The following is a 57671-nucleotide window of genomic DNA, read 5'->3' as shown; positions in this document are numbered from 1 at the left end:
CTTGCACAAAATCGCTAACAGGAGCAAAGCCGACCATATGCCAAGGAGCCGTCTTCAGCGGGGTATACACCACCATCTGCTCGTCGGCGGTGTAATAAATCCCCCCTTCCTCGGCATCTGGAGGAACCGTAATGGCGGACGGCTGCATCAGCTGGGCCGGGTCCACGTCGTGCACGATCCGGTTATCTTCGGACACGATCCGCATCTGTCCGTTATTCCCTATTTTTAGATTTGCCAGCACCTCGCCGACCGCGCCATCCTTGACATCCATCAGCAGGACGTACTGCGCATTCGGATTCTTCAGGTTTTTCAGCAATCTCCCCATCGTCATGGTGGCGGTATTCTCGTTCCCCATAAAACCCTTGATCTCAGTCGGGAACCATACCGGTTCGCCATCGGCCTGAATAATCCGGTCGATCTTCGCCTTCACCCAGTCCGAAGAAGACATTCCCGTTAAGCCCGTTGAGTTATAGGAGCTTTGAGCTTGAAGATTGGGTGCAACCAGGCGCATGCCCTGCAGACGTTTATCCGAAGAAGCCATCCCGTTCAATTTCTCCCGGATTCGGTTCTCGGCCTGCGTTTTGTCCCGAATGCCGATACCCGCCGTACTTACCGTAACGAGGTCCTCGCGAAGAACCGTATCCAGCGCCCATTGACGGGAAGCGGCTTCATATTGGGCCAGCAAGAAATCCAGCTTGTCCGCCGCCTGCATCATCTGCCCCGAAGTCGCTTCCGACACCTGATCCATCACCGTGTCTTTGGAGATGGAATACGATAATAACCCGAGCGCCGAAGATAACAGCACGATCGTGGTAAAAAAGATAACAAACAGCTTCATCCCAACCGCTTTGAATTGAAAACGTCTCATCATGTTCATATGTATATGTCCCCCTGCATCGCATGTTTGAAATGCAAAAAGACACAGCTAGCGGTTACCGGCTGTGTCTCTTCGCTGTTCTCTCTATCTATCTGTCTTATGATGAATTCATACGATTAGCTATCCGTACCTTACCCTTTGCTTGCCCCAGCCGTCATGCCATCGACCAGCAAACGCTGCAGGAAGACAAACAGCAAGGTGATCGGCAGTGCGATCAGCACGGATGCCGCCGCGAACAACGTAAAGTTACTATCCTGGGTGGAGTTGACGAGATCCCATAGGCCGACGGCGAGCGTCCAGTTTTCTTTTGTCCGGAGCACGAGTCTCGCAAAGATAAAGTCTACCCATGGACCAACGAACAGCGTCAAGCCCATATACGTGATCATTGGCTTCGACAACGGCAGAATGATTTTGCGGAATATCTGGAAGTTGGTAGCTCCGTCGATCTTCGCCGCTTCATCCAGACTTCGCGGTATCGTATCCAGGAAGCCTTTCATGATCAGGGTTCCGCCTAGCGGCGCCCCTGCCGCATACACGATAATCATCGCCGCATGCGTGTTCAGCAGATCCAGGGAGTTCAGCAGGATATACAGCGCGATCATACTCATGAAGCCCGGGAACATCCCCAGCACGAGAATGACCGATAGCGCATTCTGCCGGCCTTTAAACCGGAATCGGGAGACCGCATAACTTGTTAGCAGGACAAGAATGGTCCCGATAATCATGGAGAATATTGCAATTTTCAACGTGTTCATGTACCATGTGCCAAACAGAAAGCTCTGGGACGTAAACAATTCTTTATAATGACTGAGCGTAAAAGATTCTGGAATCAAGGACTTGCTGTACAACGACTTTCCGGGACGGAAAGAGGCCAGAACAATCCAGAGCGCCGGGTAAATACAACCGATCGCAATGATGACAAGCGTGATGTAACTTGCCGTCAGGCGAATCGCATTTCTCATTTTAATTCCCATTATTGGATCATATCCTCCTCTTTAAAGGATCTGGTTCTGCGATAATTGTAAATCGAGAAGGTCGCAATAATCATGAAGATGATAATACCGATGGCCGATGCCATGCTGTACCGCTGCTGATCCAGCGTCAGTTTATAGAGCCAGGTTACCAGCAGGTCCGTCGCACCCGCGTATTGATAATCACCTACAACCGGGTTACCGTTTGTCAGGAGGAAAATCAAGTTAAAGTTGTTAATGTTACCGGCAAATTGCGTAATCAGCACCGGTGCCGTCGAGAACAAAATCATCGGTAGGGTGATGATCTTGAATTTCTGGAATCCAGTCGCCCCGTCCACATCGGCCGCTTCATAAAGATCCTTCGGAATCGTAGTCAGGACACTCATAACGAGAAGCATGGATACCGGGATACCTACCCACATATTAACGATAATAACGGTCACTTTGGCCCAGACCGGATCGGTCAGCCATGGCAGGCCTTCCAAACCGAAATATCTTAAATACTGGTTGATCGGTCCGAATTGCCCGTTAAACATATTACGCATAACGAGCAAGGAAATCAGCTGTGGAATCGCATATGGAATGATCAGAATGACACGCCATACGCCTTTGAAACGAATTCCTTTTTGTTGAATAAGGAGTGCAACGAGCACACCGCCAAAATACGTCGTTACCGTTGCCAGCACTGCCCAGATGATCGTCCAGGTCAGGACGCCGAAGAACGTATGGCTCCATGATTTCAATGCAACGAGATTGGTGAAGGTTTTGAAACCGACCCAGTCAACCAAATTTGCCGGCGGCAGATTGTTTGGAGCGGAATAGTTCGTAAACGCCAGCATGACCATGAAGATAATCGGCATGACCGTAAAAAACAAAATACCGATGGCCGGCAGCGTCAGGAAAGATTGCGCGAATTTCCATTCAAAAATATAGTAAAGGGTCTGTCTGAAGTTGTTGGGTTTTCCACCCTGTTCCCTTAGTTTTCCAGCGTTATATGCGTTTTTGATATTGGCGTAATACCCAATAAGAAAAAGCGCAAACATAATCATGGTGATAAGTCCTTCAATCAGCAGATTGATGGAATGGTCACCTGCTACCATTTGGGTTAATCCGTTGACTTTCTCTAAATGGCTTCCCTGTTCCCCCAAAGTTGTCATTCCCCAGATGGCATCACCCAGGTTGTTGATGAAGTAATACAGACTGAATATACCTACGATAAGTAAAATAACACCTTTGATCCATTGCCGATTGTAAAGCTGACCCAGACCCATACAGATGGCTGATAATACGGCTGCTGTCGTACGATGTTGACGCATGCTCCCTCCATTCTCCTCTCCATATAATCGAGGAATCACCCGCCGGTTGTTCGGCGGGTGAACTTCTTCATCTATCTCGCATTATATAAGAACGTAATTACTCGCCAGCTCCACCACTGTTGAGATCTTTCACTTGATTTACAGCTTTATCAAGCGTTTCTTTCACGTCTTTGTTGTTATCCCAGATCTCAGCCAGTGCAGCGCCTACAGGAGACCATACGTTAGCCATTTCAGGAACGGATGGCATCGGTTGGGAAGATTTGAACTGCTCTGTGAATGCCGATACATACTCGTCATTCTTGATTTGATCGTCTTCCTGAGCTTCGTTGTTAGTTGGAACCGATCCAACCAGTGCGCTCAGTTTCAATTGAGCTTCCTTGCTTGTTGCAAAGTCAGCAAACAAACGAGCGGCTTGCGGATATTTCGTGAACGAGCTTACGTACCAAGCTTTGATACCGGAGAACGATACAGCAGGCTGGCCGCCGATGGTTGGGATTGGAGCAACGCCAAGCTTGTCGCCAAGCGCTTCTTTGTATCCGCCGAGCTCCCATGGTCCGTTAATGTCCATAGCCAGGTCGCCGCCCGTGAACAATCCGCGTTTGATATCAGGCGTAATGTCGCCGGATTTAACCGGGAGAATTTCTTTCAGGCTTGCATACACTTCCATACTCTTGACTGCGCCTTCGTTGTTGAGGCCGATATCGTTGACATCTGCGCCGCCGTTACCGAAGATGTAGCCGCCATTGGAAGCAAGGAATGGATATGCGAAGTACAGGTTGCCTGTTTCGAACATGATTCCATATTTGTTTTTGGATTTGTCTGTGAAGGTTTTGCTGAACTCAATAACTTCTTCCATCGTTGTTGGAACTTCTTTTACCAGGTCCTTGTTGTAATACATCAGGTATGTTTCAGCAGCGCGCGGGTATCCGTACAGAACACCGTCATAGCTTACGCCTTGGATAGCGGCTTCCGAGTTGCTGCTCTTCGTTTTTTCTTCGAAGTAATCATTTGGCAGAACCAGGTTGGTAGCTACGGCCTTACCCAGGTTATCATGAGGGAACAATACTACGTCAGCGCCCAATCCGGATGGTCCGTCTTGTTGAAGCTTGGTAACTTGGTCGGTTGGGGACAATTCTTCGATGGTTACTTCAACGCCGTATTTCTCGGTAAATTCTTTAGCAACCGCATCGGTGTAGGCTCTTTCGTCTCTACTTTCCCATACGATCAATTTAGCACCTTCCTCTGGCTTAAGTTCCGGTGCTTCTGTATTTTCGGCCGGCGTCTCCTGGGCTGGTGGATTCTCAGCAGGTGCCTCAGCAGCAGGAGCAGGTGAATTTCCTCCGCACGCTGTAATGGAGAACGCCAACGTGAAGGTTGCAGCTAGCGTAAGTAGTTTCTTCATCTTCATTCCATGATTACCCCTCTCAATAAATGATCAGAAAATGTTGGAAATCTGCGCAAACGATTTCAGAAATTTTCAGCGTCTCTTTTTCTATGTAGCATCTGGCGAGATACTCAGGAAAAATCCCGTTGAGAAAGCGCTTCATTCACTGAAAACATCATACAACATTTATTATCGAATGTAAAAACGTTTGCACAGATCATTTTTACCCGTTTTAAGCATATAATCTCTTGTTACCTTCACTATTCACTGTATTTCGTAAGTTATCATAAAAATAGTTGTGCATATGCTGTGCAATCCTGTCATTTTACTCGTTATTTGAGACAAGAGTCTAACATAAATGGTTGCTTGTTGAACAAACGTTTGCACACTGGTGTTTATGAGAAACCATTGGCTCAACATGCCACGAGGTGACTATAAATTTTCAGCTTGGCTTCCCCCTGTGTTTCCGATAACAGCAAAAAAGGACTACCGCTCTTGTTCTTTGAACACAGATCAGCGGCAGTCCTTCTATCGTATATGGCTGATACCTATTGAAGCTCCGTTATTGCAGCGCCTTCAGCGCAATATCCGTCCGGTTCTGCTTGCCTTCAAACAAAATCGCTTCTGCACGCTCATACGCTTTCGCCCGTGCGGATGCGATATCTGCCCCTAGTCCGACAACGCCCAGGACACGGCCGCCATTCGTTCTCCACGTTCCATCAGCATCGCGGGAGGTTCCCGCATGAAATACAATCGTTCCGTCCTGCTCGTTATCCAGCCCACTGATCGCTATCCCTTTCGGATACGATGCAGGATACCCGCCGGAAGCCAGGATGACACATACCGCTGCTTCGTCACTCCACTCCAGTTCTAAATCGGCCAGGTTTCCGTTAACGGCAGCAAGGAATATCTCAAGCAGATCCGTCTTCAAGCGCGGCAATACGACCTGCGTTTCCGGATCGCCAAATCTGGCGTTGAACTCAATGGTCTTCGGTTTGCCATCCGGCGTAATCATCAATCCGGCGAATAGAACACCCCGGAACGGACGCCCTTCGGCTACCATCGCTTTTGCCGTAGGCTTGATGATCGTCTCAATGGCCTCCTCAATAATGGATGGCTGAATATGAGGCAATGGCGAATACGTTCCCATTCCTCCGGTGTTCGGCCCCTCATCTCCATCATAAGCCGGTTTATGATCCTGCGCTGCGGACATCGGCTTCACGGTTTCGCCGTCCACAAAGGCGAGGATCGACATTTCCTGGCCTTCCAGGAACTCCTCGATAACCACGCGGCTTCCGGCATCGCCAAACACCTTCGACTGCATGATGTCGCTGAGCGCCTGCTCGGCTTCCTCGATCGTCCGCGCAACGGTAACACCCTTGCCGGCTGCGAGCCCGTCCGCTTTCACGACAATCGGCGCGCCCTGCTGGCGCAAGTAAGCTAGCGCCTTCTCGTAATCGTCGAACTTCGCGTAAGCTGCCGTTGGAATGTCGTATTTATGGAGCAGATCCTTCATAAAGGTTTTGCTGCCCTCAATTTCGGCTGCATTTTTGCGCGGACCGAATACCGGGATGCCTGTAGCGTCGAATGCATCTACGATGCCGTCAGCCAGCGGATCATCCGGACCGACAACAATGAGTCCCACCTGCTTCTCTACGGCGAATGCCGCCAGCTTCTCAAACTCCGATACCGCGATCGGCACACACTCGGCCAGTTGTCCGATACCGGCGTTGCCGGGTGCGCAGTAAATCTTATCCGCTTTCGGGCTCTTTGCCAGTGCCCATACGATGGCATGCTCTCTTCCGCCGCCTCCGATAACCAAAATATCCATGGTTTACCCCTCCCGATTCATTTCAACTTTACCGTCAACATTTCATAACATGAATGATTTACAGGGCGAAGCGTGAGATCATCTTCACCTTCTGGTCCCCTTAAACTTAAAGGCGGCGCGCTCGAAAGAGCGGCGTCGCCTCTATATGTTGCTGATTGAAAGGTGATCTTCAGCTGCAGCCTCATGGTTGCAGCGAAGCCCCTTTTTATGCTCATGAATTAGTGTTTAAAATGCCGCACGCCGGTAAAGACCATGGCGATCCCGTATTCGTTGGCTGCCTTGATGGATTCCTCATCCTTAATGGAGCCGCCCGGCTGAATGATGGCGGTAATGCCGGCTTTCGCTGCAAGCTCCACGGTATCTCCCATCGGGAAGAACGCATCGGAAGCGAGAACGGCCCCCTTGGCTTTCTCTCCTGCCTGTTCCACCGCAATACGCGCCGAGCCGACACGGTTCATTTGGCCTGCGCCAACGCCAACGGTCATGTTGTCTGCAGCCAATACTATCGCATTAGATTTCACGTGCTTGACCACTTTCCAGCTAAAGAGCAGCTGTTTCAGCTCTTCTTCCGTTGGTTTACGGTCCGTTGCAACTTTCAGGTCAGCGGCGTCAAGGGAATGCACATCGCTTTCCTGTACGATCATGCCGCCTTCGATGGTTGTCAACGCAAGTGTGCTTTGGCGCTCCTTGGCCGAACCGAACTCGCCCATCTTCAGAAGACGGATGTTCTTCTTCTTCGTCAGAATCTCCAGCGCCTCTGGCGTGAAGTCCGGTGCCAGGATGATTTCAAGGAAAATATCCTTCAGCAGATCCGCCGTCGGAGCGTCAATTGTCCGGTTCGCCGCCACGATGCCGCCAAAAATGGATGTCGGATCAGCGTTGTAAGCTTTTTGGTAAGCTTCCAGCACATTTGTCCCGATGCCGACGCCGCAAGGGTTCATATGCTTCACGGCCACCACGGTCGGCTCGTCGAATTCCTTCACGATCTGCAGGGCCGCGTTCGCGTCATTGATATTGTTATAGGAGAGCTCTTTGCCGTGCAGCTGCTCCGCGGTCGTCAAAGTACCCGCTGGTGCCAGCGGTTTACGGTAAAATGCCGCTTTTTGATGTGGATTCTCGCCGTAACGAAGGTCCTGAATTTTCTCGTAGGTGACGCTAAAGCGCTCAGGAAGCGGATCGCCCGTTACATTCGACAAATAGTCAGAAATCAACGTATCGTAGGCCGCCGTATGACGGAATACCTTGGCTGCAAGACGTTTACGGGTTTCCAGCGTCGTGTCGCCGCCGTCACGGATTTCCTCGATCACGCTGCCATAATCCGCCGCATCGACAACCACGCTCACAAAAGCATGGTTTTTCGCAGCCGAACGCAGCATCGTTGGACCGCCAATGTCGATATTTTCGATTGCATCCTCATACTCGACATCCGGCTTCGCGATCGTTTCCTGGAATGGGTACAGGTTCACCACAACCAGATCGATGTAATCGAGGCCCAGCTCCTGCATCTGACGTTGATGCTCCTCGCTGTCGCGAATGGCAAGCAGGCCGCTGTGCACGGCTGGATGAAGGGTTTTGACGCGTCCGTCCAGAATCTCTGGGAATCCGGTCACATCGGAGATGCCGATGACAGGAACTCCTTCCTTGGCGAGGAGGTTCTTCGTTCCCCCTGTCGAAATGATCTCTACACCCAATGAAGACAACTCGCGGCAAAACGCCACGATGCCGGTTTTATCCGAAACGCTGACCAATGCTCTTTTGATACCCACGTTCATACCCCCTATTATGAATGAAATTAACTAAGTAAGCCTGTCTTGATTCCGTAGATGCTGTCGAAGATCCATAATTGCAAATTATTTCCCGAGAAATATCGAACATGTCGATTCACCGAAAGACCTTGTCCCCTTTTATTACAAAAGCCTATTCGGTAATCGTCACATTCCGCCCGTTCAGCGAAATTCGCCCCTGGGCGAACCAGGAAACGACTTCAGAGTATAACTTCTGCTCCACGGCATGAATGCGTTCTGCCAGCACTTCTGCCGTTTCGCCTTCCTTGATCTCTACGGCTTTTTGAGCAATAACAGGTCCGGTATCCATGCCGCCATCCACGAAATGAACCGTGACACCAGTCATCTTCACACCATAGTCCAGCGCTTGGCCAATCGCGTCTTTTCCTGGAAAAGCAGGCAGCAGCGATGGATGAATGTTGATGATCCGGCCGCTATAGAACTCGACAAAGGACGGACTCAATAACCGCATATATCCTGCAAGAACAATCAATTCGACACCGCGCTGCTGAAGCTCTACCGCAATTTCACGTTCGTAATCTTCCTTCGAGGCATAATCCTTCGGCTGAAAGGCGAATACATCCACATTCGCCGCTTGAGCCAGCTCCACCACGGGAGCCTGTGGCTTATCGCATACCAGGATGCTGATCACGCCGCCCAGGGCCCCCCTGTGCTGCGTATCTACCAAAGCCTGAAAGTTACTGCCCCTGCCGGAAGCGAAAACCGCAATCCGAAACGGCCTCATTACACCTCAGCTCCCGTAAAGGTTACGATGCGCTCGCCTTCGGTGACCCGGCCGATCACATAAGCCTCTTCGCCTGCGGAGCGGAGGTATTGAAGCACTCCGTCTGCATCCTGTTCTTTGACGACAAGCACCATGCCAATTCCCATATTAAATGTCGTAAACATATCCTTGTTCGATATGCTGCCTTTTTCCTGCATCAGCTTAAAGATCGGCAGAATCGGCCAAGAGCCGTATTCGATGTCGACATTGACGCCATCCGGCAGCATACGCGGAATATTCTCGATGAATCCGCCGCCCGTGATATGCGCCATGCCCTTTACTTCGATCTCTTTCAACAGTCCGAGCAGCGGCTTCACATAAATCTTGGTCGGTGCAAGCAGCACGTCGCCAAGACATCCGCCCAATTCCGGAAGCTCTTGCTGCAGGGAGTAGCCTGCGTCCTCCAGAAGCAGCTTGCGGACGAGCGAGAAGCCGTTGCTGTGCACGCCGCTGGACGCTAGACCAATCACCGCGTCGCCTGCCGCGATATTCGACCCGTTGATCATTTTGCTTTTGTCGACAATGCCTACGGTGAAGCCCGCGATGTCATACTCGCCTTCACTGTACATGCCCGGCATTTCCGCCGTTTCCCCGCCGATCAGGGAACATCCCGCTTGGTTGCATCCGTCGGCGATCCCTTTGACAATGGATTCGATTTTGGACGGAATGACCTTATCACACGCTAAATAGTCGAGAAAAAAGAGCGGTTCTGCGCCTTGCACCACAATATCGTTCACGCACATCGCTACCGCATCAATGCCGATGGTATCATGTTGGTCCATCGCGAATGCGAGCTTCAGCTTTGTGCCGACGCCATCCGTGCCTGAGACGAGTACCGGCTCTTCATATTGGTCTTTATTCAGCTTGAACAGTGCGCCAAAACCACCGAGGTCCGTCATGACTTCCGGCCTGAAAGTCGTTTTGACATGCTTTTTCATCCGCTCTACCGCTTCGTTGCCTGCAGCGATATTGACGCCTGCTTGTTTGTAAGTATCCGACACGCGCTCAACACTCCTTTTTCGTTATGACGAAAGTATCTGTTCACACATCATTTATGGGCTTAATCAATAACCAGCTTAAAGAGGTTGTTCAAACCAACCTTCTCGGTGCTGAAAACCGACCTTTTTGAACCTTCACTTAAAAGATAAAACCGAGAAAAAATGGCTGTCCACTGCAGAATCAGCAGCTGCAGCCCATCTTCTCTTCCCCGTTAAAATCAATCTGCGTCGGGTAATCATTGTCAAAGCAAGCCATGCACAAGCCGCCTTTATGGCTCTGCTCATCATAACCGCCTATGGCGGATATAAGTCCCTCCGGACTCAGGAACGATAGGGAATCGGCGTTGATCTCCCGGCAGATTTCCTCGACGCTTTTCTCGGAAGCGATCAGCTCCCTGCGGTCGGGCGTATCGATGCCGTAGAAGCAAGGGTTCTTGAACGGCGGCGACGTAATCCGCACATGCACTTCGGTCGCGCCCGCTTCGCGAAGCAGATTGACGATCCGGCGGGACGTAGTTCCCCGTACGATGGAGTCATCGATCATAACCACCCGTTTGCCTTCGACCACGCGCCGTACCGCGCTCAGCTTCATCTTCACGCCCTGCTCGCGCAGCTCCTGGCTCGGCTGAATAAACGTCCGGCCCGTATATTTATTCTTGATCAATCCCAGCTCGTAAGGAATGCCCGTTTGCTCGGCATAACCGATAGCAGCCGAGATGCTGGAATCCGGTACGCCTGTAACCACATCGGCATCCACGAACGATTCCAGGGCCATCTTGCTGCCCATCCGTTTGCGGGCCGAATGCAGATTGGAGCCGTTCAGATCGCTGTCAGGACGGGAGAAATAAATATACTCCATCGCGCACAACGCTTTGCGTCCCGCTTCCGTATACCGTTCTTCCCGAAGCCCGTTCCGATCAAGGATCAGCAGTTCCCCAGGAGCGACATCACGGATTGCTTCCGCCCCGATGACTTCAAGTGCACAGGTCTCGGAGGTGAAGATATATGCATCGCCCAGGCGACCCATCGTGAGCGGACGGAGTCCGTTCGGGTCCGAAGCGACGAGCAGCTTGTCATTGGTCATGAGCAGAAAAGCAAACCCGCCCACCAGACGCTGCAAGGCGTCTTTGGCAGCCTCAACAAAATCCTTCGGCGAACGCGCGATCAGATGCGCAATGACCTCCGTATCGCTGGTCGTCTGGAATATGGAGCCCTCCATCTCCAGCTCGCGCCGAAGCTTCGGCTCATTGACGATGTTGCCGTTCGTAGCAATCGCCAGATTGCCCTCACGATATTTAAAGACGAGCGGCTGCGCATTCGTCAGTCTGCTGTCCCCGCTGGTCGAGTAACGGACATGCCCGATCGACATGCTGCCCTGCAGCGATTCCAGCTTGTCTTTATCAAACACTTCTTTTACAAGTCCCATCCCGCGGTGATAATTGAAATTCTCGCCGTCGGCTACGCAGATTCCTGCGCTTTCTTCGCCGCGGTGCTGGAGGGCGTGAAGCCCGTAATAGGAAAGGGAGGCGGCATCGGGATGCCCAAACACCCCGAATACGCCGCACTCTTCTTTTAATGTATCGAAAATATCGCTCTGACCTGTTCCCTCATTGTAGTAATCCCCTGTCCACAGTCCTTCGGGTATCAGTTCATGAGACATGGAATGGCATCCTCCCAGACGGATTTCAAAGCCTCCACGGATTCTTCCAGCGCAGAAGCACCGTTAATGTTAATGCTAAGCTTGTTTCCGCCGACTACGCCAAGCGCGGTAAATGGAACGTCCGCTTCTTGCAGGAGCTTCTCCAGCGCATTCTTATGATCAGGAGACACCGACAGCACGATCCGGGATTGGCTCTCGCTAAAGAGCGCTACGTCGTTACGCAGATCGGTTGACCATTGCACGCTCGCCCCAACGCTGCCGCTGATGCAGCTCTCCGCCAGCGCGGCTGCAAGTCCCCCCTCCGACACGTCATGCGCGGATTGTACCAGACCGGATTGGATGGCCTTCAGTACGCCGCCCAGCAGTTTCTTCTCGGTATCCAGGTTCAGTTCCGGCGGTCTGCCTTCCGATACTCCATGCATGATCGCTTGGAACTCGCTGCCGCCCAGTTCCGCACGGGTATCGCCCAGAACGTAGATGGCATCGCCTTCCGCCTTGAAGCCTTGTGTCGTAATATGATCCGTATCATGGATCAGGCCGACCATGCCGACAACCGGCGTCGGATAAATCGCGCCTTTGGCATTCTCATTGTAGAGACTCACATTCCCGCCGATAACCGGCGTTTCAAGCACACGACAAGCTTCTGCCATGCCGTCCACGGCTTTTTCCATCTGCCAGAAAATTTCCGGCTTCTCCGGGCTTCCGAAGTTCAGGTTATCCGTAATCGCCAGCGGCTCGGCGCCGGAGCACACGATATTACGCGCTGCTTCGCTGACCGCGATTCTGCCGCCAAGCTCAGGGTCGAGGTAGACGTAACGTCCGTTACAGTCCGTTGTCATCGCTAGGGCTTTACGCGTTCCCTGCACCGTTACGACGGCAGCATCCGAACCCGGACGAACGGCCGTGCTGGTGCGAACCATATAATCATATTGGTTGTATACCCATGCTTTGCTTGCAAGGCTTGGCGAACCGAGCACCTTCTTGAGGGCACCGCCCAAATCCTTCACTTCTTCATAACGAAGCGTATCCACCGCAGCCTGTTCTTGATAATAAGCCGGTTCTTCGGATGGTTTGTTATAAATCGGACATTCGTCTACGAGCGCTTTAACCGGCATGTCGCCTACCACCTCACCGTGGTGGATCAGCTTCAGGCGGCCATCGTCCGTCACTTTGCCGACTTTGGCGCAAATAACGCCCCAGCGTTCGAAGATTTCTCGTGCCTGCTCCTCATGCTTCGGCTCAACCACGAACAGCATCCGTTCCTGGGACTCCGACAGCATCATTTCATAAGGCGTCATGCCCTCTTCGCGCTGAGGCACTTGGTCCAGGTACAGCTCAAGACCGTTGCCTGCTTTACTTGCCATTTCCGCACTGGAGCAAGTCAGTCCAGCCGCGCCCATATCCTGAATGCCCAGCACGATGCCGGAATCAATCAGCTCGAGGCAGGACTCCATCACAAGTTTCTCCATGAACGGATCGCCGACCTGAACGGCCGTACGGTTCGCTTCGGATTCCTCCGTCAGCTCAACGGAAGCGAAGGTTGCGCCGTGGATGCCATCGCGGCCAGTTGGAGGCCCGACATAGAAGACCGGATTGCCTACCCCTTTTGCAACGCCGCGCTGAATCTTATCATGGTCGATAACGCCGACGCACATCGCATTGACCAGCGGATTGCCTTCATAGCTTTCGTCGAATACAACCTCGCCGCCTACCGTCGGGATCCCGATGCAGTTGCCGTAACCGGCAATGCCGGATACCACGTGCTCAAACAAATATTTAACGCGATCGCTCTCGAGCTTGCCGAAACGAAGCGAGTTCAGAATCGCTACCGGTCTTGCCCCCATGGAGAAAATATCGCGGATAATACCGCCAACGCCCGTGGCTGCGCCTTGATAAGGCTCTACAGCGGACGGATGGTTATGACTTTCGATTTTGAATACAACCGCTTGGTTGTCGCCGATATCAACGATCCCTGCACCCTCGCCCGGTCCCATCAGGACGCGCGGGCCGCTTGTCGGGAAACGACGAAGCAGCGGCTTGGAATTTTTGTAGGCGCAATGCTCGGACCACATGACACTGAATACGCCGATTTCCGTGTAATTCGGCTTGCGTCCCATGAAGGAACAGATCAGCTCATACTCGCTGTCCGAAACTCCCATTTGCTTGTAAATCTGATGCTCTGCGATCTGTTCTGCTGTCGGTTCCTTAACGGACGTTTGCTGCGCCATGAGTATCCCTCCATGCCTGTAATATGGATGTAAACATTGCTTTACCGTCATCCGAGCCGAGCAGGCTGCTGACCGCGCGCTCCGGATGCGGCATCATGCCGATTACGTTGCCACGCTCGTTGCAGATACCTGCAATATCCTCGATCGAGCCGTTCGGATTGTTTTGATACGTAAATACGATTTGCCGGTTGTCCCGGAGCTTTTGAAGTGTTTCTTCATCACAGTAATAGTTGCCCTCGCCATGCGCGATCGGAATGACAATCTCTTGTCCCTCCGCGTAATCGCGGGTAAACGGCGTTGTATTATTGTTCACTTTAAGCACCGTGTCATGGCAGCGGAATTTCATCGAATCGTTGCGCCGCAGGGCTCCCGGAAGGAGTCCGGCTTCCGTCAAGATCTGAAATCCGTTGCAAATGCCCAGAATATACTTGCCCTCTTCCGCCGCTTTCGCCACTTCGTTCATGACCGGGGCGAACCGGGAAATCGCACCACACCGCAGATAATCTCCATAGGAGAATCCGCCGGGCACCAAAATACAATCGTATGGGGAAAGGTCCGTTGCCGTATGCCATACATAATCCACCGGCTGACCGATCGTCTCTTCTACCGCCTTATAGCAGTCAATGTCACAGTTGGAGCCAGGAAAGACCAGCACTGCAAATCTCATTGGTTTAGCCCTCCAATTCATAACGGTAGTTCTCTACCACCGTATTGGCCAGAAGCTTCTCGCACATTTCTTTCACTCGTTGCTCGGCTTCCTCACGGTTGTCCGTACCCAGCTCAAGCTCCATATATTTACCGATCCGCAGACTTTCCACTTCCTTGTACCCAATCGAATGAAGCGCCCCCTGCACCGCTACCCCTTGAGGGTCCAATACGCTCTGCTTAATCGTGACGTAGACCTTTGCTTTCAACATTGTATCCTGTTCCTCCTCGGTATATATGAATGAAATGGTTTATCAAAGCTTACAGGCTAACACCCGTGATTCGGCTGTAAATATCGCTGTAGCGGCGCGTTGTCTCCTCCACCACGGCTTGCGGCAGCGGATCCGGCTCACTGTTCTTATCCCAATCGGACGAAGCAAGATACGTGCGTACCGGCTCCTTATCCATACTGTCGATCTCAATGTCGAGCGCATAATTGCTCTCATCCCAGAAACGGGAGGAATCCGGCGTGAAGATCTCGTCGATCAGAACGATCTCTCCATCGATTAAACCGAACTCAAATTTGCAGTCGGCCAAAATAATGCCGTGCTTGCGGCAGTAATCGCGGGCAAACTTGTACAGCATCAGGCTTTTGTCCTGCAGCTGCAGCGCCAGCTCCTCGCCGACAAGCTCCTTCATGCGGGAAAGCGGAATGTCCTCGTCATGACCGACATCGTTCTTGGCCGCCGGCGTGAAGATCGGCTCCGGAAAAGCCTCGTTCTTGCGCAGGCCCTCCGGCAGCTGAATGCCGTTGACTTCACCAGACGATTGATACTGCCTCCAGCCTCCGCCGGTGATGTACCCGCGCACCACGCATTCGATATCGATGCGCTCGGCCCTCCGGCACACCATGATGCGTCCGTCCAGCAGGTCCTTGTCCTTGACGCCATCGCCCAGCAGGTTCACGTCGGTATGCACGACATGATTGCGGATAAGCTGCTCCGTTTGTTCGAACCAGAAGGCGCTCAGCTTGTTCAGCACGGTTCCTTTAGCCGGCACGGGCGGCTCCAGCACATAGTCAAAAGCGGAAATGCGGTCGGTTACTACAATGAGTACGTGCTCGCCCAGGTCGTACAGTTCACGAACCTTGCCCTTGTACAGCAGCGGTACGTTGACCAGATGAGTGGCGGTCGATAATGCCGGTAATGTCATGTGTTCCTCCCCTTAGACTAGAGATTGTCTGCCTGTCATCACTACGAATGCGGATTATTTTTCCGATCTCTGTTGCCCCCAGATTTCTATTACATAAGATTTAATGGTTGAAATCCGAGGGCAGCATATGCTTTCGATGCTAGCTTTCCGATGGAAAGCTTTCAGGAGACCGCTATCGCTTCTCCAAAACAATTCCGCCTTCTCCGTTGTAGAAATTGAATTTCTCTAGATCTTTTATGAATGCGGATTAATTTGGTATCTTAATTACTCCAACCCCAGCTTGGCAAAAATCGTATCCACATGCTTCAGGTGCCAGCTTGGATTGAAGGCATCTTCGATCTCTTCGGCGCTGAGCACCTCGGTGATCTCAGGCGTGGATTCCACGATCTCGCGGAATTGACGCTGCTCTTCCCACGCCTGCATAGCGCGTGGCTGAACGGTGTCGTACGCTTGCTCGCGGCTGAAGCCCTTGTCGATCAGCTTCGTCAGGATCCGGCCGGAGAAAGGAACGCCATATGTGCGGGCCATGTTGCGCTTCATGTTCTCCGGGAAGACCGTCAGGTTCTTCACGATGTTGCCGAAGCGGTTCAGCATGTAGTTCAGCAGCATCGTAGCGTCCGGCAGGATGATACGTTCTACCGAGGAGTGGGAAATATCCCGCTCATGCCAGAGCGACACGTTCTCGTAAGCGGAAACCATGTGGCCGCGAATGACGCGGGCAAGGCCCGAGATGTTCTCCGAACCGATCGGATTCCGTTTATGCGGCATCGCGGAGGAACCTTTTTGTCCTTTGGCGAATGCCTCTTCTACTTCGCGAACCTCACTCTTCTGGAGCGCGCGTACTTCGGTAGCGAATTTCTCGAGCGAAGTAGCGATAAGAGCAAGCGTCGCCATGTATTCCGCGTGACGGTCACGCTGCAGCGTCTGGGTCGAGATCGGCGCCGCCTTCGTGCCGAGCTTGCGGCAAACGAATTCTTCGACCGAAGGATCGATATTGGCATACGTGCCGACAGCACCCGAAATTTTGCCGTACTGCACGCCGTCTGCCGCATGGCGGAAACGCTCCAGGTTGCGGATCATTTCCTCATGCCACAGCGCCATTTTCAAGCCGAAGGTCGTCGGCTCTGCATGCACGCCATGCGTTCTGCCCATCATCGGGGTATGCTTGTAAGCCAGTGCTTTCTCTTTCAAAATACCGATAAAGCGCAGGATGTCCTGCTCCAGAATATCGTTGGCTTGCTTGAGCAGATATCCCATCGCGGTATCCACCACATCCGTCGAAGTCAAGCCGTAGTGGACCCATTTGCGCTCCTCGCCAAGGCTTTCCGACACCGCACGGGTAAAAGCGATGACATCATGGCGGGTTTCCTGCTCGATTTCATAAATCCGATCTATATTGAAGGTCGCATTCTGGCGAAGCTTAACGGTGTCCTCCTTCGGAATGACGCCAAGGTCGGCCCATGCCTCGCATGCGCACAATTCCACTTCCAGCCATGCTCTGAACTTGTTCTCCTCGGTCCAAATCGCCCGCATTTCCGGTCTGCTGTAACGTTCAATCATCGTTTAATCCTGCCTCCAAATATTAGTTTTCTCTACCCATTCGAGCGCGTCATCGACGTCCCCGCACAAGAGGTTGATATGTCCCATCTTGCGGTTAGCCTTCGCCTCGCTTTTGCCGTAAAGATGAAGCTTGGGCACAACGCCGAGAGACTCTGCAAGCGCGTCGTGCTCTCCAAAACGCCGTACCGCTTCCTCCAGATGCTGCCCCAGGAGGTTCACCATGACGACCGGGCTCAGCAGCGTCGTATCCCCGAGCGGCAGATCGCAAATCGCTCTCACATGCTGCTCGAATTGAGAGGTTGAGCATGCCTCCATCGTGTAGTGCCCCGAGTTATGCGGACGAGGCGCAAGCTCATTCACGAACAGCTCCCCCTCCTCGGTCACAAACATCTCGACGGCCAGCAGGCCAACAGCTCCCAAACCTTCAGCCACGCGTTCCGCGAGCTGGCATGCTTTGCGCTTTACTTCGCTCGGCACGCGCGCAGGCACAATCGACAAGTGCAAAATATTGTTGACGTGCACGTTCTCTGCCGGCGGGAAGCTCTTCACGATGCCGCTGGGCGTACGCGCCGCAATGACGGAGATCTCGCATGCGAACTTGACGAACTTCTCCAATACCAGCTCAGTCCCGCTGGCAGCCAGCTCCTTGTAAGCCGATTCGAGTTCATCTTCGCTGCGGAGAACCGCTTGCCCTTTACCATCATAACCTCCCGTGGCGGTCTTTAGCACGCATGGAAGTCCAAGTTCGGAGGCGGCGGACAACAAATCTTCCAAGCTTGTTATTTCACGATACGGTGCAACCGGCACGCCGGCCGCTTCGATCGCGGCCTTCTCGCGCAAGCGGTGCTGCGTAGTGTACAGCAGCTTGCTTCCCTGAGGAACATAAGACTGCTCCTCCAGAAGCCGGGCCACGCCCGCATCGACATTTTCGAATTCGTAGGTAATGACATCGGCCTTCGCCGCGAGCTGCCGGGCAGCCTCGACGTCGTCGTAACGGGCCGTAACCTGCTCGGCCATCTGGCCGAGCGGAGAGTTCGGCGTCGGATCAAGGGTGACAAACGAATATCCCATCCGGATTCCGTCCAGCGCGATCATTCGTCCGAGCTGCCCGCCGCCGAGTACGCCAATGACGGAACCCGGCAAAAGCTTTCTGCCGGATGCCCGCATCTGCTGTGCTCCGTTCTCCATCATAGGTTATCGCTGCTTTCCAGCACTTCGTCCCGGATCCGGTCCCGGCGCGCTTGTACTCTTTCGCGAATCCCTGCATCCGAGGTGCCCAGAATTTGGGCTGCGAGCAACCCGGCGTTCGTGGCTCCGGCTTTGCCGATCGCTACGGTTGCCACCGGAATGCCCCCTGGCATCTGTACGATCGACAGCAATGAATCCAGACCCTTCAACGCTTTCGATTTAACCGGAACGCCGATGACCGGCAGCACCGTTTTCGAAGCGACCATCCCGGGCAGGTGGGCAGCTCCGCCGGCTCCGGCGATAATGACGCGAAGCCCCCGGCCCTCCGCTTCCTCGGCATAACGGAACATCAGGTCCGGCGTCCGGTGAGCGGATACGACTTTTTTCTCATAAGGAATTTCAAGCTCGTCTAGCACCTGGCATGCATGGGACATCGTATCCCAATCTGATTGGCTTCCCATAATGACTCCTACTTGTGCTGTCATGAGTTACCCCCGCTTTCTGCGAAATTCGACATTCATATGACTGCTGAAAAAAAAGTCCGATCCCGTAAACACAAAGTTCTGTGCAGGTCTCGGACATACAAGGATTACGAACGCTGCCGCCTGCGTCAAGCAGAAGAGTCTTGCGCATCCGCCGCCTAAGAAGCAAACATGAAGCCAAGCCCCGTCGTTGCCGCACCGTTTGTATTCCCTCGTAGTCCGAAAATTTACGGTTTTCGGGTAGAGACTTCCGGGCCATATCCCCGGCTTTATACGAGACATATTCAATTTCATCAATCATGCTTCATAAGTTATTTTGAACCTCAACATCCTCAGTTTATCAATTTCTGACACCTAATGTCAACCTAAACACGAACAATCGGATTTACAGAAAAAATAATGTTCGTATCTAGGGAGTAAGCAATGCTGCAGCAAAAACTTCTTGGAGATTGCGGGCTTTATTGAAGGCACGGGCAACGGCCGTACATAAAAATGGTATGGGCAGTGATGGCAGCGCTGCGCTGACGCATCGTGATTCCGATCGCTGTTAAACACGGGAAACTGGATTGAACTATAATGGAGGTTTCCCGTGTTTAAAGGCGAACGCTGGCGCTTCTCCATCCACGATTCGTCCGCTCCGCTGGAGCGAGAACCTTTTTTGCTGCTGCATTGAGGGTAAGGGAAAAGTGTTATCGCAGAATAAAATAAGACCGTATTCTGCTCTTTCATTCATTACTTGCAAGGAAGATGGGGGCGAGTGTCGAAATCTTATCATCCGACGTGACTATGAAATACGACAAAATATCTAATCAGACATTTATATTTGGATGTCACTAAGCAGAATCTATTTCTAAGGAGGAACCAATGGCTATCTATTTCGTAAGGCATGGTCAGGACGAAGAAGGATATCGCGGAGGATGGAGCCAGCGCGGGCTCATCGATGAAGGGATCAGGCAAGCGGAGAAGCTGGGGCAGTACTTGAATGAACACAAGCATGAATTTAATATCCGGCGGATCATTTGCAGCGATCTGCAAAGGGCTTGTCAGACAGCCGCAATCATTGCTGATAAACTTAGCCTGCCGCTGATCGGCTCCGAGGAATGGCGGGAGACCAACAACGGTCTGCTCGCTGGAATGCCCCACGCATTAGCGGAAGAGAAATTCCCCGGGCTGTATTTTTCCAGCTTACGGATGGACGAGAAATACCCTGGAGGTGAGAGCCCGCTAGAAAATTTCCAGCGGATCAAGGATACCTTCACCAAACTATGCCAGGATCAGGAATCGGCGGATCATCATGAGAACGTACTGGTTGTCACACACGGGGGAGTGATCAACATCATTTATCATCTAATTAAAGATACGGCTTGGACCAATAAGAATCCATTCTTCCCGGCGGCGAACACCGGGCTGCACCGAATCGAGTATCGCGACGGGCGTTGGGAGCTTACCATCGAGAATGCCACCCCTCACTTATAATCGAGCATCGTACATTCACGTCATGCCTGTTCTACCGCTCCCCATGCTTGATGGCATCTACATATTGTTTGGCTTCAACCAGAGACAATCCCAATTCTTCCCTTACGGTTTTAATCGCTTTAATATCCTGCCCTTCCTGCAGCAGCCGTTTGACTTCCGCAGGCACCGGCGGCTCGGGTATTCCTAAATGGCTTGCGATTTGGTTCAACGCGGCCTGCTGCCGTTTCATTCGCTTCTCTATGGCCGTCATTCGGCTTGAAGCCATAAGTCCGACCAGAACGACCAAGATGATAAGAAGTATAATTTCCATAGGACCTCCTTTGACCAAATAATCACGAACACCCAACATGAACTGCGCTATAAGAAAAAAATCGATCGACGTATCTCATAAGAAGATAGACCGCATTTGACGAATTTTTCTTGCGAGATCAGGAGGGTGAGTCGACTGAAGTGTATACGTTCCTAACAAAAAGGGACGCCTTCGCGTCCCTTCCACATTATTTTACGACAAGTACCGGAATCGTTGCATGCTGCACCACGTTATGGCTGACACTGCCCAGCACGAACTCGCGGATGCCGCCAAGACCGCGGCTGCCGATGACAATCAGGTCACTGCCGTTCTGATCCGCATACTCCAGGATGACCTCGGCCGGAGGACCCTGGATCATCTCCACTTGACCGTTAACGCCCGAATTCTCGATCCGCTCGCGGATTTCCTCCGTCGTCTGCACGGCCAGATCGTAAACATCTTTATTGAGTGAAGCTGGAATCGGGGCAAGCCCTTCCCCAACGAAGAAGCGAGGAAAATCGTAAGCATGAATGACATCCAGCGTCGCTCCCGGCGTTACCTTGGCAAGTTCCACCGCACGTCCGAGCGCTTTATTCGCTGCTTTGGAGCCGTCGTAAGCTAGAAGAATTTTAGTAAAAAGCATACAGGCCACCTCTTTCTGTTGTTAAAAGACCTACTACTTATTATTAAACAGCTTCATACCGGTATGAAACGAGCTTGCCGACTAACTGTCGGCGACACCCCTATGTAAATCATGGCAACAAACAAGCTAACCCCAGAAATACGTATACAATGCAACGTTTACGACTAGCAGCAGCGGTACTCCGACTTTAAATGATAAATGCCTCGTCTTATGACGCTTGCGGTACATCGCGATCCATACGCCCAAAGCCCCGCCTATGGCGGCCAACAGAAAAAGCGTCCTCTCCGGAACGCGATCCCGCCCCAGCCGGGCACGCCGTTTATCCTCGGACATGACCAGATAGGCTACCGCATTGATAAAAATAAACCAAACGATCAGTGCAGGTCTCACGTTGGTTCACGCACCCCCATTTCAACTGATCGATCTTGCCAATCAGCCATTAGCTATACGTTCTACCGCTATTATAAAACCGCAGGCTGATGAAGACAATGCCCGGCCATGCCCTAGGGGCATGACGCCAAGCGCTGTCCCTGATGCCATTACGAGGACACCGGCCGGCGGTCGTAAGATCCGACCGGCCCGTGCCCGGCATAATGACAACCCAAACATTTCTTAACCGCCACGATCCATCAAGATTCGTTCTTGGATATTTCGTTCAGGCTCGGAACATAGTCTGCAGCCTTTTTCGGCTTGAGGGTTTTGCTCTCCTCCAGAATGCTTGATTTGTTCTGCTGGTTTTCGGTCTTTCTCGCTTTATGGTTCGGCATGCAAATCACCCCCTGTCCGTAGAATGGGCCATTGCACCCGAGGTTATGCTAACAACGGCAAGAAAAACGCAATTCATCTTAGCCCTATGAGATTAACGCTCGCGAGACTATTCCTTCCCTTTCTGCTCGAGCGCTGCCTTCAACAGATCGCCCAGGTTGGAACCGATCGACTCCTGCTTGCTGTACTGCTGCACGAGCTTCCGCTCCTCGCGTTTGTTCACGTGCTTGGCGTCCTTCTTCAGCGTTTCCGTAATGCCGCAGCCAAGGCACTGCACGAACAGCCCCGCCTTGCCTTCCTTCATCTCCATCTTCTTATGGCACTGCGGACAACGGCGGTTGGACAGGCGTTTCTCGCCTGAGCGCTTGTACCCGCAATCGTCACTCGGGCAGACAAGCAGCTTGCCGCGCTTGGTCTTCTTCTCGAGCAGCCGTGTGCCGCAATCCGGACAGTGGCTGTTCGAAACATTATGCGGCTTGTATTCCGCTTCGCTTCCCTTCACGTCCGTGACCAGCTTCTTGGTCATATCCCGTATGCCGCGCAGGAACGGTTCCGGCTTGCCCTGCCCCTTCGCGATCCGCTCGAGCTCGGCTTCCCACCGCGCCGTAAGCTCCGGCGTCCGGAGCTCCGGAGCAACCAGCTCGATCAGCTGCTTGCCTTTGCCTGTCGGATGGAGGGTTTGCCCCTGCCGTTCGATCGTGTCGGAGCTGACCAGCTTCTCGATGATGTCGGCCCGGGTTGCCGGGGTTCCAAGGCCGTGCTTCTCCATCTGGGAGAGCAGCGCCGCCTCGTTATACCGCTTCGGCGGCTGGGTCCGTCCCGGCTTCAGCACGCAGCGGACCACCTTCACCGATTCTCCTTCTTTCAGCTCCGGCAGGAGCTTGCCCGAAGAAGATGGGCCTTGACCATCGTCACTCTCGTCGTCCGTGTCATCCTCATAGTCGCCACCATACACCTCGCGCCATCCGCTGTCCTTGATCGTTGTCCCTTTCGCATAGAGCTGTTCGCCTTCAATCTGCACGGTCACCGATACGTTATCGTAACGGGCAGGAGGATAGAACAAGCTGATGAACCGGCGCACGATGAGATCGTACAGCTTGCGTTCATCGACCGACAGCTGATTCAGCAGCACGGTCTGTTCGGTAGGAATGATGGCATGGTGATCCGTAACCTTACTGTCGTCCACGACCCGTTTGCCTGGCGACAAATTCTTGCGAAGCAGCGGGCGCGCAATGGACGCATACGGTCCGATCGCAATGCTCGACAGCCTTTCCTTCAACGTCCCGACCATATCGGATGTCAGGTAACGGCTGTCCGTGCGCGGATAGGTGACCAGCTTATGCTGCTCGTACAGGCGCTGCAGCACATTCGAGGTCTGCTTGGCCGAGAACCCGAATCGGCGGTTGGCATCCCGCTGAAGCTCGGTCAAATCGTATGCCAGCGGATGCGGTTCGGTTTTCTCGCTCTTTTTCACGCTCACGATTTTTCCCGTGCTGCCTTCCAGCTTCTGCTTCAGCTTGGCGGCCTTGTCCTTCTCGAATAAACGGCCGTCTCCGCCGGCCGGACGCCACGAAACCTCAAAGCTTCCGAGATCCGCCTGCAGCGTCTCATATTCCTGCGAGCGGAAATTCACGATCTCCTTCTCGCGGTCCATGATCATCCCGAGCGTCGGCGTCTGAACCCGGCCTGCGGACAGCTGCGCATTGAATTTGGTCGTCAGCGCGCGCGTCACGTTCAATCCAACCATCCAATCTGCTTCCGCCCGGCAGCGTGCGGACTCGTAGAGCCGGTCGAACTGCTGCCCCGGCTTGAGGGATGCGAAACCTTCCTTGATTGCCTTATCCGTCTGGGAAGAAATCCATAACCGTCTGAACGGCTTGTTCCACTTCGCCATTTTCAGGATCCAGCGCGCAAGCAGTTCCCCTTCGCGGGCGGCATCGGTGGCAATAATCATCTCCCCAACGTCCGAACGCTTCATCAGATGCTGCACCGTCTTGAACTGGTGGCTTGTTTCCTTCAGCACCTTAAGCCTCGTGTTGTCCGGCAGGATCGGCAGATCCTCCAGCGCCCAGGTCTGGTACTTCTTATCATAGTCCTCGGGTTCGGCAAGACCCACCAAATGTCCAAGCGCCCAGGTCACAATATATTTCGGTCCTTCAAAATAGTTCTTCTGCTTCTCGCGGCTGCCCATCACTCTCGCAATTTCCTTCGCAACGGACGGCTTCTCAGCCAATACTAATACTTTCATAGCCCTCCCCTTCCTCTGTTCCCCTATTATAACCTCCCCTCGATTGTTTCCACAAAGATAAGTCAGATCGTTTTCTTAGCCAGCCATGTGAACGTAAGATTGGCACATACGGGACAGCCCTGCTTCTTCAAATCCTCGATCGTGGAATAATCGCCCTGCACGCCCACCTGCAGCTCGCTCTGACATTGGGTGCATCGGTAGGTTCGGACCGTTCGCCGAACCTCGCCTGTATAAAGCTCATCCTCAAAAGAACCCTTAATCGGCGGCTCCGTAAATTCCGTGGTTGTCAGCACGATCATTTGGCTGCTATTGCCGATCATCTGCGCTCCGATATATTGATTGAAATGAAGTTCCACCTGTCTCACCGACAACCCCATGCGGACGAATTCGCGCTGCATGGACCAAGTGAAGTCGGGAGATTTATGCGCAAAGGATAGAAAGATGGGGCACCCCTTCTCGGGCTTCAGCGCGCTGAGGCCACGGGACAAGAACAAGGTCAAGCCTTGAAGCGTATACGGCGGATCCGTAAAAAAGCAATCGTATTGCCCTGTCCATTCCTGGGGCAAAGGCCGTCTGAGGTCGACATGCCTGCATGTAACCGATATATCTTCAATTGCAGCCATGTCACCGATAAACCGCAGGAATCGCTCATCGATATCCATTACGGTAATGGCGGCTCTCTGGTCCTTTGCGTTCGGGAACAGCCGTTTAAGCAGCAGACCCAGCGAAATGCTCACGAGGTCGTCATCGCCAACGCACAGGATGTTCTTGCCGATCAGGCTGTTCTCCCTCAGACACAGAACGGCTCTCCGAAGACTCGTCTCAACCGTGCATTGGGATTGGTCGATCTGAACATCGACTTGGGGGCGCTGCTCCAGGATCTCCGAGAGCCTCGCTAGTACATCAGAAAGCTCCGGCTGCCAATCGGTTTCCTCGGCCATAAGCTTCTGATACAGATCTTGATCGATCCCGCCGTATCCCAGTTCATGTTCAACATACACCTTCCCGGCAGAGGTGCAGCGAACTCCCCGCTCTTGAATGAGAGCACCTGCCTTGATGAGCTCCTTCTTGATTGCGGCAGTGATTGGAACGGGTAGATACGTATGTCGTGCCAGTTCTTTGGTTGAAATACCGGGCCGCATATAACTCGCTACCAGCAGCTGTTCAATCACCTGAACGCCTTCCTGCAAACGAACTTTGGTTTTCACTTCTTCTATATAATTCATCATGTGAATCACGCTCTTTTCCTGAATATGGGGTGGTTATTGCCCCTGGAAAAGAACACACGTAACCCCATACGTGCTGCAGTAATAAAAAAAGGACAGAAGTCCATGAACCATCGTCCACCTTCTGTCCCCCAGCGGGAAGCCGTGCCCGGGGCACGGCTGTACAGTCAATATATAAGGGATGGCTGTTGTGTTCTTAACCAGGTGGACTCAGAGCCTTCGCGCCATGACAAATAAACCTCACATAAAGTGGGTTTTTGCCAAAACACAAGCAGAGAGTCCTATACAATTTGGTTAGTTAAGAACACGCACCGACATCAAGACAGCTCCCCTATTTTCAATATAAATCCCGCCGACTAAAATCTGTTGGCCATAAAAATGATATCCTTCTTCACTTCAAAACCGTGTTTCCGATAAAAATCTTCCGCCGGAAGATCCTTTTCCGTAAGCAGCACCATGCAATGAATGTTAATCGATTTCAAATACTCCTTTATGCCATGCATTAATGCCGAACCTAGTCCGCCGCCCTGCAGATCGGTATCGATATAATACTCCTGGATATAGTATTCCTCACCGCTATACCAGCTCTTCGTATGACCAAAACAAGCTCCCAGTATCTTACCATCCTGTTCTATAACAAATCCCAGGAATACCGGATTGTCCATAAATTCCCCGAGGTATTGCTGCACATGCTGCACGGAGTCCCACTGATCGAACCAGGGTTCGCCGCTAAAGACCTTGAGCATCAGCTCGGAACATGCTCCAAGGTCGGGTTTGTCCATCAATCTGACATTCTGTTTCGTTTCCATCAAGCCGTTACACCCCATGATCTGTGAATGATATCGTAATCGCCGATAAGCCTAACCGTCCGGATCATCATGAGTATAGGAGCAAAGTTCTTCAGACTCGGCTCCTTACATACTATCGGGTCATGGCTCACGTTCCTTTCCGTGGAAGGATCCAATCTTTCCGCCAATATGGCACGCGCCCGGTACAGCCGGGATTTCACCGTTCCTTCCGGTATACCTACCATCTTGGCGATATGGTTGATCGGTATATCCCGATAATAGTGAAGCTGAATAACTCTGCGTAAATCATCTTCCAGATGGGTCACGGCTTCGTTGAGTTCGATCGCTTCATACGGCAGTGCATCGGCACCCCCATTGGCAAGTTCAACCGTCCGCAGCCGCTGCTGGGAGCGCAGCAGTTGCAGGCATTCATGAATAAGAATGCGGGACAGCCATGTTCTAAAATAAGCAGGCTGCTTTAAGGTCGACATCGCTGCGAAGGATTTATAAATCGCTTCCTGTACGGCATCCGCGCAATCCTCTTCCCGCCTCAAATACAAGCGGGCCAAGCCATACAAATTACGCTCACAAGCGTGGACCAGCCTGCTAAAGGCTTCCCGATCCCCATGCTTGGCAAGCTGGACATCGCGTTCTATATTGGATTTCTTGTTCACATTGGGAGACCTCCTCTGCAACACTTCCTTGGCCTTACATAAGTTAGATGCCTGAGAGCGCGATTAGGTTCACGCCAGTTCATCTTTTTTTAAAAATCCGGTGTTGCCATCACCTTCATTTTCGCACAATTCCGTTAATCATTTCCATATTGAATATTCAGCCTATGAAAAAACACCGCAAGGTCATCGCCCTTACGGTGTCTCGTTCAGCCTATAAATCGTTCATGTCATGAAACGGATGATTGATCCGTTCTCATTCAATTCGGTTCCTTATCCACATATCGACCTTGCTCGGGAACGGCCAAACGATCAAAATCTCGAGCTAGCCGTTCAAGTGAAGCGGTAAGCTCCTCACCCCGCATCGAAACTCCGTGTCCCGTGATCAGAACTCCGGGATTCAAGCTTGACAGGCGGCGAACCGACTCCCGCGCAAGATCCCAATCCGGGGTAAAATACATCGGCGGACCGTGCAGCTCCTTCTCCTGCCCGATGACGGCTAGCGCTGACTCTTGCTTCACCGTAATCACCGCGTCTCCCGCAACGAGGACTCGATCCCGTTCGCGGAACAGGGAGATATGGCCAGGGCTATGGCCCGGTGTCGGCAGCCATTTAAATTCAGAAAGACCCGGCACGCTGCCGTTCTCCGGCAGCGGTTGTATCCTGGAGCCCAGATGGATGGCTTTGTTCGGATACATCGGGGCAACGCGGGCCATCAATCCGCCGCCCACGCTTGGATCACCTGGTGGATAGTCTTCCTTTCCCGTAAGGAATGGGAGTTCATCCCGATGAGCGTAGACAGGTACACTCCAGCGGTCCGCTAATTCCTTCACATTCCCGACATGGTCGAAATGGCCATGGGTGAGCACAATGCAAACCGGCGGCTTTCCGAATCTTTTCTCAGCTTCTTCTACAATGGACCCTTCAAAATTTCCGAGTCCCGTATCAATCAGTACCCAGTCGCCCGTCCCCGGCGTACCGATCATCTGGACGTTCACCATAACCGTACGCAAGGATAGAATATCCGGCGTAATCTCTTCCGTCTCTACTGCACCCGTCTTTAACATGCTGTGATCATTCATTATGGAATCGCCCCCACTTCTCGTTGTAAATGCTTCTTGTAATAACATACCCGTTTTGGCACTTTTCAACGAAGAAATGGCGATTTTTACTGAATGATTTTGTTGAGACGGTCCAGATAACGCCAGCGAGTAATAAAGAAATATATGACCTGGATGCTCAGGAAGAAGATAAAGATCTTCAAACTGTGCCCTACAATCGAGAAGTCTACCAGCTGCTGCAGGGCTACGAAGGCAACGCCGCTATGAATGAGTGCGATCAGCATCGGCAAAAAGAACATAATGACAAGCTGCTTGGTAATGATGGTGCCAAGCTCTTTTTTACTGAGGCCGACCTTAGCAATCATGCGGTACTGCTGTTCGTCCCGAGCAAGATCCGCATACAACCGGAAATAAACAAAGCTTGCCGCGAAGGTGAAGAACACGATGCCGACCAGGCCGCTAACCATAAGCAGAATGCCGTTTTGCTGCTGGGCGCTTTTCCAATCCATATACAATGATTTTACATAATAACTGTAGTCCTCATTCTCTTTGAGACGATCCAGAATCGCTCTGGATACATCCCCAGTATTCTTCCAATCCTGAACGAAAAACGTATGGTATGCCGCATAACCGTACTCCTGATCCTGAACCTGCTGTGCCTTGAACGCATCGTCGTACAAGCGGTCGGATACGACCAGCGTCTCGCCATAGGTTGCCGGTACGGCAATAAACGTTTCGGCTTTGAGCACCTTAACGATTTCCGATTTCTTGCCGTTTAATACCTCGAACTGACTATTTAAAGGACCGTTGATTCGGTAGCTGTTCTTCTCCGAGACCGTTCCCGGAGTCAAGATTCCTTCCAGGTCGCCCAATGTTTCTGCCGGGTAACCCAGCGACTGAATGAGACGGTTATATTGGCTAAGCTTAACCAGCTGCACCCCGTTATCCGAGAAAATCGGGGTAACCTCCGCCTCCTTATAATTGAATCCGCCTTTTTTAAGCTCCTCCCTGATGATATCAAGATGCCGATTCCCTTTATCAGCGTCCTCATCATACATGGAGTATGTGTAGGCATAAGGGTTCTCCATGGCTGACAAGCCCGGATCTCCAATTGCGAGCGTGGTCCCGATGCCGGTAAAGGCAGATGCCGAGATAACCGAAACGAGGAAAAACATCACCGCATTGTCCTTGATTCTGTACAGGAGCTCCGAGATTGTCAGCAGATTGGTTCGACGGAAGAAAAATCGCTCCTTCTTCTGCAAATACCGCATAAAATATACGCTGAACTGGGTGAAGAGAAAATACGTGCCGATGACAACGAGAACAACGCCTCCAAACAGCAGAATAAAATTAAAGATTTGGAGAATCGCAAAAACCAAAACCATACCGTATCCGGCACCAATCAACAGGACAGCCAGCACGGCCAGCCAAGGAGAGGCTTTAGGCTGCGGTTTGGGACTTTCCTCCGCTTTCACGAGCGCAAGCAGCGTGCCCTTCCTCAACATGAACGAAGAACACAGTGCAATCAGCAAGAACAGGACGGCATAAGCCGCTGCTGTGATAAGAAGCGCTTTGAGCGGAAAATAAAACGGAAGTCCGGTATCCACGGCCAACAGCTTGGCGCTGATTAACAGAATCAACTTGGAGAACAGCAGGCCCGTTCCGATGCCGACAACGATCGCCGCTGCGCCGATCAAAATGTTCTCGATGAACAGCATCCGGTTCAATTGCTTGCGGGACATGCCAAGGATCAGCAGAATGCCGAACTCCTTTTTCCGGACCTTGATGAAAGCCCCCACCGAATACAGCAGGAAGAAGAATGAAAACACAAACACGATGTATTGCGATACCGTCATGCCCATTGTGCCCAGCATGGACATGGTATCGCTCGAGGAGACCAGACCGTCCTTCAGCTGCGGGTGAAACGACAGCAGCCCATAAGTAAAGAAAATCATGACGGAGAAGGCACTGCTCAGGAAATGGGCAATATACGTGCGCTTGCTGCGCAGGACGTTGTTAATGGCGAACTGGCGAAAATTCATGTCCCGAACCTCCCAGCAGCGATAACACATTGATGATTTTTTGGTAGAAGGCCGACTGGCTCTCGCCGTACGTGATTTCGTTGTACAACTGTCCGTCCTTGATAAACACCACCCGATTGCAATAGCTTGCTGCCACCGGGTCATGGGTGACCAGCAGCATTGTCACTTGGTCTTCCTTGTTTCTCCGGTCCATCATTTCCATGACGTCGCGGGCCGACTTGGAGTCCAGGTTGCCTGTCGGCTCATCGGCCAGAACCAGCTTCGGTACGTGGATCATGGCCCGTGCTATCGCCGTCCGCTGCGCCTGTCCCCCCGATATTTCATAAGTCCGCTTATCCAGAATCGATGTGATGCCCAGTTTATCGGCCAAAATGCCGACCCGGCGGTTCATCTCATCTAGATCCACGCCGTCCAGCGCCAGGGGCAGCAGGATGTTCTCTTTCACCGTCAGCGTATTCAGCAGATTGAAGGACTGAAAGACAAACCCAAGCTCACGGCGGCGGAACATGGCGAGTTTATCCTGGGATAAACGGAACGGATCCTCCCCGCCGATGGTGATCTCCCCCGATGTAGGTCGGTCGATGGTGGAGATCATGTTGAGCAGCGTCGTTTTTCCGCTGCCGGAGGGGCCCATGATGCCAACGAATTCCCCTTGGTTGATACTGAGATTGATATTGGAAAGCGCCTCGTGGGACACCGCGGCCTTATAGACTTTGCCCAGATTGCGCACGTTTAATATTTCCATCTTGTTGTAAACCTCACTTTCGTTATTTCGTTCTTGTAAGGTTAGTGTATAGCATCCGGCAGGCCATCTCCTATCGATCACTCTTTCGCCAACCTTACATCGGTGTAAGATTCATGCGCAGACCCGCTCTGGGTACGTCATGTTCGGTATTCTAGGGCCGCCTCGAGTGCGTAACGGTTGCGATTCCAGAGGCGCTCCTGTACGTCATTGTTGCGATTCTAGAGGCCGCTACGAGTATGTCACTGTTGCGATTCTCAGGCCGCTACGAGTACGTAACGTTCCTACGATCGCTGTTGCCCCCAAATTTTCTGAATGATTACACCGAGGTGAAAATTCGGGTGCAAAGGCGACCGCTGCGCTTCTTCGGAATCGTTTCGTCCTCTTTCGCTGGTGCGTGCCAATACCTACTTAAAACAAAAGAAAAACCTTACCTCAGGACTTCATGATGGTTTCGACATCCATCAATTACCCTAGATAAGGTGCTTTCGGTAACGTATTTAGGTGACTCAATCCAAAGTTCAATAAGAGATCAAACCAAATCTTACCCAGCCCATGCTTTACTGCCTTATATAATTTCAATGTCGTGAATGTCACCTGTAACAGCCATAATTGAACTCTGCCTCCATGAGACGTCTGTACAAAGCAGATCTCACCCCGAGAATATCAGCCTCACCGTCGTTCCTTTTCCCTGCTCGGATTCCAGCTCGATTTGGTGGTTCATTTTATGGACCACTTCTTTGACGAGATACAAGCCCATGCCGGTGGATTCCTTCAGCTTGCGGCCGTTTTCCCCGGTATAGAACGGGTCGAACACCCGCTTCATATCGGATGGCGGTATGCCCATTCCCCGGTCCGTGATCTCCAGTACCACATGGCGGTGGTCCTCCGTCCGGCGGGCCTGCATCGTCACCTTAAGTCCAGTGCCGGCAGAATATTTAATGGCGTTGGACAGCAGCTGCAGCATGATGAACCGGAGCCATTTGGCATCCGTCTGAACGGTGAGATCCGAATCGATCCGGACCTCCGGATACACATGACTGTGAATAAAATAACGCTTGTTCTCGTGCACCGCCTCGACTGCCGCCTCATGAAGCTTTACGGGCTCCACGCTGAAATCCTGCTCGAAGGTTTCGAGCCTGGACATGTAGAGCACCATCTCCAGCCCGCGCCGAATCCGGTCGGATTCCTCGGATAAACTCTTGAAAGCGTCGTTGTCATCCTCCTGCGTGATCATCTCAATGACGGACAGCGGCGTTTTCATTTGGTGCACCCACTGATTCATGAAGATCATATGCTCTTTCCGACGGCGCTCCCACTCTTCCATGACCGTGCGGTATTGACGGTACTGCTCCTCCATAAGCTCGCTAAGGGCCGTAGGCAGCGGGGCGGACTCGTTATGCTTGATCGATTCCTCCAACGACCTGATGGGCTGCGACAGCCGCTCATAGAAATCCCGGTGCGTGAAATACCGGAATGCCAGGTACCCGCCAAGAATGGTCAGACCGAGGAAAACGGCATAAGCCGCTGTCACCGGATGATCATAGCCGTCATACCAGAATACGAGCAGCACCACGAACAAGGCCGCGCTTACAAACAGAATGAGGGGCAGATGCTCACGCCAAAACAGCTTTTTCATTGCCTACCTCTTCCATACGGTATGCAGCCTGTACCCCGAGCCGCGAATCGTCTCCAGCGCATTCTCAATCCCCAACTCCCCCAGCCGTTTCCGCACCCGGTTAATATTCACGCTGAGCGTATTATCGTCCACGAACGTATCGTCCCACAGCTTCTCCAGAATCGTCTCGCGCGTCACAAGCCGGGGGCTCCGGCTCAGCAGCGTTTCCAGAAGGATCGTTTCTTTTTTCGTGAGCACGGATGTCTGATCGTGAAGAGTCAGCTCCATCCGTTCGGGATAGAGGACTAGCCCGTCCTTCTCCACCGTACGCTCGGCGGATGCTGCCGCATAGTCGCCGTATACGCGGCGCAGCTGGCTGTGGATTTTGGCGATGACGATATCGTAAGCAAACGGCTTGGTGATATAGTCATCCGCGCCGTTCTCCAAGGCCCTGAGCTGATCCGGCGTCCCGTTACGGGCCGAGATGAAAATAATCGGGCAGGTCGATACCGACCGGATCTGGCGGCACCAATAATATCCGTCAAAGCTTGGCAGGTTCACGTCGAGCAAAACGAGATGCGGCTTCATCTCATGGAACTGCTCCAGCACATGATCGAAATCCTTGACGACGTTCCCTTCATTTCCGTACCGTTCGATATGCGATTGCAGCAGCCCCGCCAGCTTGGGGTCATCCTCAACGATCATGATTTTATACATCCGTTCACCCTCCATGAAGCGTCAGGCCGCTCTTCCCCCTCCGAAAGAACAACCTGATGGTTTATGATTCCCTAACGATAGCCGCTTCAAAAAAGTTGGTTCCGTCCGGCGATGTTCCCTGCACGTACACCCGATTGTTCTCCTGGGCCGAACGCTTGATCAGCATCGTATCCTTCAGTCTGGCCTCGTTATGGTATGTAATCTTGAAGCCGGTCACTTGCCCTTCCCGAAGTTCCTGCTCATCCAGCACGTCAAAGCACAAATCCGCATACCGGGCGTTATTCAGATGGCCGTTCGTATCGATTCCGCTGTACCGGACTGTATACGTATACGCATCATCAAGCTGTACCCCTTCTGGCAATACGGCTTTGCTTGGCAGCTCTCCAACCGTTTCCTGACCGATCGGCACCTCGTACGGAAACATGGACGGACGCAGAATTTTCCGTTTATGAATGTCCACCAGCGCCCACACCGAGCGGCCCTCGCCCAGCAGCTCCCCATCGCCGTTCTTGATCCGATAATCCCGATGCCACAGCGCCCCTTTGGACCCGCGGCTCCAGGTGTCCACATATACGGTTTCCATATCCCTTGGCATCCGCCGCATCTCAAGCTCTAGCGTAATCAGCATCCAGCCCATGCCCCGCTCGATCATCTCCTCGCGGCTGATCCCCAGCGCCTCAACATGCCGGTCAGCCGCTCTCTGCAAAATACTGAGCAGCGAAGACCATCGGCAGTCTCCCTTAAAGTCTGCGTCAACGGATTGAATCGTGTATTCTTCTGTCCATTTTTCTATCATGAGTCCCATGCCAGCTCCTTTATTTTCTCAACCTAACCTCTCTCTTCAAGCATAATCAAAAAAATCGCATTTATCAAAGAACGAAGCGGTATATCACTGCGTTGGAAAATAATGATTTTATCCAAGTTGCTGGTCAATCCGGTTTAAAAGTCACGTCTTTGGTTAATAGTAAGGCACAAACAACTATAACTTATACGAGGTGATAAACATGAGTTTTCTTTGGTCATTAATCGTTGGCGGCATCATTGGATGGATTGCTGGTTTGATTATGGGCAGAGACATTCCCGGCGGTATCATCGGTAACATCATTGCTGGTTTCGTCGGTGCTTGGCTGGGCGGACTTCTGCTCGGATCCTGGGGACCGGAAATGGGTGGATTCTACATCCTGCCTGCGTTGATCGGTGCCGTCATTCTGGTCTTTATCGTCAGCCTGATCATGGGTTCGATGAGACGCGGCCGCTCATAACCACTTGAAATTGAACGTTGATGCCTAATTTTTCGCGATGTTCCGCTAATGGCATGGTTTAGACGTACTTACAGCGGTATTCGCAAGTGCAACGGACAATTTCCGTAGCCAAACAGGGTGACCTATTCGCCATCATGGCATAGGTCACCCTGTTTTACATGTTCAAGTAACGGGAAGTCCCTGCTCCTTCGCGTAATTGCCCCAATGCGGCTTACGCCCATCGATATCGCTAAACCCGTATTCATCCGATAAATCCCAGCTGGTCAGCGCCTTGCCGCTCTTGTCGGCCACATTCGGGTCGGCTGCCAGCGCCGCAACGGCCTGCCCCAGAAAATATGGAGTCTCCGATTCGATGAAATGCGGTTCTTGTGCCGCAGCATCCTGCCAATTTTCTTCCGTAACGCCGAAGTGATCCAGCATCTGCTCGGAGCGCAGAAATCCCGGCGTCACGGACAGTGCGGTTACCTGATAGGGACGGAGCTCTTCCGCCATGGCTGCCGCCAGGTGAATCGTTGAGACTTTTGCCAGACTGTAATACAAATTCCCGCGATACCGGTACGTCGAGCCGTCCGTGACCTCAATGACCAATCCGCCGCCGTTCTCCACCATCAGCGGAACGCCGTAATAACTCGTGATCATATGCGTTGTTACTGCCCGCTCCTGCATCAGCAGTCCATCGGACAGAAATTGCTCCCAGAACGGAATATTCCAATGCGTCAGGTTCTCGCCGCCCCATATATCATTGACGAGGATGTCCAGCCGGCCTTGCTGCTCTTCACGAATGCGTTCAAACAACGCTTTTACTTGCTCTTCCACGGTATGGTCGCATTGCACGGCAATGCCGGTGCCGCCCCGCTCCGTCACCATCTCCGCCGTGTCGTCAATGGTCTCCGTCCGCTTGATATCCGACGCTTGGCCGCGTACGCTCCGTCCCGTGCAATACACCGTTGCCCCCGCGGCACCCAGCATCACCGCAATGGCGCGGCCTGCTCCCCGGGTCGCTCCGGCCACGACGGCGATTTTTCCTTGCAATGGCTTAGGAACATTGTTATTCATAGCGTTACCTCCAACTATATACTGAAGTATCTCAACGCCTTCATCGTATCAGACATATATGACATCCGTTGTCTTATATCCATGCTACAATACAATTAACTTCCATAGATATAGAGAGGTGACATGACTTGAGGGCGGATCGTCTATTATCCATTATGCTGATGCTTCAGAACGGGGGGAAGAAGAACACCCGTTATCTGGCGGAGCAGCTTGAGGTATCGGAGCGCACGATTATACGCGATATGGAAAGCTTGAGCTCCGCCGGCATCCCCGTGTATGCGGAAAGAGGATCCCAGGGCGGCTGGGTGCTGGAGGAGAGCTATCGAACGAACCTGACCGGCATGACGCCGGACGAGCTCATCTCCCTGCTGGTTTCCAGCCACAGCCCGCTGATCGGCGATTTGGGGATCCGTAAACAGTTTGATGCCGCCTATCAAAAATTATTGGCTTCTTCCCCACGCTCCATTCGGCAGGATGCCGAAATCATTCGGGAGAAGATCCATATCGATGGCGCAGGCTGGCACTCCTATCGCGAATCGCATCCGTATCTTACGGTTCTGCAGGAAGCCCTGTGGTTGGATCGGATCATGCAAATCCAATACATGAAGGGAGAGGAACGAGTTGAAAGAAGGATTCATCCACTCGGGCTGGTTGCCAAACGGAGCACCTGGTATGTGGTGGCCGAATCTCAAGGCGAGCTGAGAACCTACCGCGTATCGAGAATCGTGGATGCCGTCATGTCCGAGGATACGTTTGAGCGCCCGGCCGGTTTTAATCTAGCCGAGTATTGGGAGGAGTCGCTGGCACGGTTCATGCAAAATCTCCCGCAGTATCCCGCACAGGTTCGCATGACCGTCGATCTGATCAAACGCTTTGAGCGGGAGCGGTACGTGAAAATACTCCGGTGTGACATGGATAGCCAGCACGACGGATGGATAACGGCCGATTTGGAATTCAACACTTTGGAATCGGCTTCGGCATTTCTTCTAAGCTGCGGGGCGGAAATCGAGGTGACTGCCCCCCAAGAGCTTAGGGAGCATGTCAGCATGGCGGCAAATGCCATATCACGGCTATATGAATAGATCAAATTAAAACACCGGGCAATCTCGCCCCAAAAACAGAGGCTTACCCGGTGTCGTGTATATTGCGTGCGCTATGTGTGCGCCGTCTTCATTGAATGGTATGGAGGGGCTTCAGGTTGGCTTCGATCTGTTCCCGCTTCGGCTCCAGAAACGGCGGCAGCGCAAGGGACTCGCCGAGATGGTCGATATGCTCATCCGTATCAAAGCCCGGACCGTCGGTAGCTACCTCGAACAAAATACCGTTAGGCTCCCGGAAATACAAGGAACGGAAGTAGAAGCGATCGACAAATCCCGAATTCGAAAAGCCTACATCGCCGATCCGGTCAATCCAGGACCGAAGCTCTTCCTCGTCCTCGACGCGGAATGCTACGTGATGAACGCCGCCTCGGCCAAGCCGCTCCTGCGGAAGATCCGTTCGTTCCTCCACGTGCACTTCCGCTCCCGTACCGCCTTCTCCCGTCTCAAAGACCAGGATGTCCGGCTGCCCGTCTACTGGCGAAGCATAATGCCCTTTGTAGCGGAAGCCCATCAGCTCCGTCAATACCTTCACGGTCTGCACTGGGTTAGGCACGGTCAGCTGCACCGGGCCTAATCCGATGATGGCGTATTCCGCCGGAACCGGCCCCTTTTCCCATGGAACGCCGCCTGGAACTCCCTCGTTATGTTCATCCGAAACGAGAATGATGCGCTGGCCCTCGAAATCCCTGAAGAGAAGGGTTAATCGGCCCGCACGTTCCTTGATCTCCTCGCGTTCCACGCCGTGCTCGTCCAGCCGCCGGGTCCAGTATTCCAAGGCGCGGTCGTTCGGCACGCGCAGGGATGTTGCCGAAATGCTGTTGTTTCCCTCGCGGGTCCGGCCCGCCATCGGAATTTCGAAGAAGGTAAGCTCCGTGCCGGGGTTTCCTTTTTCATCGCCGTAAAACAGATGGTACACCGACACATCGTCCTGGTTCACCGTTTTCTTGACCAATCGCATGCCCAGGACCTTTGTATAAAATTCGAAGTTCCGCGAAGCCGCAGCCGTTAACGCGGATACGTGATGAATTCCTTTAAACTTCATGACTTCAACCTCCATTTATCGTTTTTTTCGTTATTAATAGCATGTTAAAACATCATAAATATTCATATTTGCTGTCTGATCCGGGAGCAGCTTCGTTCTTCGCTGCCTTCTTTACGTTTTGCTTAATCTCAGTTTAGTATCTAAACCTTAAATCGTCAAGTCTTAATATTAAGATATTTAAAATAAAAATAACAGAACTCCTTTTCCCCGATCAACCCCGGAAAAATGGATCTGTTATTCATTCCCTCCTATGTTGAACCCTATCCGCAAAATATCCGATTTCAATATCATGGGATACAGATTCATTCTATGTCTTGGACACCGCCTCTTCCCGATACTCGGATGGCGTTTTCCCCGTAATTTTCTTAAATACCTGGGTGAAATATCGCGGATCCTGATACCCTACCAGCGGCGCTACCTGGTACACCTTCACGTCCGTATTCAGCAGAATGCTCTTGGCCTTCTCGATCCGGCACTCCGTCAGGTACTCCAGAAACGTATAGCCCGTCGTTCCCTTAAACAGCGTGCAGAAATGGCTGATGCTCAGATCCGCCAGCTCCGAAACCTCTTCGATGGTCAGATCCTTCTGATAATTCTCCGCGATGTACTCCTTGGCTTTGCCCATCACGGCTTGAACATTGTCTTTGGCCTGCCCGGACCGGCTCTCGGCAATCCACTTGCTGAAGTGGCTCTTGATGACGTCCATCAGCTGCTGAAGCGTGCCGGATGCATGAAGCTCCTGCAGCAGTTCCTCCAGCGACCACTCAAACAGCACCTTCATATGCTCACACTGCCGATACAGCACGACGCTCATCTCCAGCAGCACCCGCTCGGTCATCTCCCTGCTGAACGCATGCTCCTCGATATAAGCCTTGGTTTCGTCAAAAAGCTCCAGGAGCCGCTCCTTATGAAGCGTACGGATGCTTTCCACCATGAGCGACTCGAGATGCTTCGGATACTTCGCTTCGCTGGCCGTTTCCAGCACCGAATCGGGCGTCCCGAGAAACACGCCCTCTTCCCCGGAATAAAACCGCTGGTACAATGCGCGCACGGCCGTCTCGTAAGCCGTTCCCAGACGGTCGATCCCGGCCATGCTGGGACTGAAGCCGACCGAGCAGGACAGCTTCGTGTTCCGCTTGATCAATTGCACCAGATCCCGGCCGATATCCTCCTGCCGCTCCTTCGTCAGGTTCGGAAACAGCAGCACCCATTCCCCGCTGCGAAAAGGAAATACCGTCAGCCCGCCATGCTGCAAGGACCACTCCTCAAGGACGTTCCGTACGGCAAACAGCCACAGGCGTTTCTCGTCCATGCTCCACAGCTCGTTAAGCCGCAAATATTGATCCAATTGAATGACGGCCATCGTGTATCCATGCTCCAGCTCGCTGTCCTCCAGCCACTGCATATGCTGCAGGGGACTACGGTTTCCTTCGATGAATTCGGTCAGCATCCGCTCCCGGGCCAGCAGCGACAGAACCTTGATCGAGTGGAGCATCTGGTCATCCGCAATCTGCTTCTCCAGGGTTCTGGCCGCCCTGGCAATCGTTTCGGTCAGTTCATCGTGGTCGATCGGCTTCAACAAATAATCGAAAGCCCCTTCGCGCAGCGCTTCCCTCGCATATTCGAATTCGCCGTACCCGCTGATGAAAATAATGATTCGTCTTGCCTGATCCGCCTTCAGCTCCTTCATGAGCGTAATGCCGTCCATCCCCGGCATCCGAATATCGCTGATAATGATATGCGGCGACACTTCGCGCGCCAGCTTCAATGCGCCGTCTCCGCTCTTGGCCTCCCCAACGACCTCCAGATCGAGCTCATCCCATGGAATAGCCGCCTTCAGGCTGCGCAGAATGATCGGCTCATCATCGACCAGCATGACTCTGAATTTGCCTTCCGATCCGCCCATGACGTTCCCCCCTGTCTCCTGTTTACTCTGCTGCCGTATTCCGCCTAAGCTTCCAATACCGCACCGAGGACTTCTGAATTTGCTCCAATGCGCCGGCAGCATCGATCCGTCCTCCAATCATATCCTCGATCACCTTAAGGAACGAACTGTTCACCTCGGGTGATAACGTGTTGTCGTAAGGCAGAAAGGTGCTCGTGGATTCCTCCATCAATTCCGTGACTTGGGCAAAAACCGGCCCGGTTTTCTTGGAATCATAGTCAATCTTCATCGAAGGGACGCGCAGCCCTTCATACACCAGCCGAGTCTGCACCTCCGGGGTATAGAACATGCCCAGCAGCTCCAGAGCCGATTGCTTTTTCGTTTCATCCAAGTCCGATGACAGCCCGATGCCGATCGTATATCCCCCTGCTAAGGAGCGTTCTTCGCCGGGAAAAAGCGACGGAAAGGGAATGACGCCGATCTCATTCTGAAAATCCGGGTAATCCTCATTCTGCAGCAGCGTAATATCCCAGCTGCCGTTCATATACATCGCCGCTTTTCCTTCCGTGAACTGGGCAATCGCTTCTTCCGTGGAAAGATCGTTCGCCTTCGGACTGAACGCCCCTTCGTTGATCCACAGCTCCAAGTGCTCAAACGCCTCCAAATACGACTCTTGCACAAAGCTGGCCTGATCATCGCCTTCAACCAGCCGGTCAATCAGTTCCGGCCCGGCGTAGCGATCCATGAAATAGTGGGCAAAAATTCCCGCCGGCCACCTGTCTTCGTTGCCGACCGCAAAGGGAATGATATCGTTCTCCCGAAGAACGCGAATAGCTTCGTCCATCTCCTCCAGCGTCTTCGGAGGCTCCAGCTTCAGCTGCCGGAATAAAGCCCGGTTATAATAGATCGGCTCTGCGTGTCCCTCAAAGGGCAGGCCATAGATCCGGTCCTCGAAGGTCCAATGGTGCAGATCCTTGAACTGCTCCTTCAATCCGGTATCCTGCAAAAAATCCGTTAAATCCATCAACCGGTTGGATCTGGCATAAGGCACGATCTCGGCGCCTCCGAACAAAACAAACATATCCGGCGGCGTGCCGGTCACCATCTCGCTCTTCAGCTTTTGTTCCCGGTGAATCGTCTGATCGATGCTCTCGAAATTCACCTTTACGTTTGGATGCGCTTTCTCGTAAGTGCGGACGATGCTCTCGAATACGGCCAGCACCGGCTTGTCATGCTCTTTGTTCCAGAAATGCCGGAACGTCAGCGTGATTTTCTCCGGCTGTTCCTCCTGGGCCGGTCCCTGATTCTGTACCGTCACCCACACGACAGACAGCGCCAACAGAGCGGCATATCCGACGATCCAGCCCCAATTCCAAAACCATCTCACCCTGCAGCCCCCCTGTCATGTCAGTATTTTCGGTATTCGAATTCGTATCAAGGAGCCGTAACCCGGGGAGGAACAGATCATCAGGCCGTAACGGCTGCCAAACCGGATCCGCAGCCTTTCATGGACATTCTTCAATCCGACCCCGTTCTCGCGATACTTTTTGAGCTGTCCCGGATCCGAATTCCACAGCTTCATCAGCGTTTCCGGATCGAAGCCCGGACCGTTGTCCTCCACGTCAATCACGATATCCTCGCCGTTCTCGGACACCCTGATGGAGATGAGTCCGCTCTCCTCCATCGGCTCGATCCCGTGATATAAAGCGTTCTCAACAATCGGCTGAACGATCAGCTTTTGCGTAACGTAGTGCCTCAGTTCATTCGGAAGCTCAATGCCGTAATCGAATTTTTCCTCGAACCTGAATTTCTGTATCCGCATGTAATGCTGGACATGCTCCAGCTCCATGCTGAGGGGGATAAGCTCATGATGCTCGCTGATGCTGATACGCAGCAGCTTTCCAAGCGAAACCACCATCTTGCTGATATCCTTATTGCCCTGAAGCACGGCCATCGAATTGATCGATTCCAGTGAATTATAGATAAAGTGCGGATTGATCTGAGCGACCAGCGCCTGCAGCTCCGCTTCCTTTTTTCGTGCTTGTTCCGTCTCGACCTGCCCAATCAGCTCCTGGATCTGGGTGCTCATCCGGTTAAAGCCGTCGATCAACAAATCCGTCTCGTCCTCCGCCACGTTATGCGACGGGATCGGAACGAAGATGCCCTGCTTGACGCGCTTCATCCCGTTCACCGCACTAATGATGCTGCGCACCATTCTGCGCACAAAAAAACGGTCGAACAGGAACGCCGACACGAGCGAGATCAATCCCAGGATCAAGGCCAGGTTGCGAATCGGGACCGATTCGGCCGAAATCAATTTGCTTGGCGTGATGGCGACCAGAAACCAATCTTTATTATGGGAAGGTGAATAGGTGATCAGCGATTTTTCGCCTGCATATTGATCGATATAGTAGCCTTTTCCATTCGTCTTATAACTATCCGAGAGAAACGGGAATTCCGTCCGCTCCCCGATATGCCCGCCTGACTTGCTGAACACGATATGCCCCTGCTGGTTGACCAGCAAAATATCTCCCTGCTTCAGCGTTGCCGCCTCCCAGAACACCTGATCCAGGAGATCCGGCTTCACGTAGATCACCACGGTTCCGATATCCTCCAGCGAGTAATAGTCCTTGATGACCCTGGATTGAATCAAAACGGGAGCGCCGTCAGCCGCGGAGCCGTTCTCGCCGGGTCCGACCCATACGGGACGCCCCTCCGCCTTCTCCACCGCTTCATACCATGCCTGCTGCCTCAGTTCCTGAAGCTCCATTCCGCCATTCGTGTTATACATCAACCGGTCATTCGAATAAAAAGCAAACGACGCAATCATCGGATGATTGATCAGATTGTTGATCTCCTGCCGCCGTTCATAGGTAACCGCGTATTCCGGCTGTTTCAGCATCTGCTGAACCGATTGCTGGGTAATCGCCGAGTTCGAAATCGTCGTGATTTCGTTCAAGGCGAACTTCAGTTTCCGATCCGTTTCCAGGAGCGAAATCCAGTAGAAATCATTCGACTTCTTCTCCATCGCTTCCGAAAAGCTGTAATAGGATACCCCGCCCAGCGCGATGACCGGAATGAAGACCAGAAGAATAATAGCCAGCAATATCTTTCGGCGGAGTTTCATGGATCCTTCCTCCCTCCACTCTACTATGTCTATTATTCTTCATGACAGGCCGCATTCCTTGTCGACTTCACCTTGCTTGTTAACTTTTTATGGCGCCTGATGTCAATCCGGCGATAACCCATCGGCTGAACAATAGAAACACGATGAGAAGCGGCAGCGTCGCCGTGAAGGTGGCCGACATGATCATGCCGAAATCAAGGCCGTCCTTATTGGTGAACAATTGCTGCAGCGCAATTTGAATGGTGTAATTCTCCCTGTTTTTCAATACGACGAGCGGCCAGAAGAAATCGTTCCACACATTCATGAAGTTCAGAATCCCAAGCGTGGCCATCGCCGGGGTAACAACGGGAATGGCAATGTTCCAGAAGATCCGGAAATGTCCGCCGCCGTCGATCCGCCCCGCTTCGATCAGCTCGGTATGAACGGCAGAGGCGATATACTGCCGCATCCAGAAAATGCCGAAGGCATTGACCATGGCCGGCACGATCAGCGCTTTGTAGCTGTCGATCCAGTGCAGCTTGGCCATGATGACGTATTGTGGAAGCACGCCTAACTGGGCGGGCACCAGCATCGTGGCAATGACAAAAACAAACAGCGTCTTTTTCAGAGGAAACTCATACTTGGCAAAAGCATAACCCGCCAGCGTGCAGAGGAACACAACGGACAAGGTCACGGCCGTAGACACCACCACCGAGTTCATCAAGGCCCTGAAAAAATCCGTCCGCTCCAGCACGCGCGCGAAGTTATCGAAAAACTGCGTGCCGGGCGTAAGCAGCGGCGGAATGTGAAATGCCGCATCCTTGTCATTGGTAGCCACGACAAACATCCAGTAGAACGGGAAGACCGAGACCAGCGCGCCAAGGACCATGAAAAGATAGAAAAAGAATTTCGCGACAACACCGGGTTCATCCGGCTTTTTTCGGCTTATGGCGACTGTGCTCATGCTTTTTTACCTCCCGAATCTTTGCCTTCGCGGCCCAATATCATATTTAATACCGAGAACAGAATGGTGGCGATGAACAAGAGAACCGCCGTTGCCGCAGCCGTACCGAAGAATCCGTTCTTAAATGCTTCGTTATACAAATAGGTGACCATCGTGACCCCTTCCTGACGCGTAGAGCCCGTGCCGGACTGACCGAGGAATACATAAGGCTCCGTAAACAATTGGAGCGCGCCGATCGTCGATACCAAAGTGACGAACAGAATGAATGGGCGAAGAAGCGGCAGCGTGATATAGAGCAGCTGCTGGCCTCGGGTGGCCCCGTCGATTTTGGCCGCTTCATAAATATCGGTCGGAATGCTCTGCAGCCCCGACAGAAAAATAATGGCGTTATAGCCCATCCACCGCCACATGACCATGGACGATATGGCGATTTTGACTCCCCACCAGCCGGAGTTGAACGGCACGCTTTCCGCACCGAAGGTGTTCAGCAGCCAGTTGACCATCCCGTTGTTTCCGAACATCGTACTGAATACCAGCGTCACCGCAACGATGGAGGTGATGTTCGGCATAAAATACAGGATGCGGAACGTGTTCTTGAATCTGTTCAAGGCCGAGTTGAGCATAACCGCAACAAATAATGCCACAATCAGCTGCGGCACGGTTCCCATCAGAGCCATTATGAGCGTGTTGCTAAATGCGATCCAGAAGGTCGGGTCGCTTGTAATAAGCTCGTAATTCTTGAAGCCGACGTATTTCATCGGTCCGAGCGCATCCCATTTGAAGAAGGACAAATAGATGGTAAACAGGATCGGATACAGACCGAAGATTGCGAACAATATAAAGAATGGCGATATAAACGTATAAGCCGTAAACCGGCTTCGCACGGTCTCCGTCAACAAGCGCCGCCTTTGCGGCACCGGTTGCGGCGATTCTGCCGTTGCTGTGTCTGCCATGATGCACCTCCAGGTAGGTAAGGATAAATCCGAACCCGAGCGAAGGGCGCTTTATCCCTTCTCGGGTTCGGACGGTTATTGGATATGAACGGGAGCTGGAATGATCCTTCTGTTTAACCTAGCTGCGATCGACCAGCGTCTTGATTTGCTTCATTGCGCTTTCCCATTCTTTTTGCGGGTCGGCCTTTTTCTCCAGGACGTTTTTGAGCGCGTTTTTGATGATCGTGTCGGTCTGGTCATGAAGCGGTCCGTAGTAAACCGGCTTGATGCGTTCCGCCGATTTGGCATACGCTTCGGAAATGACCTGACCGCCGAAGAATTCGTCCTTCTCTTCCGTGAACGAAGGCTCGCTGTACACCGCCGGGATGGACGGGAACAAACCGCTGTCCTTAAACGATTTCAGCTGATTCTCCTTGTTCAGCACCCACGAGATGAATTCGTAAGCTTCCTTCGAATGTTTGCCTTCCTTCGGCAGGGTCAGGAACGAACCGCCCCAGTTGCCTGCTCCTTCAGGAAGCTGGGCAATCTGCCATTTGCCTGCGGTGTCCTTCGCATTGCGGATGGTACCGGCAATCCAAGCCGGGCCGAGCATAACGCCGAAGTCGCCGTCATTGATCGCTTTTTGCCATTCAGGAGACCATAGAATCCAGTTGCCGATCCAGCCTTCCTGAATTCCTTTTACCGTAAAGTCGTAAGCTTTTCTCACTTGCGGGTTCGTATCTCCGATAAAAGAGCCGTCCTCTTTGTTGAAGTAGATTTGATCCGGGGATTGGTCGCGCACCCCGTTGTAGACCAGGTCCGTCAAATCGGCGAACGGCTTTCCTGTTTTGCTGGTGAAATCCTTGGCCACGCTGGCGAATTTGTCCCATGAATCGATCGCAGCGCTGAAGCCGTCCGGATCGGTTGGCAGTCCTGCTTGCTCAGCCAGATCCGTACGGTAATAGACGACCGTAGGGCCGATGTCTGTTGGCAGACCGAGTTGGAAGGTGCCGTCAACCGATGTGGCCTGCTTCCATTTCCACTCGAGGTAGTTGCCCTCTAAGTCTTTGGCGCCGAGGTCGTACAGGTTATAGAATTTATCCTGGTTATTGATGAAGCGCTCCATGAAGGCAATTTCCAGCTGGAAAATGTCGGGTGCGCCAGAGCCCGCGGACAACGCCGTCGTCAGGTTGTTGTGGTGCGCCGTTTGGTCCGACGTATTCTGGAACTTGAACGTGATGTTGGGATGCTCTTTCGTATATTCCTTCGCCAGATCTTCATAGTTGGTCGTTCCGAGCGACCAGAAGGAGAGCTCGATTTTCTCTGTGGACTCGGTTCCTTCTTTCGTATTGTCCGTCCCTTCATTGCTGCTGCCTCCCCCCGGAGATTCAGCCGTACTGCTTCCGTTTCCGCCACCGCCTCCACATGCGGCCAGCGTGAACACCATGATGACACTCAGGAGCAGCAAGCTCCATGATTTAAACCTTTTCATTCTTCTACCCCTCTTCCATGGAACGTATTTTTCTTCTTTAGTCTAATGAAAGCGGTGCCAAATTTTGAGGTGGTAAACTTTCGAATTTGAGTTGAATTTATTACGATTCAGGTTCGTTCATCCAAAAATCGCAGACAAAAAAACCGCATATCGTATGTCGATAGCGGTCTTATAGATATTAAGGAATCATATCGTCCATTTGACGATGGAACCCGCATAGGTCATGCCTCCGCCGAATCCGTAGAGCAGTGCGTGGTCTCCCGATTTCAGGCGCCCTTCGTCGACGGCCAGCTGAAGCGCAAGCGGAATGGAAGCTGCCGACGTATTCCCCCGGTACTCGACGCTGGTCAAGGTGCGGTCCATTGTAAACGGCCCCCGCTCGTTAATCGCCTCGATCATGCGGAGATTGGCGCTATGCGGAACAAACCAATCGACTTCGTCTGCCGTCATGCCCCCTTTGGACAAAAGGGCCCGGACGCCGTCCGGTATGTTCCGAATGGCCCACTTATAAATCTCGCGGCCATTTTGGACAAGGCATCCGCTCTTTAATTCCGTACCGTCCATTTGCTCGGAGAGCGCGGTTTTATACAGATGAATGCCGCCTTCGCCAAAAGTGCCCGAGACGGAAGCGATGATCCCAGCCGAAGACTCGTCTCTCTCCAACAATACGGCACCTGCGCCATCCCCAAACAATACGCATGTCGTTCGGTCGGTGTAATCCGTAATCTTCGATAACGTTTCCGCGCCGATAACCAGAATTTTACGGTAGGCCCCCCCGGATATCAATCCGTCAGCCATCTGCAGCGCATATACGAATCCCGCACAGGCGGCATTCAGATCCAGCGCACCCGTGCTTGCGATGCCCAGCTTCGATTGGACCCGTGAAGCTGTACTGGGAAAAGAATATTCCGGCGTGCTTGTGGCCACAAGAATCATATCCGCATCCCGCACGGTAACGCCGTATCGATCAACCATATCCTCTACAGCCTTGATGGCGAGATCGGACACGTACTGATCGGGAGCCGCAATCCGGCGTTCCCGCATGCCTGTTCGCTGGACGATCCACTCATCGCTCGTTTCCACCATCTTCTCTAAATCCGCATTCGTTAAGATCCGTTCAGGAACGTACGTCCCGATTGCCGTTATTCTCGACTTCGATTGGCTCATCATTCACACCTCCAAGTTTATAACTATTATATCACCAAGTACTAGTACTTGGTACTAATTTATTTTTATATATGTTCATTACAGCCTTCACCAACTTCACCTACATCTAAACACACAACAGCCATTCCACACAAAAAACCTTTATCGCGAAAGCGATAAAGGTTCTCTAAGCACGACTAGAAGTATACTTCCTCACCAACCGACATGGAATAAATGTGAAGGTTTGAGTTCGGTGCTTCCTCTGTCAGACAGGCTCGTAACCGGTCCGTTTCTCCTTTGTCTGCATGGACGAGTACGGTATGTAGTGCCGGAACGCCGGTTATCATCTGGCGCACATCCGCCAAGCCTTGGTGTACCTTGTACCTGATTTTCGTGACAGAGCAGGCACCGTACGATGCCGGATGTTGAAGGAGACGATGTCCAAAGGTCCCCTTGGAAACATGACCTGTGAGCAGAACCAGATTCCGGCTATCGCCGGACATCTGGCGATAGTACCACTGCGCAAGACTCGACTGCATCATCCCATCCGTTACGAACCATAGCGATGCCCCGTGCTTATGGAGCAAGGACTCACGTTCCGCTTCGCTAGCGGGCACGATCCAATCGTTTCGGTTCAGTAATAACTCCAGTTGATCCCTCATTCCCTGATCGGATTCCTGGCTGCGAAGCCACTCCGAACGTCCAAGCAGTCGCTTCATTCCTTCGATCAACGGCGCTTCGATCATGATTGGCACATTCCCCCAATTCCTGTATGCCCATAGGATCATTTCCTGCCCTCGGCCGGCGGCCGGCACCGGTATCAACACCTTCCCGCCGGTTTGCAGCGTGCCCTCAATCTTTTGTTCCAATTGCTTTAGCTTATCGGCCTGTGAAGTAGCGTCGGTCCCGTAAGCCGCATCCACAATAGCCAGATCCAGCAGCATGGAAGAGGGTTTGTCTACCAGCGCTGGGCTGTCATCCTCAAGCAGCAGCGATTCCGATGTGTAGTCGCCAGAATAGAAGATCCGTTTTCCTTCAGCCTGTACCAAAAACCAAACAGCCCCCACCATATGGCCGCTTCGTCCCCACATGATCTCTACGCCCGGAAGCGCCTCAAACCACGTCAACTTCTCCGTCTCTTCCTCCAGATACCGGTAACGGATCGCCAGCTGATCCTCCTCCATATAAGGAAGCTCTACACCTGCCCTCGCCGTGTACTCTTTCCAGGAGGCAAAGTAGGCCGTTAACTGCGCTGCCGTCTCCCGGGTGGTCCATACCTCCCCTTGATAGCCAAGTCGGTACAGGAGCGGAATCGCCACCGAGTGGTCCTCGTGGGCATGCGACAGAAACACGGCATCCAGCTTCGGCACCTGTTCTTGCTGGATCATGGGATAGTCCCCCGATCCTTCCTTCTTGACGCCGCAATCCAGGAGTAAATGAACCTGGTTGCCGCTTAGTAAATAGGCGGAGCGGCCATGCTCACCCGCACCGCCCCACACCGTCAGTTTCATCATGATGCATTCCACTTTCTTTTAGAATTCAATGCTTCGACCAGCAGCAACAGCAGCACCGTCATGCCGACGGAGACAACGGCCATGGCCATCCCGAGCGATACCTGCCCCTGCTCGAACTGGGCAAAAATATACGTAGCCGATGTCTGCATCGACGGCGGCAGAATGAGCAGTGACCCGACCAGCTCCCGTGATGCTATGGTGAAGGTCATGATCCATCCCGCCAGCATGCCGGGCATAATCAGCGGCAGCAGAATGCGCCGCAATATAAGCAGAGGACCTCCTCCAAATACCTGCCCCGCCTGAAACAAAGTACCGTCAATCTGCGTAAAGCTGGCCTTTACATATTGCACTGTATAGGGGAGGAACAGCACGACGTACGTCAGTACCACCATCCCATAAGTATTGTAGAGCGTAACCGGCGTCCATGGCGCATTCCAGAGCAGGATCAAACCGACCACCATCACAATGCCGGGAACCGTATTCGGCAAAAGACTTAACAGATCGATGACCCGCTGCATCCGTGCCTGGGACTTGCCGATCGTCAGGGCAAAACCGGTACCGAGCAGAACGGCAACGGTAGATGCGGCAAGCGACAGGCCCAGACTGTTACCGAGCGCTTTTTGGCTGACCGATCCCCAGGACAACAGTTCCTTGTAATGAGCAAGCGTCAGATTATCTAAGGTCAATCCGGCTCCCCGGAGTTTCATCAGAGATGCCGCAATGACGGAAAAATAAGGAATGCCGACAGACAATATGAGCATCAAACCGATGTAAAGAGCGCAGACGGCGCCTTTGCTTCCGCGCAGCGAATATCTCTTGGAGCGCTGACCTCTGCCGCCGACTAGACGGTAGGTAAATCTCCGGCTGATCGTAGACTGCATGTACCACATCACCAGACAAACCGACAGCAGGACCGATGCCAACGAGGTCGCTTTACCAAAATCGATAGGCCAGCTTGAAATATATTTGTGGATTTCCGAGGTCATTACATAATAGCCGATGCGGCGACCGAACGTTGCAGGGGTGCCGAATTCCGCAATGGTTTTGACGAACACCAGCATCGCGCCCATGCCGTAAGAGGATAACAACAGCGGCAGTATGATTCTTCTAAACCGGTATCCAGCGCTTGCGCCGTGAACCGCACCGGCCTCCTCCAGATTACCGCCGATCCGAATCAGAGCGTCCCGCAGCAGCAGGTAGAGAAACGGGAACAAATGCAGACTCATGATCAGCACCATACCTCCGAAGCTGAAGAAGGAATCGCTCCATCTCGCTGCTCCCGGCAGCCACTGCTGCAAATATCCGCCCTTTTGCATAAACAGAATCCAGCCCATCGAACCGATATACGGCGGGGTCATGAACGGAATCATCAAAATTACGTCCACCCACCGATGCTGTCCCAACCGGGTTTTGGCCATCATCCAGGCGATCGGCAGCGCGAGCAGTGTCGATCCTGCCACCACGCATACCCCCAGCCAGATGGATTGCAGCAAAATACCCGACAGCTCATGACCGGCTATCGTTCGTATCGGCGCCAGCCAATCGAAGTGCTGTTTTGGGTATACACTTTGCCAGAAAATAAGCAGCAATGGCACACCGATACCTATAATAAGAAGAAAAAGGGCGAGAATAACGCCCATTTTCCGTAAAAATCGCTGACTGTCCATGATGACAGGTCTCACTTTTCGGTTCACCTCACATTGCCTTCCTGTGGTTCGCTCCTAGAGGTTGTTCAAAAAGTCCGATTTTGATCACGAAGTGAATCAAGAAGCAACTCGGCATCGAATCTTGAATTCATCCGGGCCTAAGCGGTTGCTTCCGAAGCATGCTTCCTAATGAAACATTTCAGGTGCTCACGTACAAACTACGTACGCTCCGCTCCTCACTCCCTAGCTTCATCTAACCTAAAGCGTTTTGAAAAAAACGCACTTCGGAAGCATAAGCTGGTGCTGAAAACCGACCTTTTTGAACACGCACTCTTATGCACTTACTTGAATACATCGGAAAAACGTGCCGCTGTCTCATCCCCATGGTCATTCATCCAAGCCCAATCCACTTTAAACACTGGAATATCCTTCAGATTGGTCCGGCCTTCAGCCTCCACATCGACACGGCCCGGAATCAGATAGGCGTCCGCCACCAGTTTCTGTGCTTCGTCCGACAGCAAGTAGTCGATGAAAGCCTTGGCATTATCCACGTTCGGACTGGATTTCAAAATCGCAGCCGGTCTCGGGCTCACGACGGTTCCTTCTTCCGGGTATACAATGTCAAGCGGCTCGCCTTTGGCTTTGGCCGAATACGCCATGTAATCCACGCCTGCAGCAACCAAACTCTTGGCACCGGTGATCACAGGATCCAGCGCTTCCTGATTCGCTCCTGCCATAGCCGTGCCATTGGCTTTATAATCCTCGAACAGTTTCCAGCCTGCGTCGCCCTTCACACTCAAATAACCCGTAATAAAATCCAGCGCCGATCCCGACAGCGTCGGATCCGGAATATTGACCGCATCCTTCCACTCCGGCAAGCCCAAGTCAGCCCAGCTTTGGGGCGGCGCAGAGACCAGATTGGTGTTGTATACAATCCCCAGCGCCGATGCGCTAGTGCTGAAATAGTTACCTTCCGCGTCGGACCAATCCTTATTCAGCTTGTCCGCATTCGCAGCTTCAGGATAAGGCAATGTCAGACCATCCGCCTTCAGTGCCTGTGCGGAGGGGAGTGATGCAAGAATGACAACATCCGCAACCGGATTTGATTTTTCCGCTTCCATCCTTGCCAAAATTTTGCCCGTTGTGCCTTGGAACATCTCTACCTTCACTCCGGTCTTGGCTTCAAAACCGCTCACGATATTGTCGGCAAGCTTTTGAGGACCTGCGCTGTAGAGAACGAGCTTGCCTCCGACTTGCGTACTCCCCGATGCAGATGATTTGCCTGTATCCTGTGCCGGCATCGTAACGGAATCCCCATTTGGGGTACTGCCGCATCCAAACAGACTTAGACTCATGACAGATGCCAGCAACAGCATCGTGCTTTTTTTTCGTAATTTCCATTGACTCATTTCTCCCCAACTCCCCTTCATCTTAGCCTGCAGCAGCAGGCGTGCGTTTTGCTGTATTTTGATGTATGTCTGTATTCTTATCAGGACTTGTTCCTTCACCCATCCGACAGACCTTATGTGGAGACACGTACAGATTTACGCGTTCTCCGACAGGCACCCTCTTGTCCAGGTAAGCGGTCCACTTGTCCAAGCCCTCCCCCTGCAAGCGAATTTCGTATCGCTCGCCTACATAGCTCACGCTTAGCACGGTTGCCTGATAGCATACATCCTCCGTGCTTGTCCTGCTCCAGGTCACATGCTCCGGTCTCACCATGGAATGATCCACCGTCAGCCAATTGGACTTGCCGATAAACGAAGCCACAAAGGGATGGCTAGGTGTTTCATATATCATCTCCGGGGTTCCACGCTGTAGGATTTCTCCCTTCCGCATGACCACAATTTCATCCGACATCGACATGGCTTCCACCTGATCGTGTGTGACATAAAGGGCAGTCAGCCCCATATCCTTCACAAGCGACATCATTTCGATCCGCATTTCCTCCCTAAGCACGGCATCCAGCGCACTGAGAGGTTCATCGAACAGTACCAGTGCCGGACGAATGGCTACTGCTCTGGCAAATGCAACCCGCTGCTGTTGTCCACCGGACAGCTGATGCGGATAACGGTCCTCCATCCCCTCCAAACGGACCATGGCCAGCGCTTCGGTTACTTTTTGTCTGAGATCCGCCTTAAGCTTGGCCGCTTTTAATCCGAAGGCAACATTCTCGTATACCGTCATATGAGGCCAGAGGGCAAAATCCTGAAATACCATCCCGAAGCTGCGTTTGTGTGCCGGCACGTCAATCTTTTTGTGTACGGAGTAGATACACCGGTCTTCCGCATAGATTTCTCCTCCGTCCGGCTGTTCCAGCCCGGCAATCATCCTGAGCAGAGTCGTTTTGCCGCAGCCTGACGGCCCGAGCAATGTGGTGAATTGACCGTGACGCAGTTTTAAATCGGTAGGAAGTAACGCAGGTGTGCCCTGAAATGATTTTTTAATGCCCCTGATTTCAATATCCACTTTCGATCCCAACCTGTCTTCTTAAGCTATTTCCAGTGTAAGGGTTACGTTTAAGCGTTGTATTAGACTAATGTAAACTTGGAATTAACTTTTTGTTTGAATTCTGTTGATACTCATAGATTAAATCTATAAGAGAGCATAAATAAGGAATAATCAAGGGAGAGATACGAATGAATCTAATGAAGCTGCAAATTGTGGAGCTGATCGACCGCCATCATCATATGACCAGCGTGGCAGAAATACTCGGCATTAAGCAGCCCACGGTTACTTTTCATATGAAGTCATTGGAGGAGGAATTGCAAGTAAGACTGTTCGAGTCCCGAAGCGGAAAAACATTTCTCACCGAGGCCGGACAAGCCCTGCTGCATTATGCGATAAAAATAAACGCGCTGGCCAAAGAATCTGAGCGGGTCGTCCGTGAATACGACAGCTTATATCGGGGAACGCTGCACATTGGAGCCAGTTATGTCCCTGCCACCTATCTGCTGCCAGGGATCTTGAATGCCTTTTCGCATGAGTTTCCCGGCATACGGATTTCCTTGTCTGTCAAACCTTCGCCGGTCATTCGCGACATGTTGGGTAAGCACCAAATTGACCTGGGCATTATATCATCGGAGCCCTTCACGGGTCCGAGCCTGCAGGCGGAGCCCTTGTGCAAGGATGACCTGACTCTGATATGTTCACCAGGCCACCCGCTGGCTGCATCGGATAATCCGCAGCCCGAGCAGATCATTCGCAGCCCCTTTGTCCTTCACGGAACCGAGTCCAGCACAAGGCAGCTGACCGATCTGTGGCTGCAGCAGCATGGTCTGCATATGCGGAGCCCGGTGGAGCTGGACTCGCTGGAAGCGATAAAACAACTTGTGTTATTGGGGAATCATGTTTCCTTTATGTCGCGCATGGCAGTACAGCGGGAGTTGCAAGAAGGCTTACTGCACGTTCTGCCGATTCCCGGCCATCAGGCATCTCGGCATATTTACAGCGTCCATAATCGAGACCGTCTTCCTTCCGTACAAATTCAGCGTTTTCAAGAGGTCTTGTGCGAAGTGGGCAAACAATTGGAGCAAGTCCTGTAATTGAACGGCTCTGTAAGCCATGTGGATGGATTAACAAAAAATGTATGCCGCTATTCAATAATTCTATATATATTTGATACAGTCGCCCTTCCCCGTTAACAGCTCACAATTATTCAGCGTTTAAAGTAAGCTGTGTACCTAAATCCAGCTTATGGGAGTGATTGTATTGAGAAAGTGGAAACAGCTGACGTTGTCTTTCATGGTAGGTTTCGCGGCTCTAGGAAGTGGATTAACCGGACTGCAGACAGCGGAGGTTTCGGCCGCCGCTAATGCCGTTCCTACGTATGAAGTGAAACTCCTCGCCAAACCCGAAACCGTGCTGGAATCCGGTGGAAACCTGCGGAGCGAAGTCATTCAAGCATTCGGAATAGCTTCTGCACCCCAGGCAATCGGTGTAGCTTACTATGACACGAACAATTTGGGGCTGAATGCCGAAGGCTGGGACGTCCGTTTTCGCAAAAAAGAGGATAAAGATAACTACGAGCTTACCTATAAGAAACGGTATCCCATCGTGAATGGAGATATTAACGCCGCACTTAGCTTGGCAAACCAGGAAGGATTTGATGCTTCGGATGACAATTACGAGGCCGAGATTGATTGGGGCTACGGCAAACAAACGCTTAGCTTCTCCAACACCAAGAAAATAAGCACGAATACAACCGGCACAACGCTCCCGTCCGAACAAGGCGCCTTGGCTTTACTGCTGGACAAACTGCCAGGAAAGCTCAAAAAATGGTCCTCCCCGAATTGGGGTGAACAAAAGCTCTCACAGTCCCGAATTCATGGACCGCTGACGTTCTACCGCTATGAAGGATCTTGGAATGGCCAGAAAATGAGCCTTGAAATTTGGCCGATTCGTAATGCAGACGGCACAGGAACCGAGAATCTGATCGAAATCTCTTTTAAAACATCCGATGTCTCGGTGGCTTCCCAGCTCCGATCAGAGCTTATGGACACCCTCGAGTCTAACGGCTGGCTGCTTCCTATGGACGGCTTGAAGACACAGCTGATCTTGGAAAGATATTAAGCTATGAAAACATGTTAGATAAAAGAAGCTATTAAGGAAAAGAAGAGAAGGGCGCCCTTCTTGCTGATGTTACATGATTCCGTTCAAATATTCGTAAGGGTGTAACAAAAAAGACCGTTATCGATGACTCGATAACGGTCTTTATGGTTGTTCGCTTGGCGACGTCCTACTCTCCCGGGACCCTTCGGTCCAAGTACCATCGGCGCTGGAAGGCTTAACGGTCGTGTTCGGTATGGGAACGCGTGGAACCCTTCCGCCATCGCCACCAAACGGTTCAGATGCTTGATCACCTGAAAACTAGATACGAAACGATCTTTGCAGCACATTAGAATTCGTAGCATTCACCCGATGTGGTATCGGGGTCCCCGGAAAGTATTCGGCGTTGCTTCAAAGCTTCGCTTTACTTTTTGGGGTGATTTTGGATAAGCCCTCGACCGATTAGTATTGGTCAGCTCCATGCATTGCTGCACTTCCACCTCCAACCTATCTACCTCGTCGTCTTCAAGGGGTCTTACTAGTTGGGAAATCTCATCTTGAGGGGGGCTTCACGCTTAGATGCTTTCAGCGCTTATCCCGTCCGTACGTAGCTACCCAGCCATGCTCCTGGCGGAACAACTGGTGCACCAGCGGTACGTCCATCCCGGTCCTCTCGTACTAAGGACAGCTCCTCTCAAATTTCCTACGCCCACGACAGATAGGGACCGAACTGTCTCACGACGTTCTGAACCCAGCTCGCGTACCGCTTTAATGGGCGAACAGCCCAACCCTTGGGACCTACTTCAGCCCCAGGATGCGATGAGCCGACATCGAGGTGCCAAACCTCCCCGTCGATGTGGACTCTTGGGGGAGATAAGCCTGTTATCCCCAGGGTAGCTTTTATCCGTTGAGCGATGGCCCTTCCATGCGGTACCACCGGATCACTAAGCCCGACTTTCGTCCCTGCTCGACTTGTAGGTCTCGCAGTCAAGCTCCCTTATGCCTTTGCACTCTTCGAATGATTTCCAACCATTCTGAGGGAACCTTGGGGCGCCTCCGTTACTCTTTAGGAGGCGACCGCCCCAGTCAAACTGCCCGCCTGACACTGTCCCCGTACCGGATTACGGTACCAGGTTAGAACCTAGATACGATCAGGGTGGTATCCCAACGTCGCCTCCACACAAGCTGGCGCTCATGCTTCAAAGGCTCCCACCTATCCTGTACAGATCGTACCCAAATCCAATATCAAGCTGCAGTAAAGCTCCATGGGGTCTTTCCGTCTTGTCGCGGGTAACCTGCATCTTCACAGGTATTAAAATTTCACCGGATCTCTCGTTGAGACAGCGCCCAAGTCGTTACGCCATTCGTGCGGGTCAGAATTTACCTGACAAGGAATTTCGCTACCTTAGGACCGTTATAGTTACGGCCGCCGTTTACTGGGGCTTCGGTTCACAGCTTCGGGTTTAACCCCTAACCGCTCCCCTTAACCTTCCAGCACCGGGCAGGCGTCAGCCCGTATACTTCGCCTTACGGCTTCGCACAGACCTGTGTTTTTGCTAAACAGTCGCTTGGGCCTTTTCACTGCGGCCCCCTCGGGCTATTCACCCTACCGAGGCACCCCTTCTCCCGAAGTTACGGGGTCATTTTGCCGAGTTCCTTAACGAGAGTTCTTCCGCGCGCCTTAGAATTCTCTTCTCGCCTACCTGTGTCGGTTTGCGGTACGGGCACCTTCACCTGACTAGAGGCTTTTCTTGGCAGTGTGAGATCATGACCTTCGCTACTATAATTTTCACTCCCCATCACAGCCCAGCCTTATCGATGTGCGGATTTGCCTACACATCAGCCTCACTGCTTGGACGGACATCCATCAGTCCGCGTCACTACCCTCCTGCGTCACCCCATCGTTCATAACGGTTTACGGTGGTACAGGAATTTCAACCTGTTGTCCTTCGATTACGCCTTTCGGCCTCACCTTAGGTCCCGACTTACCCTGAGCGGACGAGCCTTCCTCAGGAAACCTTGGGCTTTCGGCGGATCAGATTCTCACTGATCTTTTCGTTACTCATACCGGCATTCTCACTTGTATGCTGTCCAGCGCTCCTTACGGTACACCTTCAACCTGCATACAACGCTCCCCTACCCCTGATGCATACGCATCAAGCCATAGCTTCGGTGGTGTGTTTAGCCCCGTTACATTTTCGGCGCAGAGTCACTCGACCAGTGAGCTATTACGCACTCTTTAAATGGTGGCTGCTTCTAAGCCAACATCCTGGTTGTCTGTGCAACTCCACATCCTTTCCCACTTAACACACACTTGGGGACCTTAGCTGATGGTCTGGGCTGTTTCCCTTTTGACAATGGATCTTAGCACTCACTGTCTGACTCCCGGATATAAGTCTATGGCATTCGGAGTTTGACTGAGCTTGGTAACCCTTGCGGGCCCCGCACCCAATCAGTGCTCTACCTCCACGACTCTTCATTCCGAGGCTAGCCCTAAAGCTATTTCGGGGAGAACCAGCTATCTCCGAGTTCGATTGGAATTTCTCCGCTACCCCCACCTCATCCCCGCATTTTTCAACATACGTGGGTTCGGGCCTCCAGTGCGTGTTACCGCACCTTCACCCTGGACAGGGGTAGATCACACGGTTTCGGGTCTACGTCCACATACTCAGTCGCCCTATTCAGACTCGCTTTCGCTGCGGCTACGGCTTCTCGCCTTAACCTTGCATGGGAACGTAACTCGCCGGTTCATTCTACAAAAGGCACGCCATC

General features: G+C 52.4%; 48 protein-coding genes, 2 rRNA genes and 1 riboswitch (2 of these 51 only partly in view). Of the genes, 5 read left to right on the top strand and 45 right to left on the bottom strand.

The features are described from left to right. The 16 genes from AC0VZ8_RS04835 to purE all read right to left on the bottom strand — a co-directional run. Positions 1–877, bottom strand: partial view of a methyl-accepting chemotaxis protein gene (locus tag AC0VZ8_RS04835; RefSeq protein WP_475486182.1) — the beginning only. 1160 nt of this gene lie to the left of the window's left edge; the window shows 877 of its 2037 coding nt (coding positions 1–877); the start codon lies at positions 875–877; its stop codon lies off the left edge, out of view. 131 nt (positions 878–1008) lie between these two features. Further along, positions 1009–1851 carry a sugar ABC transporter permease gene (locus AC0VZ8_RS04830; protein ID WP_071221547.1) on the bottom strand — a complete coding sequence of 281 codons (843 nt, stop codon included), beginning with the start codon at positions 1849–1851 and terminating at the stop codon, positions 1009–1011. Next, positions 1851–3164, bottom strand: a complete 1314-nt coding sequence (locus AC0VZ8_RS04825) for a sugar ABC transporter permease (RefSeq protein WP_216532937.1) — start codon at positions 3162–3164, stop codon at positions 1851–1853. Before AC0VZ8_RS04825 ends, AC0VZ8_RS04830 begins: the two co-directional genes overlap by 1 nt. Before the next feature lie 97 nt (positions 3165–3261). Further along, on the bottom strand, positions 3262–4572 hold the full coding sequence (locus tag AC0VZ8_RS04820; RefSeq protein ID WP_071221549.1) for a sugar ABC transporter substrate-binding protein: 1311 nt from the start codon (positions 4570–4572) through the stop codon (positions 3262–3264). 538 nt (positions 4573–5110) lie between these two features. Further along, positions 5111–6379 (bottom strand): phosphoribosylamine--glycine ligase, encoded by a 1269-nt coding sequence (purD, locus tag AC0VZ8_RS04815; protein WP_475486181.1) that lies wholly within the window; start codon positions 6377–6379, stop codon positions 5111–5113. A 218-nt stretch (positions 6380–6597) separates the two neighbouring features. Continuing rightward, complete coding sequence (purH, locus tag AC0VZ8_RS04810) at positions 6598–8145, bottom strand: bifunctional phosphoribosylaminoimidazolecarboxamide formyltransferase/IMP cyclohydrolase (RefSeq protein ID WP_475486180.1); 1548 nt, start codon at positions 8143–8145, stop codon at positions 6598–6600. 151 nt (positions 8146–8296) lie between these two features. Then, complete coding sequence (gene purN, locus AC0VZ8_RS04805; RefSeq protein WP_071221557.1) at positions 8297–8908, bottom strand: phosphoribosylglycinamide formyltransferase; 612 nt, start codon at positions 8906–8908, stop codon at positions 8297–8299. After that, positions 8908–9948, bottom strand: a complete 1041-nt coding sequence (gene purM, locus AC0VZ8_RS04800) for a phosphoribosylformylglycinamidine cyclo-ligase (protein WP_475486179.1) — start codon at positions 9946–9948, stop codon at positions 8908–8910. The genes purN and purM overlap by 1 nt, the downstream gene beginning before the upstream one ends. Before the next feature lie 178 nt (positions 9949–10126). Further along, the gene (purF, locus tag AC0VZ8_RS04795; protein WP_071221559.1) at positions 10127–11605 is read right to left on the bottom strand and encodes an amidophosphoribosyltransferase; all 1479 of its coding nucleotides are present in this window, start codon (positions 11603–11605) and stop codon (positions 10127–10129) included. Continuing rightward, entirely contained in the window at positions 11590–13833 is a 2244-nt protein-coding gene (gene purL, locus AC0VZ8_RS04790; protein ID WP_475486178.1) for a phosphoribosylformylglycinamidine synthase subunit PurL, read from the bottom strand. The genes purF and purL overlap by 16 nt, the downstream gene beginning before the upstream one ends. After that, the gene (purQ, locus tag AC0VZ8_RS04785) at positions 13811–14500 is read right to left on the bottom strand and encodes a phosphoribosylformylglycinamidine synthase subunit PurQ (RefSeq protein WP_475486177.1); all 690 of its coding nucleotides are present in this window, start codon (positions 14498–14500) and stop codon (positions 13811–13813) included. Before purQ ends, purL begins: the two co-directional genes overlap by 23 nt. 4 nt (positions 14501–14504) lie before the next feature. Beyond that, entirely contained in the window at positions 14505–14750 is a 246-nt protein-coding gene (gene purS / locus AC0VZ8_RS04780) for a phosphoribosylformylglycinamidine synthase subunit PurS (protein ID WP_006208285.1), read from the bottom strand. 49 nt (positions 14751–14799) lie between these two features. Further along, positions 14800–15690, bottom strand: a complete 891-nt coding sequence (locus tag AC0VZ8_RS04775) for a phosphoribosylaminoimidazolesuccinocarboxamide synthase (protein WP_475486176.1) — start codon at positions 15688–15690, stop codon at positions 14800–14802. Positions 15691–15954: 264 nt separating this feature from the next. After that, positions 15955–17250 (bottom strand): adenylosuccinate lyase, encoded by a 1296-nt coding sequence (gene purB / locus AC0VZ8_RS04770; RefSeq protein ID WP_009592336.1) that lies wholly within the window; start codon positions 17248–17250, stop codon positions 15955–15957. A 3-nt stretch (positions 17251–17253) separates the two neighbouring features. Further along, on the bottom strand, positions 17254–18441 hold the full coding sequence (gene purK, locus AC0VZ8_RS04765) for a 5-(carboxyamino)imidazole ribonucleotide synthase (protein ID WP_009592318.1): 1188 nt from the start codon (positions 18439–18441) through the stop codon (positions 17254–17256). Further along, positions 18438–18923: a 5-(carboxyamino)imidazole ribonucleotide mutase gene (gene purE, locus AC0VZ8_RS04760; RefSeq protein WP_009592351.1), complete on the bottom strand. Its 486-nt coding sequence runs from the start codon at positions 18921–18923 to the stop codon at positions 18438–18440. The genes purK and purE overlap by 4 nt, the downstream gene beginning before the upstream one ends. Positions 18924–19115: 192 nt before the next feature. Then, positions 19116–19217, bottom strand: a riboswitch (purine riboswitch). A gap of 567 nt (positions 19218–19784) precedes the next feature. Here purE and AC0VZ8_RS04755 point away from each other — a divergent pair. Further along, the gene (locus tag AC0VZ8_RS04755; protein ID WP_475486175.1) at positions 19785–20396 is read left to right on the top strand and encodes a histidine phosphatase family protein; all 612 of its coding nucleotides are present in this window, start codon (positions 19785–19787) and stop codon (positions 20394–20396) included. A gap of 31 nt (positions 20397–20427) precedes the next feature. On the opposite strand, the gene AC0VZ8_RS04750 is transcribed toward AC0VZ8_RS04755, so the two are convergent. From AC0VZ8_RS04750 to AC0VZ8_RS04685, 14 genes are all read right to left on the bottom strand, one after another. Beyond that, positions 20428–20706 (bottom strand): hypothetical protein, encoded by a 279-nt coding sequence (locus AC0VZ8_RS04750; protein WP_096774963.1) that lies wholly within the window; start codon positions 20704–20706, stop codon positions 20428–20430. A gap of 187 nt (positions 20707–20893) precedes the next feature. After that, positions 20894–21328 carry a universal stress protein gene (locus tag AC0VZ8_RS04745; RefSeq protein WP_012819089.1) on the bottom strand — a complete coding sequence of 145 codons (435 nt, stop codon included), beginning with the start codon at positions 21326–21328 and terminating at the stop codon, positions 20894–20896. A 126-nt stretch (positions 21329–21454) separates the two neighbouring features. Further along, on the bottom strand, positions 21455–21718 hold the full coding sequence (locus tag AC0VZ8_RS04740) for a DUF1294 domain-containing protein (RefSeq protein ID WP_012819088.1): 264 nt from the start codon (positions 21716–21718) through the stop codon (positions 21455–21457). Positions 21719–21957: 239 nt separating this feature from the next. Next, positions 21958–22095 carry a hypothetical protein gene (locus tag AC0VZ8_RS04735; RefSeq protein ID WP_012819087.1) on the bottom strand — a complete coding sequence of 46 codons (138 nt, stop codon included), beginning with the start codon at positions 22093–22095 and terminating at the stop codon, positions 21958–21960. A gap of 107 nt (positions 22096–22202) precedes the next feature. Further along, a complete protein-coding gene (locus AC0VZ8_RS04730; protein ID WP_475486174.1) occupies positions 22203–24341 on the bottom strand; it encodes a DNA topoisomerase III in 2139 nt (712 codons plus the stop codon). Between the two features lie 62 nt (positions 24342–24403). Continuing rightward, the gene (locus AC0VZ8_RS04725) at positions 24404–25570 is read right to left on the bottom strand and encodes a bis-aminopropyl spermidine synthase family protein (RefSeq protein WP_475486173.1); all 1167 of its coding nucleotides are present in this window, start codon (positions 25568–25570) and stop codon (positions 24404–24406) included. Between the two features lie 353 nt (positions 25571–25923). Beyond that, positions 25924–26376 carry a GNAT family N-acetyltransferase gene (locus AC0VZ8_RS04720; protein ID WP_475487640.1) on the bottom strand — a complete coding sequence of 151 codons (453 nt, stop codon included), beginning with the start codon at positions 26374–26376 and terminating at the stop codon, positions 25924–25926. Further along, positions 26376–27029, bottom strand: coding sequence for a sigma-70 family RNA polymerase sigma factor (locus tag AC0VZ8_RS04715; protein WP_071221571.1), 654 nt, complete (start codon positions 27027–27029; stop codon positions 26376–26378). The genes AC0VZ8_RS04720 and AC0VZ8_RS04715 overlap by 1 nt, the downstream gene beginning before the upstream one ends. A 257-nt stretch (positions 27030–27286) precedes the next feature. Continuing rightward, positions 27287–28108 (bottom strand): MBL fold metallo-hydrolase, encoded by an 822-nt coding sequence (locus tag AC0VZ8_RS04710; protein WP_475486172.1) that lies wholly within the window; start codon positions 28106–28108, stop codon positions 27287–27289. Positions 28109–28194: 86 nt separating this feature from the next. Further along, a complete protein-coding gene (locus AC0VZ8_RS04705; protein WP_475486171.1) occupies positions 28195–30129 on the bottom strand; it encodes an FtsX-like permease family protein in 1935 nt (644 codons plus the stop codon). Beyond that, positions 30104–30874 (bottom strand): ABC transporter ATP-binding protein, encoded by a 771-nt coding sequence (locus AC0VZ8_RS04700; protein WP_119849954.1) that lies wholly within the window; start codon positions 30872–30874, stop codon positions 30104–30106. Before AC0VZ8_RS04700 ends, AC0VZ8_RS04705 begins: the two co-directional genes overlap by 26 nt. Before the next feature lie 649 nt (positions 30875–31523). Beyond that, a complete protein-coding gene (locus tag AC0VZ8_RS04695) occupies positions 31524–32510 on the bottom strand; it encodes a sensor histidine kinase (protein WP_475486170.1) in 987 nt (328 codons plus the stop codon). A 3-nt stretch (positions 32511–32513) separates the two neighbouring features. Beyond that, positions 32514–33206: a response regulator transcription factor gene (locus tag AC0VZ8_RS04690; protein WP_475486169.1), complete on the bottom strand. Its 693-nt coding sequence runs from the start codon at positions 33204–33206 to the stop codon at positions 32514–32516. Between the two features lie 61 nt (positions 33207–33267). After that, positions 33268–34002 carry an acyl-[acyl-carrier-protein] thioesterase gene (locus AC0VZ8_RS04685; protein ID WP_475486168.1) on the bottom strand — a complete coding sequence of 245 codons (735 nt, stop codon included), beginning with the start codon at positions 34000–34002 and terminating at the stop codon, positions 33268–33270. Positions 34003–34210: 208 nt separating this feature from the next. On the opposite strand from AC0VZ8_RS04685, the gene AC0VZ8_RS04680 reads away from it, so the two are divergent. Beyond that, positions 34211–34468, top strand: a complete 258-nt coding sequence (locus AC0VZ8_RS04680; RefSeq protein WP_009592319.1) for a GlsB/YeaQ/YmgE family stress response membrane protein — start codon at positions 34211–34213, stop codon at positions 34466–34468. Between the two features lie 162 nt (positions 34469–34630). Here the strand turns inward: AC0VZ8_RS04680 and AC0VZ8_RS04675 are convergent, their stop codons facing one another. Continuing rightward, on the bottom strand, positions 34631–35524 hold the full coding sequence (locus tag AC0VZ8_RS04675) for an SDR family oxidoreductase (RefSeq protein WP_475486167.1): 894 nt from the start codon (positions 35522–35524) through the stop codon (positions 34631–34633). A gap of 128 nt (positions 35525–35652) precedes the next feature. Between AC0VZ8_RS04675 and AC0VZ8_RS04670 the strand changes: the two genes are divergently transcribed. Then, positions 35653–36606 (top strand): helix-turn-helix transcriptional regulator, encoded by a 954-nt coding sequence (locus AC0VZ8_RS04670; RefSeq protein WP_304147890.1) that lies wholly within the window; start codon positions 35653–35655, stop codon positions 36604–36606. 88 nt (positions 36607–36694) lie between these two features. On the opposite strand, the gene AC0VZ8_RS04665 is transcribed toward AC0VZ8_RS04670, so the two are convergent. The 12 genes from AC0VZ8_RS04665 to AC0VZ8_RS04610 form a co-directional block, all read right to left on the bottom strand. Beyond that, positions 36695–37666: a ring-cleaving dioxygenase gene (locus AC0VZ8_RS04665; protein ID WP_012819073.1), complete on the bottom strand. Its 972-nt coding sequence runs from the start codon at positions 37664–37666 to the stop codon at positions 36695–36697. Positions 37667–37973: 307 nt separating this feature from the next. Further along, complete coding sequence (locus tag AC0VZ8_RS04660; RefSeq protein WP_475486166.1) at positions 37974–39572, bottom strand: response regulator transcription factor; 1599 nt, start codon at positions 39570–39572, stop codon at positions 37974–37976. Between the two features lie 22 nt (positions 39573–39594). Further along, complete coding sequence (locus AC0VZ8_RS04655) at positions 39595–40938, bottom strand: ABC transporter substrate-binding protein (protein WP_475486165.1); 1344 nt, start codon at positions 40936–40938, stop codon at positions 39595–39597. Between the two features lie 15 nt (positions 40939–40953). Further along, positions 40954–42678 (bottom strand): cache domain-containing sensor histidine kinase, encoded by a 1725-nt coding sequence (locus tag AC0VZ8_RS04650; RefSeq protein ID WP_036661988.1) that lies wholly within the window; start codon positions 42676–42678, stop codon positions 40954–40956. A gap of 79 nt (positions 42679–42757) precedes the next feature. After that, complete coding sequence (locus tag AC0VZ8_RS04645; RefSeq protein WP_009592322.1) at positions 42758–43621, bottom strand: carbohydrate ABC transporter permease; 864 nt, start codon at positions 43619–43621, stop codon at positions 42758–42760. Beyond that, positions 43618–44574, bottom strand: a complete 957-nt coding sequence (locus tag AC0VZ8_RS04640) for a carbohydrate ABC transporter permease (RefSeq protein WP_009592284.1) — start codon at positions 44572–44574, stop codon at positions 43618–43620. The genes AC0VZ8_RS04645 and AC0VZ8_RS04640 overlap by 4 nt, the downstream gene beginning before the upstream one ends. Positions 44575–44692: 118 nt before the next feature. Continuing rightward, entirely contained in the window at positions 44693–46045 is a 1353-nt protein-coding gene (locus AC0VZ8_RS04635) for an ABC transporter substrate-binding protein (RefSeq protein ID WP_090912166.1), read from the bottom strand. 186 nt (positions 46046–46231) lie between these two features. Then, a complete protein-coding gene (locus AC0VZ8_RS04630; RefSeq protein ID WP_475487639.1) occupies positions 46232–47212 on the bottom strand; it encodes a beta-ketoacyl-ACP synthase 3 in 981 nt (326 codons plus the stop codon). A gap of 176 nt (positions 47213–47388) precedes the next feature. Continuing rightward, positions 47389–48705: an MBL fold metallo-hydrolase gene (locus tag AC0VZ8_RS04625; protein ID WP_475486164.1), complete on the bottom strand. Its 1317-nt coding sequence runs from the start codon at positions 48703–48705 to the stop codon at positions 47389–47391. Then, positions 48702–50345, bottom strand: coding sequence for an ABC transporter permease (locus AC0VZ8_RS04620; protein ID WP_475487638.1), 1644 nt, complete (start codon positions 50343–50345; stop codon positions 48702–48704). Before AC0VZ8_RS04620 ends, AC0VZ8_RS04625 begins: the two co-directional genes overlap by 4 nt. 347 nt (positions 50346–50692) lie before the next feature. Beyond that, a complete protein-coding gene (locus AC0VZ8_RS04615; protein ID WP_475486163.1) occupies positions 50693–51760 on the bottom strand; it encodes an ABC transporter substrate-binding protein in 1068 nt (355 codons plus the stop codon). Between the two features lie 22 nt (positions 51761–51782). After that, positions 51783–52820: an ABC transporter ATP-binding protein gene (locus tag AC0VZ8_RS04610; protein ID WP_475486162.1), complete on the bottom strand. Its 1038-nt coding sequence runs from the start codon at positions 52818–52820 to the stop codon at positions 51783–51785. Positions 52821–52990: 170 nt separating this feature from the next. Here AC0VZ8_RS04610 and AC0VZ8_RS04605 point away from each other — a divergent pair, with 170 nt between their 5' ends. Together AC0VZ8_RS04605 and AC0VZ8_RS04600 are read left to right on the top strand one after the other, a co-directional pair. Beyond that, positions 52991–53896 carry a LysR family transcriptional regulator gene (locus tag AC0VZ8_RS04605; protein ID WP_475486161.1) on the top strand — a complete coding sequence of 302 codons (906 nt, stop codon included), beginning with the start codon at positions 52991–52993 and terminating at the stop codon, positions 53894–53896. A gap of 157 nt (positions 53897–54053) precedes the next feature. Beyond that, positions 54054–54923, top strand: coding sequence for a hypothetical protein (locus tag AC0VZ8_RS04600; protein ID WP_475486160.1), 870 nt, complete (start codon positions 54054–54056; stop codon positions 54921–54923). A 153-nt stretch (positions 54924–55076) separates the two neighbouring features. Here AC0VZ8_RS04600 and rrf read toward each other — a convergent pair. Both rrf and AC0VZ8_RS04590 read right to left on the bottom strand, forming a co-directional pair. Continuing rightward, a 5S ribosomal RNA gene (gene rrf / locus AC0VZ8_RS04595) occupies positions 55077–55193 on the bottom strand. 148 nt (positions 55194–55341) lie between these two features. After that, positions 55342–57671, bottom strand: a 23S ribosomal RNA gene (locus tag AC0VZ8_RS04590); it runs 600 nt beyond the window's last position.

Source organism: Paenibacillus sp. QJM3NY_38, from assembly GCF_056173265.1.
This window is presented reverse-complemented; position numbering and strand designations above follow the sequence as displayed.

Excerpts from the sequence above, each read along its gene's own strand:
- AC0VZ8_RS04830 (WP_071221547.1), bottom strand. The coding sequence starts at position 1,851 with ATGGGAATTAAAATGAGAAATGCGATTCGCCTGACGGCAAGTTACATC.
- AC0VZ8_RS04825 (WP_216532937.1), bottom strand. The coding sequence starts at position 3,164 with ATGCGTCAACATCGTACGACAGCAGCCGTATTATCAGCCATCTGTATG.
- AC0VZ8_RS04820 (WP_071221549.1), bottom strand. The coding sequence starts at position 4,572 with ATGAAGATGAAGAAACTACTTACGCTAGCTGCAACCTTCACGTTGGCG.
- purD (WP_475486181.1), bottom strand. The coding sequence starts at position 6,379 with ATGGATATTTTGGTTATCGGAGGCGGCGGAAGAGAGCATGCCATCGTA.
- purN (WP_071221557.1), bottom strand. The coding sequence starts at position 8,908 with ATGAGGCCGTTTCGGATTGCGGTTTTCGCTTCCGGCAGGGGCAGTAAC.
- purF (WP_071221559.1), bottom strand. The coding sequence starts at position 11,605 with ATGTCTCATGAACTGATACCCGAAGGACTGTGGACAGGGGATTACTAC.
- purL (WP_475486178.1), bottom strand. The coding sequence starts at position 13,833 with ATGGCGCAGCAAACGTCCGTTAAGGAACCGACAGCAGAACAGATCGCA.
- purQ (WP_475486177.1), bottom strand. The coding sequence starts at position 14,500 with ATGAGATTTGCAGTGCTGGTCTTTCCTGGCTCCAACTGTGACATTGAC.
- purS (WP_006208285.1), bottom strand. The coding sequence starts at position 14,750 with ATGTTGAAAGCAAAGGTCTACGTCACGATTAAGCAGAGCGTATTGGAC.
- AC0VZ8_RS04775 (WP_475486176.1), bottom strand. The coding sequence starts at position 15,690 with ATGACATTACCGGCATTATCGACCGCCACTCATCTGGTCAACGTACCG.
- purB (WP_009592336.1), bottom strand. The coding sequence starts at position 17,250 with ATGATTGAACGTTACAGCAGACCGGAAATGCGGGCGATTTGGACCGAG.
- purK (WP_009592318.1), bottom strand. The coding sequence starts at position 18,441 with ATGATGGAGAACGGAGCACAGCAGATGCGGGCATCCGGCAGAAAGCTT.
- purE (WP_009592351.1), bottom strand. The coding sequence starts at position 18,923 with ATGACAGCACAAGTAGGAGTCATTATGGGAAGCCAATCAGATTGGGAT.
- AC0VZ8_RS04755 (WP_475486175.1), top strand. The coding sequence starts at position 19,785 with ATGGCTATCTATTTCGTAAGGCATGGTCAGGACGAAGAAGGATATCGC.
- AC0VZ8_RS04750 (WP_096774963.1), bottom strand. The coding sequence starts at position 20,706 with ATGGAAATTATACTTCTTATCATCTTGGTCGTTCTGGTCGGACTTATG.
- AC0VZ8_RS04745 (WP_012819089.1), bottom strand. The coding sequence starts at position 21,328 with ATGCTTTTTACTAAAATTCTTCTAGCTTACGACGGCTCCAAAGCAGCG.
- AC0VZ8_RS04735 (WP_012819087.1), bottom strand. The coding sequence starts at position 22,095 with ATGCCGAACCATAAAGCGAGAAAGACCGAAAACCAGCAGAACAAATCA.
- AC0VZ8_RS04730 (WP_475486174.1), bottom strand. The coding sequence starts at position 24,341 with ATGAAAGTATTAGTATTGGCTGAGAAGCCGTCCGTTGCGAAGGAAATT.
- AC0VZ8_RS04725 (WP_475486173.1), bottom strand. The coding sequence starts at position 25,570 with ATGATGAATTATATAGAAGAAGTGAAAACCAAAGTTCGTTTGCAGGAA.
- AC0VZ8_RS04720 (WP_475487640.1), bottom strand. The coding sequence starts at position 26,376 with ATGGAAACGAAACAGAATGTCAGATTGATGGACAAACCCGACCTTGGA.
- AC0VZ8_RS04710 (WP_475486172.1), bottom strand. The coding sequence starts at position 28,108 with ATGAATGATCACAGCATGTTAAAGACGGGTGCAGTAGAGACGGAAGAG.
- AC0VZ8_RS04705 (WP_475486171.1), bottom strand. The coding sequence starts at position 30,129 with ATGAATTTTCGCCAGTTCGCCATTAACAACGTCCTGCGCAGCAAGCGC.
- AC0VZ8_RS04700 (WP_119849954.1), bottom strand. The coding sequence starts at position 30,874 with ATGGAAATATTAAACGTGCGCAATCTGGGCAAAGTCTATAAGGCCGCG.
- AC0VZ8_RS04695 (WP_475486170.1), bottom strand. The coding sequence starts at position 32,510 with ATGAAAAAGCTGTTTTGGCGTGAGCATCTGCCCCTCATTCTGTTTGTA.
- AC0VZ8_RS04690 (WP_475486169.1), bottom strand. The coding sequence starts at position 33,206 with ATGTATAAAATCATGATCGTTGAGGATGACCCCAAGCTGGCGGGGCTG.
- AC0VZ8_RS04685 (WP_475486168.1), bottom strand. The coding sequence starts at position 34,002 with ATGATAGAAAAATGGACAGAAGAATACACGATTCAATCCGTTGACGCA.
- AC0VZ8_RS04680 (WP_009592319.1), top strand. The coding sequence starts at position 34,211 with ATGAGTTTTCTTTGGTCATTAATCGTTGGCGGCATCATTGGATGGATT.
- AC0VZ8_RS04675 (WP_475486167.1), bottom strand. The coding sequence starts at position 35,524 with ATGAATAACAATGTTCCTAAGCCATTGCAAGGAAAAATCGCCGTCGTG.
- AC0VZ8_RS04665 (WP_012819073.1), bottom strand. The coding sequence starts at position 37,666 with ATGAAGTTTAAAGGAATTCATCACGTATCCGCGTTAACGGCTGCGGCT.
- AC0VZ8_RS04660 (WP_475486166.1), bottom strand. The coding sequence starts at position 39,572 with ATGGGCGGATCGGAAGGCAAATTCAGAGTCATGCTGGTCGATGATGAG.
- AC0VZ8_RS04650 (WP_036661988.1), bottom strand. The coding sequence starts at position 42,678 with ATGAAACTCCGCCGAAAGATATTGCTGGCTATTATTCTTCTGGTCTTC.
- AC0VZ8_RS04645 (WP_009592322.1), bottom strand. The coding sequence starts at position 43,621 with ATGAGCACAGTCGCCATAAGCCGAAAAAAGCCGGATGAACCCGGTGTT.
- AC0VZ8_RS04640 (WP_009592284.1), bottom strand. The coding sequence starts at position 44,574 with ATGGCAGACACAGCAACGGCAGAATCGCCGCAACCGGTGCCGCAAAGG.
- AC0VZ8_RS04635 (WP_090912166.1), bottom strand. The coding sequence starts at position 46,045 with ATGAAAAGGTTTAAATCATGGAGCTTGCTGCTCCTGAGTGTCATCATG.
- AC0VZ8_RS04630 (WP_475487639.1), bottom strand. The coding sequence starts at position 47,212 with ATGAGCCAATCGAAGTCGAGAATAACGGCAATCGGGACGTACGTTCCT.
- AC0VZ8_RS04625 (WP_475486164.1), bottom strand. The coding sequence starts at position 48,705 with ATGATGAAACTGACGGTGTGGGGCGGTGCGGGTGAGCATGGCCGCTCC.
- AC0VZ8_RS04620 (WP_475487638.1), bottom strand. The coding sequence starts at position 50,345 with ATGGGCGTTATTCTCGCCCTTTTTCTTCTTATTATAGGTATCGGTGTG.
- AC0VZ8_RS04615 (WP_475486163.1), bottom strand. The coding sequence starts at position 51,760 with ATGAGTCAATGGAAATTACGAAAAAAAAGCACGATGCTGTTGCTGGCA.
- AC0VZ8_RS04605 (WP_475486161.1), top strand. The coding sequence starts at position 52,991 with ATGAATCTAATGAAGCTGCAAATTGTGGAGCTGATCGACCGCCATCAT.